Origin of the sequence: Neptunomonas qingdaonensis, assembly GCF_900113275.1 — a bacterium.
Taxonomy (GTDB): Bacteria; Pseudomonadota; Gammaproteobacteria; order Pseudomonadales; family Balneatricaceae; genus Neptunomonas; species Neptunomonas qingdaonensis.
This window is the reverse complement of record NZ_FOOU01000012.1, coordinates 1-57,671: the sequence shown is the minus strand read 5'-3', so window position 1 is coordinate 57,671 and position 57,671 is coordinate 1. Positions and strand designations below refer to the sequence as shown.

Sequence of the window (57,671 nt, the reverse complement as noted above, 5' to 3'; positions counted from 1 at the left end):
GCAACTTACCAGTATTCTAATGTTACTTGCGTTGTTTCTGGTATTTGTAGTGATGGCCATTCAATACGAATCATTACTCAACCCATTGATCATTATTCTCAGTGTTCCTTTTGCCGCCATTGGCGTGTCGTTAGGCATTCAGGCGCTGAGTTTGCCTTTATCCATGCCCGTGTGGCTCGGCATGGTTATGTTAGTTGGCATCGTTGTGAATAACGCTATTCTGCTGGTAGAGTATATTGAAATTGAACGACAGCAGTACACTGACCTGACTCAAGCCATTATCGAAGCCGCTCGCCTGCGGCTACGCCCTATATTAATGACGACTCTGAGTACCGTTGTCGGTATGTTGCCACTGGCGATGGGATGGGGAGATGGCGCTGAAATGCTACAACCTTTAGCGATAACCGTTGTCTGGGGGCTAACTTTCTCAATGCTGGTAAGTCTTTTACTCGTTCCAATAATGTACTATTTATTGCATTCTGTTAAACAGACAAACGTTATCAACCAATCCGTCGCTAAGGAAGGATAGGAAAATGGCTTATAAAAAACGTTTTTGGATTGTCCTTGTTGCCTTGATAGGCATACCTGTACTGGTGCTGCTGGCCAGTATCGGCATCTATCGGTTCAACTTTACCAATGCCGATATTTACATGGAATTAGCCGATGGTGAAGTCGTACAGTACGATGATTTGATGCGTGAAATTGAAGAGCACGGCTACTCAAAAGTCATGCTTTCACTTTTTAGCATCCGTACCAAAGAAGATCTGAACATTCAACTTCCTGATCAGCCAGCAGAAAGTCCTGTTTGGGTTCCTCTGCGCAATATAGATAGCCAGGCAACCCATAGGAGTGCCGTGGGCGACTACACGCTAGGAGAGGAGCGAGGCTCTGTTGCACTGAGCTATGACACGATCCAACCACTAAACCCAGGAAATGATAAGCAAAAGGCTGATAACCAGCCAACTCTGTTTATTGCACCTTTCAGCGTATCCGATCAGGGAACAGGGCTTTTTTATTATCTGGGGCTTTTTGAACAAGACAATCAAAAAATGTCTGTTCAACATCGGGATAGCTTCCTTCTCGGTAATAGAGTTAACATCGTCAGCATTCAACCTGATAATCAAGGGCGATCGGTTATGGTTGAATACATGGAACGAAATACGGATAGCAATGCTGGCTTCACCCCACAAGAGGCCGTCAGTGTTACGGTTAACGTTGCGACGGATCCTGTGCGTTTTATCCCGGCCCAACACCAGTAGTCGTGCTGCATATCAGGACTACACCTGAACCATTAATAACACTTGTACTGCTGGTCGATTATAACGTTCCAGTGCTGTGTGTAACGATGCCGGCACTGACGTAACCCGACAGAAACCATGCTTGGAATAAAAATCCTCAAGATGGAGATAGGCAAAGCAATAACAACCCTCCAGTACCCCTGCACATTGTAAATGCTGAAGTAACTGGCTACCCAGCCCCTGAGTACGCAACGCCTTTTCAATCCAGACACCGCGTAACAGCGTCAAACCGCCTTGCTGACACAGACGTGCTGCACCGATGATCTGATCATCATCCTTGGTGATTAGCCAAACATTGTCGGTTGCTTTTATCTTTCCTTTATAGTGATTGAGCTTATAGAACTGAGCCAGCGCTGGCCGTTGCTCTGGCCGCAGTGGCTTTACCTGATATTCGGCCATACTTCCCCCCCCCTAATAACCAGCAACGATACGCACAAGTTCTGCAAAGTTAGTGGGCATTATACCTAATACATTGGGGGGAATAGGAGGAACCAGGTAACGAAGAAACAGCATTAAAAAAACCGCACTACAAAACGAAAAATACCCGCAATAGCGGGTATCTTAGTCAATCACAGTTTATCTTTTACTTTGCTCGTCATTCATCAGGTGACGGACTTTAATAAAACCCCAGACCATTGTGCCTGCCATCGCTGCAACGCCTACCAAACTAGGTAACAGAGTTTCAAAAACATAGGGATCAACACCAAACATAACTATCACCTCATCGAGAGTTCTTTATCGTTTGAGGAGAGGTTACACGTGAAGACATTAGAAAAAATTGATATAGCTCAATACTTGTTATCGCGAACAGAAATAAAACTATAGCTAATTGATATAAATCAATTTAAAGCCATTAATCCGTCTCCCCAGCTATATTCTGCGGTCACTGTGGAGCCATCCTCACTGTAGATGAGTGACTGGCATAACGCCTGAACCAGCATAATTCCACGTCCTGCTAAGCCTGTTTCATCATCCGCTCTTTCTGCAATTCGGTCCAACCACCGGGCATGATCAAAACCTGATCCACTGTCCTGAACTGTGATTTTCAGCAGGCTCGATTGCCCTGCAGCCTTTACAGATGTCAAATGAATACTGACATAACAGCTACTTTCTAATTGCTCCAGGCTGGCTTCTCGTTGCGCAAAATATTCTGTAAAACCACCCGCGGATGACTTGAGAGAAGAAGGAAGGTTCAGTACACCATGATCTAATGCATTAACAAATAACTCTGTCAGAATCGTAAAAATATCATGCCAGTGATCACCAGGCCCCTCTACCTCCTGAAGTTGACTTAACGCAATAGCAACAGGATTCACACGTTTCAAATTATTTCCCTGTAAACATATACTCCATGTCCAACCGGCACTCTGATCCTGCTGCACGAGGGCCGGGTTTACACCAGGCTCTGCAAGTGAAGATGCAAACATCTTGATCCGTCCGGGGATTTCAATCAGCGAGATATCATCATCCTGCTCATGCCCTTTCAGAAAAGTATCAACTGCACGCATAATACGCCCTAACAAATCATCTTCGCGGCAGCCTAACATAGCGGCCCACAATAGCCGTTGTTCACCAAAGTATTCACCATCAGTATTGCGTGCCTCAAGCACACCATCACTGACCAAAAGAATCTTGTCATCCGGCTCAAGCTGAGTAAATGTAAAGTTCATATCGGGCATATCTGGAACAATACCTAAAGGCGGATCTCCCGATTCAATGCGCTGTCGAACCTCACCTTCAGCAGAGAGAATGAGGATATCCGGCATGCCGCCATTCCAGATGGTACAACGCCCATTGCTGGACATTGTCACCATACTGGCTGCTAAGAATAAACCGGTTGGCAGCAGCCCGTGCAACTTCCGGTTTATCTGTGCTATGACCTGCTCTGCTTCATAGCCCTTGCGGGTCATCGCTCTGAACGTTTCAGCCAGAGGCAAGGCTCCTACCACGGATGTCAGTCCATGACCGGTAAAGTCACCCAGTAGAATATTGATATCGCCATTGGGTCTGATGGCTGTTATCTGCACATCACCACTGAAAGTAGAAGCGGCCCTTTTATGCAGCTTAATCTGATCAAATGTTATATTGTCTTTCTCTATCGCATTACTGAAAATATCCTCGGCGATATCTTCTTCGTGCTGTCTTAGCACGTATAAACGTTGCACCTCACGATAAAGATCACTGATGCGTTGTATCGCTTTAATTTTTACGCGTAATACTTCATATGAAAACGGGCGGTGAATGAAATCATCGCCACCCATTTCAATACTGCGCCGGATAACATCATCGCCATCCAGCCCACTGATCATAATTACCGGAACAAAGATCTCTCCGGCAGCCTGTTTAATTAAACGTGTCGCTTCAATGCCATCCATATGCGGCATGGCGATATCCATCAGCACTAACGCGGGTAAATGTTGGCTAAATAAATCGACTGCTTCCTGGCCGTTGCTTGCCAAAATAACGTCAAATCCGATCTTCACAAGCATACTCTGCAACAACTCGCGATTGATTAATTGATCATCAACCACCAATACTTTTTCTCTGGCAACCGGATAGTCCGTTATATGCGTTCTGCTCACGTTCGACTCTCAGCTCTTAATTTTCAATCGTAACGAAGCGATCAAAGTTGGCAATTTTAAGAATTTTTGCAACCGCTGGATGTGGCTTACAAATAATCACACTGCCACCCTTTTTTTCAGCATGCTCTTTTAACAATAAAACCATGCCCAGAGCGGAACTATCCATATAGGTTGCCCGACTCAGATTAATGGAATAGATGACACCCGCCTCATTTACCATTTGATAACTATTGCGGAACGACTGATGTAATCCATAATCAAAACGATCTGTGATATTAATCATAACCCGCTTGTTATCACTGGATACTGCACTGTTGATGGGCATAGCTACTTCTCATTTTATTTATCTGATTATCGATCGGGTCAGCTTTAATGCTTACTAGTCCGTTAGTAAAATAGCGTCTTAAAAAATTTCAACGCCTCCGGCCTTCAAGCCTGTCTGGGTGACAGTACGCGCGGCACTCCGCGATTGAACCTCTTCTCGCAACAGGCGACAGCGTAGCGACAAGTTTTTAAACTGTTCGTCCATCTGATCCTCGTTATCAAACTTAATCTGATGCATCTGATCAGCGATTTGATTCAATGTATTAATATTATTATGTAAAGATGCCAACGCCTGCGACGAGATATCCTCAAATTGTAAAGAGCGGATCGCATCATTAACAGCGCCATCCAGCTGCTCACCTAACACATTCATCATGCCGGCATGCTCAACCACGTAATTATTAATCTCAGCAACATTTGCCAACATTGACCCGACACGCTCTTTGGTCGCTAAGGTGTCTGACACATCAGTCGCTGCAATTTTCGAAACAGTTGCATGCAACTGGGTGATGGTGTCTTTTGCGATCGTTATACGTTCTCGAATCTGGCAATTTAAATCAGCCGAACTAATAGACAAAGAGCGCACTTCATCCGCTACCACAGCAAACCCACGGCCCGCTTCACCGGCTCGTGCCGCTTCAATACTCGCGTTCAATGCTAACAAGTTGGTTTGTGAAGCCAGACCTTCAACATTTTCAATCAGTGCAAATATGCCATCCAACTGTGTGACCATATCATCGATATGGTGAACAGTGTCCAGACTATTACGGCTCATTGTCATCATCATATCGACAAACTGATCAAGAACACTGCCTGTCTCAAATAAGAAAACCGGCATATTAAAATGATCACCATCCTCCGCACTTTCACCAGGATTTGTCCTGCGAATTAATTCCTTAATCAGATCTCTTTGCTGGTCAGAGTACATATTTACATTATGAAAGCTGTCTCCTAAAACCTGAACGGCTTCCTTAATAATGGTATCGATGCGCAGCGCTTCCTGATCAATAACAATGGCTTCATGATTGAGTATCTGTTTCATCTCTTCACATACTGGCTTAATGCTTTTGAATCGCTGTGCAGCCAACACCTGCTGACGATGATTTTCGGCAATACTCGCCCTGTCTTTACGTGATTGATACGCTATGAAGAGGGTCCCGAACACTAACCCTGCCTCGGCTCCCCAGCGCAAACCAGCAAACCCCAGCCATTCAGCAATGATCAGTAATAATAAAAAAATCCCTACTATTAATACCCCAACATATTTACTCATCATTTAAATCCACTGTTTCTAACCACATGCTTATGATTTTTGTAGCCACTGTACCAATGACTGAGAAATCTCGTTCAGCGGCAACACCTCTACCGCAGCACCTAATTTAACCGCTGAGCCAGGCATACCCCAAATCATACTGGTCGCTTCATCCTGAGCTACGGTATACGCGCCCGCTTCTTTTAGCCTGAACATAGCCTCTGCCCCATCGCTTCCCATTCCTGTCAGCAGAATGGCTATTGCCACTTCAACATCAGCGCTGAGTAAAGAATCAAAGAGTACGCCAACCGACGGTTTATGACGGTTAACCAGCTCGCTGTCTTCTACTTTGCAAACTAAAAAAGCCCCCTGTCTTTTCACTTTCAGATGCTTACCACCGGGTGCCAGATAAGCAACACCCGACTCGAGTCTCTGCCCATCCGTTGCCTCAACCACTAAAATGGCACTCTTGCGGTTAATCCGACTGGCCAAGCGCTGACTAAAAGAAGCGGATATATGCTGGACTATAACGATGGGAGGAGTATCAAGCGGAAGCACCGAAAGCACATCTTGCAACGCTTCGGTTCCTCCGGTCGATGCCCCAATCGCAATCACGCGATGCCCCTGATTCGCTTTTAGGTTCAGCCTATCAAGTATAGACATCGATTCGCTGTGCAATGCGGGGCGTAGACTAATAGCTATTTTATTTTTCAAACTTGCCGCTGCTTTTAACTTGTCTTTCAGTTCTGCAGAAAAATCAGCAGCGGCTATACCCTGTGCACCCAGCAATGGCTTTTGCATATAATCGACTGCACCTAAAGCCAGTGCCTGTAATGTTGCATCAGCACCTCGTGCGGTAAAGGTTGATAACATAACGACGGGCAGTGGATGTAAGCGCATCAAATTGCGCAGGAAGGTTATTCCATCCATTCTGGGCATTTCAATATCGAGTGTTAGCACGTCCGGCTTTAGCACTTTGATCATTTCACGGGCTTCATACGGATCATTAGCCGCTCCGACAACCTCGAAAGCTGGGTCGCCCGATAAAATACTTGTTATAACCTGACAAACAAGCGCCGAATCATCGATTATTAAGACTTTCACTCGTTCCATTAGTATCCTTTCCAATCCATCAGAATAACTCTACTGCACCACCAATTTGTGATGTAGCCAACCGCTGTTTTAGCCTGCTCTCAACCTCAAACAGTTTACTGTTATGAATAGTACCGAGTTTTTTTACCAACAAGCGGCCCTCCTGCGGGAGATAAACCACATTACGAGGATGCTCTCCTCCTGTATCGGCTGAAGCAATATCAAACCCTTCATAGTGCAGGTATTGCGTCACAAACCTGACATTTTGATCACCGATGTCTGTCATACCACGTACCATACTGCCTCCACCGGCAATTTTGATCTCAAGCCGCTCTTTTCGCCCACCATGTTTCATGATTTCGTTAATCAGCTTTTCCATGGCATAAGCACCATAGCGTGTGGCGTCAGAGAGAGCCGCGACTCGATGATCATCAGAAGCAGGAAGAAGGAAATGATTCATTCCTCCAATTCCGGCGATAGGGTCTCTGACACAGGCAGCAACGCACGATCCGAGTAAGGTGGTTATCGCTTCATTAGTGTTTGTGACATAAAACTCACCCGGTTTTATTTTCACAGCAAAACAAGAGCGCTGCTGCAACCAATACCGATTAAAATGCTCAAATCCCGGCAAAGTCTGCCGGGGTGACTCACTGCGTTGAAATACTTCCCGATGCGACACCTCAGTGATCCTTTTGATAGATGGTATTGCCTATCAGCTTAAACCTTGCGGTCAAACGAAAAGGTGATTCAGAATGTCCTACAAAAAGAAAGCCTCCCGGTTTCAGTAAGTCAGCCATTCTTTCTAACAGAATCGCTTGCGTGGCTTTATCAAAATAGATCATCACATTTCGACAAAAAATCACATCCAGTGGCCCTTTCATTGGCCAGGAATGCATCAGATTCAGCTCTTTAAACGTGATAATATGACGCAACTCCTCTGCAACCAGAGCCTTTCCTGCATGTGCGCCCCGGCCTTTTCTGAAGAAGCGTGTTTTCAATTCCTGAGGCATCGTATCTATCCGATCTAAAGCGTAAACCCCAGTTTTTGCTGTATGCAAAACGGCAGAATCAATATCTGTTGCCAGAATTTTAATGTCCCAGTGACTTACATCGACAGCCGATGAGAGACACGTCATCGCCAAGCTGTAAGCTTCTTCTCCCATTGAGCAACCCGCCGACCAGATTCGTAAACGTTGCGTTTTACTAACATCAACTTCAGGCAAAACGACATTTTCCAGAAACTCAAAATGGTGACTCTCTCTAAAAAAAGCCGTCAGATTAGTCGTCAATGAATTGATGAATAATGAAAACTCTGCTGTATTCCGTTCCAGATAGGAAAAATACTGTGCAAAACTGTTAAGCGAAAGCGCCCGTATACGCCTGATCAGGCGGTTATAGACCATATCTTTTTTATAATCCGATAAGGCGATCCCGGCATGTGCATAGAGTTTCTCACGAACCCTTTCGAAGTCCTGATCCAGAAAAACAAACTCACGCCCGATTAAACCTGCAGTATCGTCCTTTACCGTCATGTTAACGTCCTTCGAAAGCCCAGCGGCCATTAGCAAATGACTAGAACTCTTCCCATTCAGAATCATCAGGCGTCTCTTTCATCACAATAGCTTCATTTTTATAAGCACTTTTCATAGGAATAACGCTGGCAACTGCACGGACTGACGGCTTGCTTTGCCAAATATTACTTTTGATTTTAATCGGCGCGGCTTTCGGTGTACTTACTTTCACGACATCAGCCACTTTAAAGACGTTCACCAATTGTTGCAGCTGCTGCGCCTGCTCGTCCATTGATTCAGATGCAGCGGCAACCTGTTCAACCAATGCCGCATTCTGCTGTGTTCCTTCATCCATCGCTGTAACGGCAGTATTCACCTGCTCAATACCGCTGGCTTGTTCTCGGCTAGCCTGAGCAATTTCATGAATAATTGAAGAGACTTTCAATACCCCCTCTATGATCTCATGCAGTGCGCGACCCGATTCATCAACATAACGCCCACCCTCTTCTACTTTTTCTACACTATCACTAATCAGGTGTTTAATTTCCTTAGCGGCACTGGCACTTCGTTGCGCCAGATTTCGCACTTCCGCGGCAACGACGGCGAACCCTCGTCCCTGTTCACCTGCGCGAGCCGCCTCAACAGCTGCATTCAGCGCCAAAAGATTGGTCTGAAAAGCAATTTCATCAATGACGCCAATAATTTCTGCGATTTTTTTAGAACTCTTACTGATATCGCCCATGGAGCTGACAACTTTTCCCGATATAGCACTCCCGTCATCTGCCAGTATTTTTGCCTGCTCAGCCAATCGGCTCGCTTCCTGCGCATTCACGGCATTTTGTTTAACCGTAGCCGTCATCTGCTCCATACTTGCCGCCGTTTCCTGCAAGCTGATGGCCTGGCTTTCAGTCCTCTGACTCAATGTAGCATTGCCATGCGCTATTTCAGATGCACCAGTGGTGATATTTGCTCCTGCTGAACGTATCTCGCTTACTATATCCTGGAGCTTACTCATTGAACTATTCAGAGCATCGTTCAGCTCGGCATATTCACCTGAGAAATCCCCTTGCATATTTTGTGTCAGATCACCATCAGCCAACGCTACCAGTACGCGTTTTGCTTCACGCATCGGTTCAACAACGGTATCCAGCATCTGATTAACACCCGAAGCAATATTTTGCATAAAGCCTTCATAGGCAGAGTCATCCAGGCGCTGACTTAAATCACCACGGGAGGCGTCTTGAATGAGTTTCTCTATCGCTTCTTCAGCCTGTAACTGATCGGTCAGATCTTTCCACTCAACAACGGTACCTAAGCGCTCTTTATCGGGTGCATACACAGGGTTAGCCACCAGAATAAACGTTCGCCCCCCCACTTTGATACGACTTTCAAAAGAGGTTTCTAATGCTGCCAGTAATCTTTGTTGGTGTTTTGGATCCGCATGAAAAGCATCGATATTTCCACCCAATAATTTTTCATAATCAAAGTTGGGGAGATCCGTACAGATATCATCCTGCGCAATACTGAACATCTTAAGAATGGCGTCATTAACATAAATAATCCTGCCTGTTGGGTCTGCCATCATCACATTTGATGACACACTATCGAGCGCCTGAGTTATGCGACTGGAACGTAACGCTTCAAGGCGTGACTCATTAATTTCAAAGCCCAGCTTAATCGCGAGTGATTTCGCTGCTCGATTCAGATCCCCCATTTCCCCCTCATTCTCGACCTCTATATCCGTATGATAATCACCTTCACTGACCCTTTTTAAGATAGAAATGGTCTCATTTAACGGCTGCTTCACATAGATACGGATAGTGGAGATCGATCCGAAAAGCATGATACAAAAAGCCGCAAAAGGGCCGAGTGCAGTCAGCATCAGATGGCCTGAACCATACAATCCGGCGCTTATAATTAACATCACGAGAATTGAAAGTGAGGCCCAGTTATATATTTTTTTATCCAGCACCTGAGTAGGTATTTTGGCCGGATCTGAAAGCCTGGCCTGTTTATTTCGCAATTTCGTGTACAGCACGTCAGCCGAGTGACGTTCAACATCCGTCGGCGAAGTCCTGACAGACATGTAGCCAACAATTTGCCCTTTTTTATAGACCGGTGTCACATTCGCTTTTACCCAATAGAAATCTCCGTTTTTACAACGGTTTTTTACCATTTTGCACCACGGACGCCCTAACTTCAGAGTTGACCACAAGTCCTCAAACGCCTCTTGTGGCATATCCGGATGGCGAACAACATTATGATTTTGTCCCACCAACTCATCTTCACTAAAACCACTGACCAGAATAAAAGCAGGATTCACATAGGTAATTCGCCCTTTAAGGTCTGTCTGGGTAACCAGTTCCTGTCCCGGCGTTACATGCCGTTCCTGATCTGTTACCGGCAAATTAATTTTCATGACATCCACTCCTTAAAGGCGACTCTTATAACCAATTCATTTTTGCTGCATAACAATAAATACTTACTCATTAAGATATCCTGTCTGAGTACAGGCAAGGGCATCAGCGTTGAGCAGATAATCAATATCCAACAGGATAACCATCTTGCCCTCGACCGTTGCCAGTGCTTCAATAAATTTTGGATCCAGCCCTTCGCCCATCAGCGGTGCAGGATTAATCGCTTCATTCGCAATATCGTAGGTGTCAGCAACCGCATCAACGACCAAGCCCATGCTGCGCTGACGTTCTTCACTTTTAATCCAGACGAACACAACAACGGTGGTGTGGTTGTAGGCTTTTGTTTCGAAACCAAAGCGCTCCCGCAAATCAATGATAGGTATAATTTCCCCACGCAAATTAAGTACACCTTTCATGTATCCGGGTGCGCCGGGTATCCGGGTAACCGGCATCCAGCCGCGAATTTCCTGCACCCGCAAAATGTCAACTGCGTACTCTTCATTCGCTAACACAAAGGTAAGAAACTGTTTGCTTTCGCTGCATAAAGTCAACTCAGTTTCTGTCATACCCTCACCTTCATTTGTTGAGCTTCATCATTGTTTTTATGCCTGCGTGGCTGCTTTTTATTAGCATTATCCAGTCCCATTTTAATTAAACTCGCGACATCAAGAATCAGAGCCACCTGACCATTTCCCAGAATAGTGGCGCCAAAAAAACCATCGACCCGCTTATAATTGGTTTCCAGGCTTTTAATAACAACCTGCTGCTGTCCTTGTAGCTCATCGACAATTAAGCCCGCTTTTTTTCCACCGCCTTCAACAATGACCATCAAACTACTGGAGAAATCTTTGGAGTATTCCTCAAAACCAAATAGGCTACTCAAGTGAATAACCGGCACATACTCATCCCTGAACAAAAATAACCGCCCCTGACCTGCCACGGCATTAAGTGCTTCGGCGGACACCCAGATAGATTCAACAATTGAAACCAATGGGATGATATATGCCTCCTGCTGGAGCTTTATTAGTTGGCCATCTAAGATAGCGAGCGTTAATGGCAGAGTAACCGTGAATGAAGAACCGATGCCGGCCTCGGAGGTAACCGACACATGCCCGCCTAATGACTCAATATTACGGCGGACTACATCCATGCCAACGCCCCGGCCTGATAGGCCATTGACTTCAACGGCAGTTGAAAAACCCGGCAAAAAAATCAAATCATGAATATCAGCTTCACTGAGTACCTGATCACTACTGATCAAGCCGTTCTCCAACGCTTTTTCACGTATTCGCTGTGTATCCAAACCTCGACCGTCATCCTTGATCTGAATAATAATGAAACCACCCTGGTGATAAGCATTGAGATCAAGGGTTCCACATTCCGATTTTCCGGCAGCCACTCGCTCCTGTGGTGTTTCCAAACCATGATCCAGTGCATTGCGTACCAGATGCAGTAACGGATCACCGATTTTTTCCATCACTGTTTTATCCAGTTCAGTCTGTTCACCAGAGAGTTTCAGTTCGACCTCTTTGCCTAGCTGACTACTGACATCATGTACCAGACGTGGAAATCGATTAAACACAAAACTAATAGGTAACATCCTGATCCGCATCACTTCTTCCTGAAGATCCCGGGTATTTCTTTCCAGTTGCAGCAAGCCATCATTCAACCGGTCAACAGCGGGATGCTCCAAATCAGCAAGCTCCGAACCGACTTGCCCCAACATGGATTGCGTGATGACCAATTCGCCTACGCGGTTGATCAGGCCATCAATTTTATCGATGCCGACTCTGATTGAGCCGGCATCACTCTGACTTTTCCTGACATTGTCCTGGGATTTTGCTACCGATGACATCTCCGCACGCTCGGCAGCAGTGATACTGACAGAGGCTTCAGGTGCGACAGACTCAGTTGTAATAGTTGCAGCTACCGGGGCTTCATCCTGCACACTAACTGGCACATCACCTTGAGGGTTTTGGAAATCGGCAAGGTGCTCTTGAAAAAGGGAGTCCGACTGGGAATTAACAGCCCGGTTATCATCCACTATGGGAGTTATTGTCAGTTCACAATCATCCTCTACCCACTCGAATACTTCACGAACCACCGCCTCATCACAATCGCTATAAAGATCCATATCCCAAACCAGAAACAGTTCTTCCGGGTTTAAATCCAGCAATGCAGGCACGTTAGCGGTACAGGCATGAACCAGAAACTCACCGCACTCCGCTAATGCCGCCATCATCAGGATGGGCTCATTTCCAGTCATCAACAAATGCTGAGCCGGTTTAAACTCAATATGCCATCCACTGTTATTAATTTCGCCAGCCGAAGAGACATTCTCTGGCAAATTATCATTTTCGCTACTGAGATTGTGCGTGCTATCTGCTTTTTCATTGTCGGCATGAGTGAGTACGACCTCACCTCCTGCTAACACCATTTCTAACTGCTTAAATACCTGATCAACCTGCGGGTCATTACATTCAGTATTATCCCGTGCGGCTTCAAGCAACAAGCGAATACAATCAACGGATGATAACAACAGGTTTTTCAGGGTATCAGTAAACGCTCTGCGCTCTGCCCGCAGTTCATCCATGAGTGTTTCAACGACATGGGTAAAGTCAGTAATATCGGTAAAGCCAAAAGTGCCTGCTCCACCTTTGATTGAATGCGCGGCGCGAAAAATTGCATTAATAGTTTCTGCATCCTCCGTATCCAGATTCAACAGGCCCGACTCCATGACCTCTAACCCTTCGAAGCTTTCTTCCAGAAATGTAGGGATGAATTGGGCCAGATCTATGCTCATAACTGCTTACCGCACAACACGTTTTAAGGTTGATAACAAAGTCTCAGGGTTAAAGGGTTTAACCAGCCAGCCCGTTGCTCCGGCAGCCCTTCCTTTCTGTTTCATCTCTGAGGAGTTTTCTGTCGTCAGCATTAGAATGGGTGTAAATTTAAACGAGGGTAGTTTTCGCAGTTCACTACAAAGCAAAATTCCATCCATTATCGGCATATTGACATCCGTTAACACCAGATCACATACAGCCTCTCTTGCCTTGCTTAACGCCTCCTGTCCATCAGCGGCTTCGACAACGTCATATCCCCGTTGTTTTAGAGTAAAAACTACCATATTGCGTAAAGATGCTGAGTCATCAACAACCAATATTGTTGCCATTTACAATCTCCAAAAAACCAAAACCTATCGCGGAATATTTAAGGCATCACACATACCCAACCAACGGGCATTACTGACTAAAAGTTCTGAAGTCCCTACCCAGCAGATATCCCCCCCTTTTTCCTGTAATGCTTGTTTTACAGAAAAAAGCAGTTGAACTCCCGCCGAGTCAATTTTCTTCAGTGCAGAAACATCGAGTTCAAGCACAGACGAACGATTCATCTGCGTGATAAATTCCGCTTTGCAATCGGCAACTTCAAAAATAGTCAGTTGCTCAGGCAAGACCATAACCCTACATCTCCTTAGTTAACTACTTAAAAGATAGTCCAAATCCTTAACTTAAGAGCCATATATGAGCATTTTTATCTTTTTAGCGAAACTTTTGTATTTGTACTCACCGCGATATCCGAATTACGCACTTTAAAAACGCATTAGATCCCTTTTCCCAGGCTCAATTAAAGAAATCAGAAAGAATAATCAAAAAATGATTTTGAATTATTGTTAATTAAATTTCAGCTATCAAAACAGGCTAATAGATTTAAAAAGCCAATAACCTTTTGCCAACTAAAAATCATTTAAAAACAACAAGTTAAAAACAACACTCCGCAGAAAAAACTTTTATTAAAAATAAATAAAAAATTCATTTAAATCAATAACTTAAAACACAAAAACAATCGTATTTTATTTGCGAACAGTCATTATTTATTATAGAATAATCATATATAAATAAAGATAACTCAATAAGAGATTAAGATCATGCAAGAAAAAGAAATAAGACTGCTTTTTAACGCTGGAGTGTTTGAATCTTGCCAGGCAACGCCCATTGCAATGTCACGCGGATGGACACTTAAATTCATCGCAAAAGACAACAATGTCATTACGCTGGATCTGCAACGCAGCAAAAAAGAAAGAGAGTTCAAAAGCCTCGATGGTGCAGCTGCCGTTGCCCGAAAAATCGGCTTTGAGTGGCTAAATGTTCATATAGGAGAGCTGGAGTGGCGGGAAAAAGTATAAAGGCGCTTGAAGAAACAAGCGCCTGAAAATGCCGGCGCTAAACTGCGATAGCCTGGCCTGCTTGTAGTTCTTGCGGGGTTGCTTCTCTTACCGATACGATCTCAACATCAAAGGTAAGACTTTGTCCTGCATAGGGGTGATTAGCATCAACTGTGACGAGATCGTCTTCGATTTCAATCACTGAGACTACTTCGTCCTCACCGGCTTCATTGGTCATATGGCACATCAGACCAACGGAGAGCTCGGGCATCTGGGAAAACAATTTACGCTCAACATCGTAAATTTTATCCTCATCAACTTCGCCGTATGCTTCGAGTGGCGTTAGTGACACTCTGAAATGTTCTTCGGCTGCACGGCCTTCCATCGCCTTTTCCAGCCCAGGCACAATATTATGACAGCCGTGCAGGTAAGGAATAGGATCACCACCTTTACTGCCATCCAATACTTCACCCTGTTCATTGATCAAGGCGTAATGAAAATAAACAACTGCATTATCACAAATTTGCATTAAGTGTCCCCCTCATTGCATTAGTCGCTGTGCTATCCAGCGTCCCAACACCTCTAGTGATTCTACCGACACTTCATGTGCCATTTTAAATGTCTGCCAAACAGGCTGATAACCTTTTTGCTGCAACTGCATAACGGCGCTCTCGCCTAATGCCAGTGGCACAACATCATCGTACTCCCCATGCAAAGACAACAGCGGCATTGATAACGCGGCCACATTATTGATCTTCTCGATAGGACGCGGCAGATATGTTGACATGGCGGCTATTCCCCCCAGATTAGCCGGATAACTTAACCCGGTTTCATAAGCGACGGCTCCGCCCTGCGAAAAGCCCACCAGCAAAATACGCTCTGGCGCTATACCAGACTCAATTTGATGAGTCACAATGGCGGAGATATCAGTGACAGACGTTTGCAATTGCGTTTCGCTGATTTCACGACCAATATTCATACTCAAAATATCGTACCAGGAGCGCATCACCATGCCGCCATTGATCGTCACTGCTTGCTCTGGTGCATTAGGAAATAGAAAACGTACAGCGAGTTCTTTGGGCAATCTCAAATAAGGGATCGTAGGGGGGAAATCAGATCCATCCGCACCCAGTCCATGCATCCAAATAATCACAGCATCACAAGCCGGCTGTGTTTCCACCATTATCATGTCGCTATCTATCATGGCTGTAGCCTCTCAATGATCCAGTTATTATCCGATAAACGATACTGAAAACGATCATGCAGGCGATTTTCACGTCCCTGCCAAAATTCAAATTTTTCAGGAATTAAGCGGTACCCTCCCCAACGCTGCGGACAAGGAATTTCTTGCTCTGTAAATTGCGCCTGTAATTGAGCCACGCGCTCTTCCAGCACTTGACGCGATGCTACCGGCTGACTTTGCTCGGAAGCAGCCGCACTTAACTGACTACCCAAAGGGCGCTGATGAAAGTAGATATCTGCCTGATCGACTGTTAGTTTCTCTACACGTCCCTGGATACGTATCTGTCTTTCCAAACCATACCAGTAGAATAAGATCTCAGCCTGCGGGTTTTCTGCTAGCGCCTGGCCTTTCTGGCTCTGGTAATCGGTATACCAGGCAAAACCATCCGCATCAAAATGCTTTAGCAGGACAATTCTGGCTGATGGCATTCCCTGCTTGTTAGCCGTTGCTAACGTCATGGATGTTGCATCATCAGGCCGCACCTGACATGCCACATCGAACCATTGTGTAAACTGTTGAAACGGATCGGCGACTAAGCTGTTGTCTGCTATCCCCTGGGATACATACTCTCGACGCAGTTGGGTAAAATCACCCGCGGTATCGGACATTCTCTATCTCCTGTTTAAGCGGCTTACTATAACCAAAAGCTTACGACCATACATCTGCCTAAGCGTTGTTTTCTGCGAATAGCCATAACAGAGTAATATCTGGCATACTGCAGCTTGATTAAGAAGCATCAACAGAGACGTATGACAGATAAGGAAATAGTATCGCTACAACCGGGAAAATACTGGGTCTGTCCGGAGTGTGATTTGCTGCTGAATCGTCGCGCCATTCCGGACCGGCATGAAGCCCACTGCCCGCGTTGCCAATCGTTGCTTATTTCCAGCAAGCACCATTCTATTGAATGGACACTGGCCCTGGCCGTTGCCGGTTTAATTCTTTTTTTCCCAGCGAACATTTTTCCTATATTAACGTTGCAAACACTGGGACTCTCTCAGTCTGAAACCATCTTTACATCGGTAATGGCACTCTACAATAGCCAGCTGTTTATGGTCTCAGCTCTGGTACTGATGTCTGCTATTATTGTCCCTTTTATGAAACTTATATTACTGGCCTACCTGAGCACCTGCTTACTCATGCATAAACGGGCACCTTTACTCGCCTGGTCGATGCGCAGCTACCAACAGCTCGATAGTTGGGGGATGCTTGAAATCTATATGCTGGGGATTCTTGTTTCTATCGTGAAATTAATTGATGTAGCGGATGTCACGCCCGGTATCGGTCTCTATAGTTTAACAGGGCTAATCATCATGACCTTGCTGACATCCACCCAACTCGACAGTCACCGTTTCTGGCGCCGCATAGAGCAACTGGAGAAAAAGTGAAACAGCACTCAGCACTCACTCAAGGTATCATTCTCTGTCATTGCTGCAAAAAACCTGCCCCTATACAAGATGACAAAACTACTTGCCCACGCTGCGGAACCCGCCTGCATCGTCGTAAGCCACACTCGATTGCCTATACCTGGGCACTGCTGCTTGCTTCAATGATTATGCTACTTCCGGCTAATTTGCTACCGATTATGACATTCAGATCATTAGGCCAGGGAGACCCTGCCACTATTATGCAAGGTGTTATGCAGCTGCTTGACCATGGTCTGCTGGGCATTGCCTTTGTCGTGCTGGCAGCCTCTATTATTATCCCTATACTAAAAATAGTCGGTCTGATTATTTTATTATTAACCGTTCAACTAGGCTGGACCACTAATATGCGGCAGAAAATGCTGATGTACCATTTCGTTGAATGGATTGGCCGCTGGTCGATGCTGGATATTTTTGTGGTTGCAATACTCGCAGCCATTGTACAACTCGGTAATCTTGCCAGCGTCACAGGCAACACCGGCGCGACAGCATTTGCCGCTGCGGTTATTTTTACTATGTTAGCAGCGAACTGCTTTGATACCCGTTTAATCTGGGATAAACATTTGGAACAACTTGAGGTCTTTCCATGAGTGATCATGACCCGGTCATTACTCGTCGTCACCTTCCATCAGCCATCTGGTTCTTACCCTTACTCGCCGCCATCATTGCTGGCTGGCTTGTTTATAAGAATTATGACGGTAAAGGTATTCTAATCGAGGTGATTTTTGATTCGGCGGCGGGCTTAGAAGCTAACAAAACCAAGGTGTTCTATCGGGGGTTACCCACAGGTGTCGTCAAAGAGCTGAAGGTAGATAACGACCTGAGGCGTGTCAGGGCACTGATCGAAATGGTGCCCCAGACAGAAAAATCCCTGACAGATCAGGCACAATTCTGGTTAGTCAAACCTCAGGTCTCTTTATCCGGTGTACGTGGTCTTGAAACACTACTGTCAGGAAGCTATATCAGCTTCCAGCCCGGCGACAAAGGCCTTCACAAGCGCTCATTTGAAGCTCTGGACCAACCGCCGCCGCCCATCAAGAACGCCAGTGGTCTTTACATCACTCTCACAGCCGATAACGCACGCTCTGTGTACCAGGGCGCCAAAGTTTATTTTCGTGATATCGAGGTCGGCGAAGTACTCAGCCATGCCCTTGCTACAGATGGCAAAAAAGTATTAATCGAAACCTATATTGAACCCCGTTTCACCTACCTGATCAAAGAGAACACACGCTTCTGGAATGCCAGTGGCATTAAAGTTAAAGCCGATCTCCCCAAAATTGATATCCAGATCGGCTCTCTGGCGTCAATTATTGCGGGAGGTATCCATTTTTCCACCCCGGATGAAACAGCGCCACCCGCCAGCAATAGTCAGATCCTTCCCCTATACGACGACTACGAAGCAGCACAAGATGGCATTGAGGTTCAGCTTCGATTCCCCGGTGCTACCGAACTCAGAGAGGGAGCGAGCGTGCTAAGTCGCGGAATTCAAATCGGGCGTGTCAAACAAGTCACCCTCACCGATGATTTCAAATACCTGGATAGCATCTTGTTAATCGACCCGCGTGCACAGGACCTGCTCAAGGAGGGATCTCGTTTCTGGCTTCAGAAACCTGAACTGTCATTAGAGAACCTTGATCAACTCGGCACACTGCTCCGCGGCAGCCACATTGAGCTTGAACCTGGCCAGGGAAGCGCACAACGCAGCTTCACAGCGCTCCAAATCGCCCCGATCAAACGTCAATTAAGTCAGGGAAAAGCGATTGAATTACGCACCGATCAACTCGGCTCGATTACCAAAGGATCTCCCGTCCTGTACCGCCAGTTACCTGTCGGAGAAGTGATCAATTATGAACTGGATGCCAAGGGCGAGCAGGTCATAATCTATGCCGCTATAGAACAGCGATACAGTCATCTGGTAAAAAGTAACAGCCGTTTTTGGAATGCCAGTGGCATTGATTTAACCGCTAACATTGATGGCATTGAATTACGCACAGAGTCTGCAGCGACACTTTTTCGCGGCGGCATTGCATTCTTCAACCCACCAGAAACGAAAAAAGCCACGACAAAAGTCACGGTTTATTCACTCTACAGCGATTATCATCAAGCATCTCAGCAAGGCGCGCTGACCGATCAACGTTTTCAAAATGCCCTCAAAATACGCTTACATAGTCTGGAGTCAGGCTCACTTAAAGCGGGAGACCCGATTCTCTATAAACAAATCACGGTGGGTGAAATAGCACAAACCGTTCTCAATAAAGACGGTAAAGGTGTCACCCTGTATGCGTTTATCGATCCTGCCTACACCCATCTGATCAATGAAGGCAGCCGCTTCTGGAATGCCAGCGGCATCAAAGCCGATTTCTCATTGCAGCAGTTGAGTATTCGTTCAGAATCACTTAAAACACTCATATCAGGCGGTATTGCCTTTGACACAGACTATCCAGGCGCCGGCATCAAGCCCAACCATATGTTCACCCTTTACCAGGACCGCATCACCAGCCAACAACAGCCTCTTGGGATTCAGGTGATCTTCCCTGCTGGCAAAAACATCCAGCCCAATAGCGACGTTCGCTATAAAGGCCAAACCGTAGGCAAAGTAGTCAACGTGGCGGTGATTCATGATGGCGAAGCATTACGCGTCAATATTGATCTTTTCAGAGATGGTCACTTCCTCGCTCGTAAAAACAGCCGTTTCTGGGTAGTCGCACCCACAATCCGCTTAAGTGGCATTGAGCATCCTGAGGGGTTACTGACCGGTAACTATATTGAAGCCCTTTCAGGCGATGGGCCTGCCACTTTTGCCTTTAGCGGCTCACACAAAGCCCCCATATTCCAAAACAAAAATGGCCTCAACCTAATCATCCGCACGCCTACTTTAGGTTCACTATTCAAAGGCAGCCCCATATTTTATCGCCAGGTTCCGGTCGGAGCAGTAACAGGCTATGACCTCACCAATAATGGCGAAAATGTCGAAATTTATGTCAATATTCAACCCGAATACGCACTGTTTGTACGATCCAATAGTCAATTCCGTAACGTCAGTGGTGTCAAAATGGATATTTCACTGTTCGGTGGAGTCAAGGTGAATGCAGATAGTTTAGAAACCATGATTGGTGGCGGGTTAAGCTTTACGTCGCCCGCAGACAGCACGCCTGCCCAGTCGGGGGATACTTTTAATATCGATGAAATGTAAAAGGCCTATTGGAATGATGAGTATCCGTATTATTCTCTTCAGTCTGCTGATTAGCCTGTTAGCAGGCTGTTTGCATGAGAAATCCAGAGCATTTGACATCAAGAATATTGGCAAGTCCGATATTGATATGGTGACCGATGCGCATCTTCAAGAACTCAATATCCTCGCTCGACAGCTGCTGATTAAACTCTACAAGCTAAACCCTCACGAACTGACTAAAGCCCCCACAGAGACAACGGTTGATAAGCGTCTGGGACAGCTCTTCAGTATGCCCAGAACCATACGCTTTGCAGAACTGGGCTCACCGTATGGTACAACGGCTATTCCGCTAGCCTTTGATCCCGACTTTAATGGGGATAGAGTGTTTGCATTAATGGTCGGTGTCGCAGGAATGATTCACCGCTCATATAATTATCAGGATGAATTTTTTATGCTGGATGAGATCGATCAGCAAAAACTATATCACTGTGCACGTAATCTTGAATCTGTAGCCTGGCAGCTTAATCAACGCCGTGATCATGCGGGTGAATTACTTCTGGTGAGTAATAGTATCGATAACGATACCGGTGAAACCAATCTGAGCACTGAAAGAATCCTTTCCAAGATGATCTCTTTACAGGATATGATGGCGCGAATTCTTGCTGATAAGAATAACCGCGCCATCAACAAGGTGTTTCACGGTATCGCGTCCACCACCCTGTTGCCTATCTAGACCCTATAGTAAGAGAGCACTATTGAGCTTCCATAGAGCGAATAAAAGTATCTGATTCTTTTATAGATTTCTGCATTTCCCTGATCAAACGATCAATGTTCTGGCTTATTCCGGCAAATTCGCCTTTTAACGCGCCTACTGCCCGCGCATTCAGGTTATGCTTGAGATATAAAACATTATCATTTAATGCTGTCAAAACAGGCTGCATTCTTTGCTCAGCGCGCTTCATAACTTTCAACAATTCAGCATAACGCGTTTGTGTCTCTTTAAGCTGTTTCGCACTCTGAGCACGCAGGCCAGCATTCTGATATTGATCCAACTCCTCTTGCCATTCTTCAAACAAGGCTTCGGCTACCTGCTCGACACTTTTTATACGTGCCGAAACCTGATCTGCAGCATCAACACTGTCGTCATATTCGCTCTTGAGGCGATCATAAAGCGTTTCCAGCTCTCCTCCGTTAAACTGAACAACGGCCCGATATTGTTCCAACGCGTCTTTGAACTGCTGCTGCGCGTCATCTTGCGAATCACGCGCCTCTTCAACCCGATCCACGAGAATATCTCTCTTATGCACGCCTACTTTTTCCATTGCTGAATAATAGGCAGTTTGGCACCCCGTCAGCAAAACAATCAAAGACATCAGTACTATTTTTTTCAGCACGAGGCAATTCTCCTTATTGGATATAACTCTGGTTTTAACTTTTCTTGTAGCTCTGGTTTTAACGGCACAGCGACACTGGCCGGTTAATTCGGACATCGCTGATTTTATGGTTCTCATTCAGAAACAAAGTCACATCAGCGCGATCTGGCATCTCTTCCAACATCGCCCGGGTCAACCGTTCATAATGCTGAATAAAATGCACAATTTCATCCTCATTCATAATACGCAGATGATCCGCCGGCTGTTGGGTATCGAAAATATATTTCATGCGTTCCGCCAGTTTTTTCTCTTGTAGAGAGCGCCAGCTATATACCGCTTCCATGTTGGGCACTTTTAGCATCACCAGAGAATCAATCATACTGAAAAGCTCCTGATACTTTTCTTCCAGCTGCCGATTCACATAGCGACGCCAGTCGCCATTCGCATCTTGCTCCCGCTCAAGAGTATTCACCGGGACGATCAGCGTTTCATTACTCTCAGGTAACGCTCCCACACACCAGCCTTCAAAAACAATCACATCCGCCGGACCTACCCACTCCTGCCACACCGAGGTAGGACAACGATCATCAATAGATTTATCGAACACAGGAATTTTCGTTGGTCGATTCGGATCTCCGGCCTTGAGTGATTTAATAATATCGATGCCCAGCTGAACATCATGTGTACCGGGTACGCCACGCGTAATCAGTAAAGGATGGACAATTTCAGCCAATCGCTCACGCTCTTGCCGGGTTTTATAAATGTCATCCAATGAAAAGCCGACTACTTTCTGGCCAAAACCTTCACTGAGAATAACCTCGATCAAATTAAAAAGGGTTGATTTTCCCGCGCCTTGCGCACCATTAATACCGATAACCAATGGACCGCTTTGTTGACGCTTTCGGCACAACAACCAGGCACCTAAGGGCACATAGAGCGACTCGAACATCTCCTTAAGACCAATATCCACTTTTAATGAAGCCAGCGCCGACGCAAACGCCAACTCCACCGCCTTAACGGCTTCTTTGCGTTCTTTATGGGTCAAACACAGCTGCTCAGCAGGCCAAGGGAACAACAAGCTCATGCAGATTCCTTTATAATGTTAATGATGTCGCAACCACTGAGTAACTTCATGAATATGCGCCTCTTCCATCAAAGAAGGAACATGCGGAACACCCGGGAGGCTATACAGCGACATTTGTGGGTTTTCCTGTTGCATCTGCTCTACTGTCGCCTCAGTTAATATATCGGAAGCTTCCCCCCAGATCAGCATCTGCGGGCATTGAATCGCCCGCCACACAGGCCAGAGATCGACATCCTGATCAGCAGTGGCACGAGTGATATCACCAATAGCCGGATCATAATGTTGCGTCCAACCTTGCTCCACCTGTTTAAAACCGTGTTTAGTCAAATGCTGCCACTGCGCTGCATTCAACTGCTTCAAACCGGGGTAGGTATCTTGCATAAAGGCTGTTGCTGCTTCTGGATTTTCAAAATATTGAGGTAGCAGATACTCTCCGATACGCTGTAAAGATGCCTGCGAAACAAACGCGCCAATATCATTTAGGATCAATTTTCTAATCGGCGAATGTGGCATTGAGGCCAGCAACATACCAATGATACCGCCCATTGAAGTGCCCAACCAATCTACTTTTTCGACATTTAAACGTGCCAATAACAGCATAATATTGGACAGATACTGTGGCATCGCATAATCAGCAGGATTCGCCAGCCAGTCACTTTCACCTCGCCCCGGCATATCAGGGCAAATCACACGATACTCGCGGGATAAGGATTTGGCGATGTCGTCAAAATCACGACCGTTCCTCGCCAGCCCGTGTACACAAATCAAAACACGCTCATTATCCGGGTTGCCCCACTCATGATAAACCATCCGGTGAAGTCCAGAAGAACTCAATCCCATTACCGATTCTGTGCGCACTTGCAGTATTCCTTTTATATTAAGATGTGAAGCCAACTGATCTGTTCAGCATCTTGTGGCGTATTAACGCTAGTAACTTATCATGCTGATAAGAATTGTAAAGTTGCGTAAACAAACCGCCATAGCGGCTTAAAACCAGATAAACTATATTGCATTAAAAAGCGCTAATACATAACAGATTCTTTTTTCTGACCGCGTTAATCGGTCTACTGTTTCAGGTTAAATTGATATGCCTACTGTGGTTAACAAGCCGGCTACGCGTCGTCTCACATGGATCCTCCCTATACTGGCGCTGGCTGTGGCTGTTGTTATTTTTATCTCGCTTAAAAACAGTAAACCTCAGGCACCTGCGCGCGCGGTCGTTGAAAAGCTATGGAGCGTGCAGATCCAACCGGTAGTTTTTGCTGCTTATAGCCCTGAAATAGTGCTCTACGGACAGGTAGAATCCCCGCAGATGACGCAAATATCCGCACCTGTTACCGCTTTTGTAGAACAAGTATTGAGTCGTGAAGGGCAATCTGTCAGCCAGGATGAGCTGCTGATAAAGCTCGATCCTCGTGATATGCAGTTGATACTGCGTCAACGAGAAGCAGACTTGCAAAGCATAGACGCGAGAATAAGCGCCGCACAGATCCAATACACAGCAGATCAAACCGCGTTAAGCATCGAGAAAAAACTATACGCACTCGCCAACAAATCCGTATCCCGCTACCGGGATTTAAGCAAACGTAACGTCAGCTCACAAGATCAGCTCGATACAGCCCAGATAAGCCTGCAGCAGCAAGCGTTATCGCTGAATAACCGCGAGCAAGCCATTAGCGCTTTTCCCGCTCAGTTATCTCAACTAAAAGCAGAACAGGAAAAAATCAGAGCGTTACGCGACACCGCACTATTAGATCTGCAGCGTACCTCTATTAAAGCCCCCTTTACCGCACGCATTGCCAAAATAACCACCGCAACGGGTGACCGGGTTAAGAGTGGTGACCCACTGATCACTCTTTATGAACCAGGTGCATTACAACTGCGCTCTCAGGTCCCGTCAAAAATCCTACCGTGGATTCGTCAGGGCTTAAATGAAAATCAGCCACTGAACGCGACCGCCATGATAGACAAGCAACACATATCTTTGCGTTTATCTCATTTAGCCAGCTCAGTAACCAACGGCAAAACCGGCGTCGATGCGTTTCTGGAATTTGATTCCGAACAATTTATTCCCGAACCTGGCCGCACCTTATCACTCACCCTCACATTACCCAAAATCGATAATATTATCGGCATCACTCCGCGTGCCTTATACGGTACTGACCGGGTCTACCGTGTAACAGAGGGCCAACTGGAAGCGGTTGTTGTCACTAAAGTAGGTAATGCACACGACAGCAATGGTGAGCCATTGGTGCTTCTTCAGTCCGACAAACTGCAAGCAGAAGATCAGGTCATCATTACCCAACTCCCCAATGCCATCACGGGCCTGCCCGTTAAGATAACGGAGTAACCGATGCGCACCTCCAACGGTCCGTTACAAAACCTGACAGCGATGTTTGCCGAACATCGGGTAGCTGCCAATCTGCTGATGATTCTGATGATTCTCGGCGGCCTGTGGGGCGTAAAAAATCTCAACACGCAGTTTTTTCCCTCCTTTGAATTGGATATCGTCACTATTAATGTCCTCTGGAGTGGTGCGGCCGCTGAAGATGTCGAACGATCTATCATCCTGCCTATTGAAGAAGAGATCCGTTCGATTAATGGCATAGACACCCTCTACTCAACCAGCAACCAAGGACAAGCGTCGATTCGACTGGAGCTTACTGAAAATGCTGATGTGCAATACACATTGGATGAAGTCAAACAGAAGATCGACAGTATTCGAAGCTCTCTGCCATCCGATGCTGAAGAGCCGATCGTACAGCGGATTATCCGCTACGAAAATATTGCCTCCATGCTGATCACCTCAGATAATGCCACCAGCACCGAGCTGCGTGTATTGGCGCGGCGTTTTGAAAGAGAATTGCTGGATAAAGGCATCCGCAAAATTGACTTCACGGGTATGCCGGCCGAAGAGATCGCCATCCAGGTGCCAACCGCACAACTGAACGCGCTCGGTATGTCGTTATCCGATATCGCTACCAATATAAGCCAGCGCAGTATTGATTTGCCCGCAGGAACGGCAGCGAAAAGCGACGGTTCCAGACAGATCCGTAGCTTGAGCCAGCAACGCGATGTTGAAGGCTTTAAACAGCTCCCGGTTATCTCGGACAAGAACGGCCGCCTCGTGCGCCTCGGCGATATTGCCGAGATCGACTGGCGTGCTAAAGATAGTCAAGTCGAGCTAAGTTATCGGGACCAACCCGCCATCCTGATGGTTCTGAAACGCACCGAGAGCGACGACACCTTACAGTCTGCCAAAATAATGGAAGAGTGGATCAGCACAGCCAGGCAACATCTTCCGCAAGGCGTTGAGCTGATCACGTATGACGAACGCTGGATGGTCGTACAGGCACGTATCGACCTGCTGCTGAAAAATGGTTTAGGTGGTTTGGTGCTGATCATCGCCATCCTGTTTCTCTTTCTCAACGCGCGTGTGGCTTTTTGGGTCACTGTCGGAATCCCTGTCTCTTTTATGGCGACACTCGCTGTGCTTTATATGATCGGAGGCTCAATCAATATGATCAGTCTGTTTGGTCTGATCATGGCACTGGGGATTATTGTCGACGATGCCATTGTGGTCGGCGAAGACACACTCACGCATTTACAGATGGGGGAAAGCGGCTTACAAGCCGCCATTGGTGGCGCTCATCGCATGCTATCTCCGGTTATTGCCTCCTCCCTGACCACCATTGCTGCTTTTTTACCGCTACTAATTATCGGCGGAACTATTGGCAACATATTGATTGATATACCGATTGTAGTTATTTGTGTGATCCTGGCGTCTCTGGTCGAGTGCTTTCTTATTCTACCCGGGCACCTTCACCATAGTTTGCGCAGCAAAGCTGATCTGCACGCCTCCAAAACCCGATTAGCAATCGAAGCCCGCATCAATCACTTTCGCGACCATACCTTTCGACACGTCGTCAGAAACGCTATCACCTTCCGCTGGACAACAATAGCCAGCACGCTGGGCATTTTCATTATCGCATTGGGACTCATGATGGGAGGACGGGTAAAGTTCACTTTTTTTCCGTCTGTCGAGCGTGAAGTCTTTACCGCCAACATGCAGTTCACTTCAGGCACAGATAATACCCATGTTAAAAAGTTTCTGGCTCATCTGGATGAAACTATTCAGCAAACTGAACAGGAGTTAGGCGGCAACCTGATCAAGGTCGCTTTTCGCGAATATGGCATAGCAAACTTCACACGCACCAGTTCAGCCCCCAGCAGCGGTGACGAATTCGGTTCTCTTTATGTTGAAATGACGCCCATCGATACCCGTACCATCACTAATCGTCAATTCATAAAAGCGTGGAGAACCAAGATCAGCATACCTGCGGGTATTGAGAAGTTCTCGATTGATCAATCGACCAGTGGCCCTGGCGGCAAGCCGATTGAGATAAAACTCTCTGGGGACAATGTCAGTACGCTCAAACAAGCCTCACTTGAAGTACAGAGCGTACTCAAACAATACACCGGCTTGTCGAATATAGATGATGACTTACCCTTCGGGAAATCCCAGCTAATCTACGAACTGACACCTGAAGGCGAGGCATCAGGATTAAAACTACAGCAAGTAGGCAGACAACTGCGCGCTGCATTCGATGGCGTAGAAGCACAAAGTTTTTATGACGGACAGGATGAAGTAGCGGTTCGCGTGCTGCTTCCCGATGCAGAACGCAACCGCCTCAGTGCACTTGAACATTTACCTGTTATTCTACCTGATAACTCAACTGCCCCCCTGTCCAATATTGTAGAGTTTGTACCGCAACGTGGCTTAGACTCACTCAGTCGCATTAATGGTCAGTTAGCGATTAATGTGAGCGCAGATCTGGATGAATCGGCCGCCAATGCCAATGATATTATTGCTGACCTTGAATCGGGCAAACTGGACGCGGTTATCAGTAAGTTTGGCGTCGTTGCCAGTTTTGAAGGTAAAAACAAAAATCAACGCGAAACACTGGCCGATATGAAGTTTGGATTAATACTGGCACTTAGCCTGATCTATATTATTCTGGCCTGGGTTTTCGCTTCTTACAGCTGGCCTATGACTGTCATGTTGGCTATTCCACTGGGGTTAACCGGCGCCATTCTCGGTCATTTTTTAACGGGTTTAGATCTGACGATCCTTTCTTTATTCGGCTTCTTTGGGTTATCAGGCATCGTCATCAATGACTCTATCGTCCTGATCACCTTCTATCAAAAGCTCAGAGCAACAGGCATGGCGGTTGAAGAAGCGATTGAAGAAGCCGCCTGTCAACGACTTCGTGCCGTACTCCTGACATCCCTGACGACGATCGCCGGGCTCACCCCGATTCTTTTCGAAACATCGCTTCAAGCACAATTCCTGATCCCGATGGCAACATCGATCGTCTTTGGGTTAGCCTATGGCACCTTACTTATTCTGCTCTTTATTCCCGCTACTCTGACCATACTGGAACATACCAAAGCGCGCTTAGGATTACGCCTCCATCATGGAGAACTTTCCGAAGCACCTTAATGAGTGTAAAGGTAAGAGAAACTCATTTATGGCGACTGAAAACAACCTCAGTCGCCATTTAACTACAAACCAATACCTTGATTTAATTTAGAAAAAAATCATAAAGCTAAAAGCTGTCATCAAAAAGAAACATTTTTTGTTATAAATTCTATTTTTTACGAGAATGTCTCCTCAGCGGCAACCACCAACAAACATAATCCGTTGTTTTTAATTGATTTTTTATTAATGGCGCAATTCTCGCATTCTACCGTGTATTCAATCACAACATAAAAGCGAGATAACTCATGAAAAAATCAGCCGCTATTGCCGCCTTTATCTTAGTTTCCAGTACCGCAATGGCGCAGCCAACCGGTGGTACTGATCTTTTCACGCTACTGGATGTTGATGCAGACCAGATGATTAGTGCAGAAGAAGCAAAAATTCATGAACCCGTGCATGAACAGTTTGACACACTGGATGTAAACAAAGACGGACAGCTCAGTGCTGATGAATTCAACCTGCTAGCAAAAGGTTAATTCATCCTTTTTTACCTATCCAGCGTTTAGCGCTCCGGAACTGTTCCCAACGTTATTGCCGGAGCGTTTTTTTCCCCATTTCCAGCCCGTATCACGGTAATTTCTGCTAAAAAGTCCATCCTCGCGACAATATCAAAAAGGAAACACTTAATAGACTCAGCCGCATCCGGTATAATTTCCAGCCTATTTTTGATAACCGCCTCACGGCAACGCAGGAAATGTTTATGAATCGGGATTTAGCGCGCCTTCAACCCTACCCTTTTGAAAAGCTGGCAGAACTGAAAGCGCAGGTGACGCCACCGGCTAATATGCCACATATCGCCTTTTCCATTGGTGAACCCAAACATACCTCTCCTGCTTTCGTGGTCAAAACACTCACAGATAACCTCAACGGGCTCTCTAACTACCCGACCACTAAAGGCATTCCTGAGTTACGCGAAACGATTGCTGACTGGTGCACAAGGCGCTTTCATCTAACCCCGGACACGCTCACCGCCGATAACCACATATTACCGGTAAACGGAACTCGTGAAGCCATTTTTGCTTTTACTCAGGCCGCCGTAGAACGTAAAGAAGGCGCACTGGTGATCTCGCCCAATCCTTTTTATCAGATCTATGAAGGGGCCGCTTATCTGGCGGGCGCAGAGCCTTATTACCTGAGCTGTTTAAGTGAAAACGCATTCATTCCGGATTATGCTGCGGTTCCGGCAAAGGTATGGGAGCGTTGTCAGATTCTGTTTTTATGCTCACCGAGCAACCCAACGGGCGCTGTAACCGATTTTGAAACCCTGAAAAAGCTCATTGCATTGGCGGACAAATACAATTTCATCATTGCGTCTGATGAATGCTATTCCGAGATCTATCTGGATGAAGCCCATCCGCCGGTTGGCTTATTGGAAGCCTGTGCGCGTCTGAGGCGTAACGATTACGACAAATGTGTTGTCATGCACAGTCTATCTAAACGCTCCAATCTGCCGGGACTACGTTCAGGATTTATTGCTGGCGATGCCAAGTTAATCAAGCCATTTTTGGAATACCGCACGTACCACGGCTGCTCAATGCCCGTTCAGCACCAGATAGCGTCTATTGCCGCCTGGCAGGATGAAGCACACGTTAAAGACAACCGTGATCAGTATCGCGACAAGTTTGCCCGTGTCGTTGAAATACTGTCACCCGTCATGGACGTGCAGCAGCCAGAAGCCAGTTTCTACCTATGGGCGAAAACCCCCATTGCTGATGATCTGTTTGCACAGAAGCTGTTTGCTGAGCAGAACATGACCGTGTTACCCGGTAGTTATTTATCCCGCGAAATCGATGGCTGTGTGCCTGGTGCCGGTTATGTGCGTATGGCACTGGTCGCCACGCTGGAAGAGTGCATTGAAGGTGCACAGCGCATTCGCCGTTTCGTTGAAGGTTTAAGTTGAAGGATAAAGCAAAATGAGTATTACGCTTTTTGGCATCAAAAATTGCGATACAATCAAAAAAGCGCGCAAGTGGCTGGACGCTAATAACATCGAATGTCGTTTTCACGATTATCGTACTGATGGCCTACCAGAAACTCTGCTGGACCAATGGTTCGCGACACTCGGCTGGGAGGTGCTATTAAACAAACGCGGCACCACGTGGCGCCAGCTTCCTGAATCAACTAAAGAGAATATTGATGCAGCATCCGCACGTACGCTGATGCTGGAAAATCCGGCCATTATTAAACGTCCGGTACTGGAGGTCTGCTTATCAGAAGCAGATATTCAGCGTTATGTCGGTTTCAAAGAAACCGAATACAACGAAATTTTTTCAAACTTGACGTCTTAGGCGGAATTAAATATGAGCTATTTTGCATTTGGTCTGGGTATTGGCACCCAATCTTCCAACGGTGACTGGTTGGAAATCTACTACAACGCACCGCTATTAAATCCGTCAGCAGCACTCATCAGCGCGGTTACCGAAACGCTGGGTTATGACGGTGGCGATGCGGCTATCGAAATCTGTGAAGCGCAATTAAAAGATCTGGAAGCGGCTTTTCTCAGCGTTGATGCCGAAGATCAGGCTGAAGTGGTTGAAGTACTAAAAGGTACGCAGCAACCGATGGTGATTACTATTCTGGAAACAGACAGTTCACCCGCTTCTACCCCCGAAGTATATCTGAAGCTTGCATTGCTTTCGCATCGTCTGGTTAAGCCTCACGGTATTGACCTGTCGGGTATGTTTGGCCTGCTGCCTAACGTGGCCTGGACCAACGAAGGTGCTGTTGCATTAGCTGATCTGCCTCGCCGCCAACTGGCTGCACGTGCGCAGGGGCGTGTGCTGGATGTCCATTCTGTCGACAAATTCCCTAAAATGGCAAACTACGTAGTTCCGGAAGGTGTACGTATTGCCGCAACCTCACGTGTTCGTTTAGGTGCACATGTAGGTGAAGGCACAACGGTCATGCATGAAGGATTCATCAACTTCAATGCCGGCACACTGGGTGTTAGCATGGTTGAAGGCCGTATCTCAGCTGGCGTCGTTGTCGGTAACGGTTCTGATTTGGGTGGTGGTTGCTCTACTATGGGCACTCTGTCGGGCGGTAACAACGTTCTGATCTCTGTGGGTGAAAACTGCCTGCTCGGCGCTAATGCGGGTCTGGGTCTGCCGTTAGGTGATCGCTGTACAATCGAAGCGGGGCTGTATGTCACGGGCGGCTCTAAAGTGACACTGTTAGATGAGCAGAACAACGAAGTGAGCACCATCAAAGCAGGCGAACTGGCTGGTAAATCAGACTTACTGTTCCGTCGTAATTCACAGAACGGGCGCATTGAAGTCAAAACCAACAAATCAGCGATTCAGTTGAATGCAGAACTGCACAAGCATAACTAATATGCGCTAGCCGGTGTGTGGCAACAGACTGATCTGCATCTGTTACCACACACCCGTCACTGTCAGTCTGCACTCTTTACACAACACGCTAGTTCACACGCCATTCAACGCCCCGGAGCACACCATGCCAATTCTGTCACCGACCGTCGAACTCACCAAAGAGCTCATTTCCCGCCCCTCAGTCACACCAGAAGACGCGGGTTGTCAGGAGTTGATGATCGAGAAACTGGAAGCTCTGGGCTTCGTTATCGAACGTCTTCCTTTTGAGGATGTCAGCAATTTCTGGGCACGACGTGGCACACAAGGCCCTCTTTTTTGTTTTGCTGGTCATACCGACGTTGTGCCTACAGGCCCGGTGCAAAACTGGTCGCATCACCCTTTTGAGCCCACCATTCTTGAAGGCTACCTGTATGGCCGTGGCGCGGCAGATATGAAAGGCAGTATCGCCGCCTTCATGACGGCACTGGAACGTTTTATTGAGCACCATTCGGATCACCGTGGCTCTATCGCACTACTGATCACCAGTGATGAGGAAGGCCCGTTTATCAACGGCACCACACGTGTTATCGATCATCTGGAAGCGCGTCAGGAAAAAATCGACTGGTGTATCGTCGGCGAACCCTCCAGCACGCAAAAAACCGGAGATACCATCAAGAATGGCCGTCGCGGCTCTTTGGGCGGCAAGCTAAAAGTAACCGGCATTCAAGGACATGTGGCCTACCCGCACTTGGTACGAAACCCGATCCACGAAGCCGCCCCCGCGTTGAGCGAACTGGCTGCGACGGTGTGGGATGAAGGCAATGAGTTTTTTCCGCCGACCAGCTTTCAGATTTCCAATATCCATGCGGGCACCGGGGCTAACAATGTCGTGCCCGGAGAAGTCGATATAGAGTTTAACTTCCGTTTCTCCACTGAAGTCACCGCGGAACAGTTAAAAGAGCGGGTTCGCGATGCGCTGGACCGCCATAAGCTGGACTGGGATATCGACTGGGTCCTATCTGGCAACCCTTTCCTGACGGCTGAAGGCGATCTGGTAGAAGCGGCGCAACAAGCGATAAAAGCGGTCACTGGCATAGACACAGAACTCTCCACCGCTGGCGGCACATCTGACGGTCGTTTTATTGCACCAACAGGTGCGCAGGTATTAGAGCTTGGCCCGGTTAACGCGACCATCCATAAAATTGATGAGTGCGTTAAAGTCAAAGACCTGGATATCCTCAGTGATATGTATGAAAACATACTGGCCCGCTTACTGACCGATACCCATAAGTGATCTGAATGATGAATGTTATCAGCGGCCACCTTGTCTGCCCTGTTTGTTCTCTTGCCTTAACGCAGCAGGGTCGTTCGCTGTCTTGCCAACAGAACCACTGTTACGATCAGGCGAAACAGGGCTACTGGAATCTGTTACTGGTACAGCGTAAGCGCTCCAAAGACCCGGGCGACAACCCACAGATGGTCGCCGCCCGAACACATTTTCTCGATCAGCACTGCTATCAACCGCTAGCCGATAAAGTCTGCACAGAAGTTCGGCAAGCGCTGACAGATAAACCCAACGCCCGCCTGCTGGATATGGGCTGTGGTGAGGGTTATTACACCGCTCAGGTAGAAAAGACGCTAAGCGGAATGCAGGTGGAGATGATCGGCCTCGACATCTCCAAACATGCCATTAAAGCAGCGTGTCGACGTAGTCAATCAATCCATTGGCTAGTCGCTTCGGGCGCACAAATGCCGGTTCCAGAGCAAAGCCAGGACCTGCTACTGGTCATGTTTAGCCGCCTGATGCCGGCCGCGTTTGCCAAAGTCGTTAAACCGGCTGGGTTACTGCTGTTAGCCTGGCCTGCACAGGATCACTTACTAGAGCTGCGCCAAAGTATTTATGAAGAGATTAAAGTCTCCGAATACGACCCAACAGCCGAGCTGGCCGCGCTATTTAGCTGTGAAAAAGTAGATACTCTGCGTTTTGAATTTTCACTCAAATCAGCAGAGGATATTCAAGCGTTATTAGACATGACACCGCATAGCCAGCGCATCAGCGCTGAAACCACCGCCAAACTGCTCGCCGCTGTACCGCTGAATCTGACATTTCATGTCAATCTGGGCTTCTTTCGCCGCTTATGAATAGGCCTTCATTAAAACGTCGCTTGATAAAACTTCTAATAAAACGAGCCGATAATTATCAACAAAATCTAATCTTGTTACTCAGCGGCTTTGGCCTGTGCATGCTGGGTATATTGCTAGTAACCATCGCAGAATTTCTGTTCGGCCAATCGCTACAACAGGAACTGGTCGCGCTGCTGGGTATCGCACTGATTATCATAGGCATATTACTGGCCATGGTGGGTTATATCAGCCTGAGTCTACTGCGGTTATTTCGCTTTTTGATCAGTGACGAAGATAAAAAGAAGTAGCATTATCGTTTTCTATCTCCAGTCACTGATTCGAAGCGCCTGAAATCATTTTCAGTTTCGTTTCATATTGTCTTGCTAGGTTGCTCACATACTTGTTTGCAAGTTTGGCCTGGTCAGGAGGGCTTAGTATGTGCAGTTCACCTAAAGGCAAAAACACCTCCACCAGCAGAAACCGCTATCATCCTACCGGGTCTACCCAGCTGTCGACTGAACAGTATGGATCGTTTGCACAAGTCGCTAATTCTGCCCTCCAAAGAAGAGAAGCCAGACAAGCGTTGAAGCAATTAAGAGAAAATGCAGCGACTGGCAGAAATGGGACTAAACAACAGACCTCGCCTCCCTCTTCATCGTTATACTCCATCATCAAAGAAAAGCTTCAGGTGCTTCTTAGGTGGCTAGATTTGTCGGCAAAGTAGCGACTCTGTCACATCTTATGAAAGATAAAATGCCGTCTCATTTAGCATGAAATACGAAGTCCAAAGAAGCACAACAACCGCTTCGAATTTTTTTGGGGAGGGCTCACGTGATATTCAGTGAATGATTCTGCGCCGATGAAACCATTAGCCTGGGCAATTACCCCAGACAATAGTTCATTCAAATAACATTATATTTCTTCAGTTAATGGGTGCCATGCATTACGCTACTTTTTTTGGAGTTGATTTTCCTCAACTTTTAGCAATGATGGCCGTAATAATTTACTTATAGCTTATAACAGGTGTCATTCGCTCCTTAGCTATAAAATACGAGCAAAATGCAGCATTCCGGGAGTTGATTGCGGTGATACCGATTATAAATGGCTTACCCCTCTCGGGCTTGACCAGAAGAATTATAGGCATGGCGAGCTCTGCTATTGTCCTGATCTGGCTCATCGGTTACCTGATCATGGCCCACGAACAGGAGCGAGGGCTGCTGGAAAGTCGGATCAAGGCAGAACAACTCGCCACATTTTTTGAACAACATACGCTTGCCATTTTCCGATACGGTGACGCTTACCTGAAGATGGTGCGGCGTGAATATCAGGACAGCAGCGATCTCGATTCAGTCAAAAAATTGATGGACGAAGTACCACTCAACAGTGCAATTGCTTCGCATGTCACTATTATGGACGAAACTGGCACGCCAATTCTGGTGTCAGGGCACAGCATCAAACCGGGCAGCACAGCAAAAGACCGTGACTATTTTATCCAGCAGCAAAATGCCGAGTCAGATAAGTTGTTTATTTCGCGGCCGCACCTGGGGCGCAATAGCGGCGTACTCACCGTTCGCCTGGTCAGACGCATTGAAAAGCCCGATGGCAGTTTTGGCGGGGTTGCATTTGTTGCTATCAAGGCCGAAAACATAACCAATTTCTTCAATACTCTCGGGCTCGGTGCGAACAGCGCCGCTACCCTAGTCGGTAAAGATAAACGCATTCTCGCCCGCTCCTCTTATGGCCAGCTCGGCCCCGGACAGGATATCAGCGGATCACGTTTGTGGGGGGAGCTCGAACAACGCCCCGTTGGTTATTACCTACAAACCAGTGTGGTCGATAGCGTTCCCCGGGTATACAGCTATCGGGCACTCGATGAATTTCCTTTGATTGTTGCCATCGGTGTGTCCGGCGAAGATACCCGCGACGCGTTGGCTCAGTATAAAACATTGTCTTACTCGATCTGTGCGCTGGCATCTTTTCTGATTATTATTACCTCATTGCTGTTTTCCAGGGAAATAAAAGCGCGCAACAGACTCGAAGCAAGCGAGAAACATACCCAGCGAATCGTTGATACCGTCCATGGTGGCATTATTTCAATTAACGAGCAGGGTATTATCGAGTCTTTCAGCCGTGGGGCGACCGAGACATTTGGCTATAGTGAAGCTGAAATCATAGGTCAACCCGTGCAACGACTCTGCGATGGCTCAGACTGGCTTAAAGTCGATCTTAATCTGCAACCCCAAAACCCCGAAACTGATTCCAATCAGCATGATGGCATCTTTTTCGAGGCGAGTGCGACCCACAAAAACGGCACAAGCTTCCCGGTACATCTGGCCATTGGCGAATCAGAGCAGAACGAAAAATCCCTGCAGGTTCTGACTGTGCGCGATATAACTCAGGAGAAGGCAGCCAGGCGCGCTTTATTTAAATCCGAAGAGCGGGCCCAGGTTACCTTGCAGTCGATTGGTGATGCCGTCATTTCGACAAACGCTGACGGCATCATCGAGTTTTTGAATCCTATCGCGGAGAATTTAACCGGCTGGAGTGCTGCCCAGGCAAAAGGCCTGGCCTTGGAAAAAGTGTTTAAGATTATCAACGATGCAAGCCGTGAACCCGCCCCAGACCCAGTGGCAGCCTGTCTGCAAAAAGGCGAAGTAGTCACTCAAAAAAGTGACACTGTGCTGCTCAATCGTAGTGGCCAGGAGTTCGCCATCGAAGACTCTGCCGCCCCTATTCGCGGAGATCAGGGCGAAATTCTTGGTGCCGTCCTGGTATTTAAGGATGTCACCCAGGCCAGGCAGTTGTTGCAGGACATTTACTACCAGGCCTCACATGATGCATTGACTGATCTGATCAACCGGCAGGAGTTTGAAAGCCGCCTGCAACGCGTTCGTGAAACGGCTGAAAAAGAAGATTCTTTCAACATCCTCTGTTATATCGACCTGGATCAGTTCAAAGTGATCAACGATACCTGCGGTCATGTTGCCGGTGACGAACTACTACGCCAGATAACCAGAGTAATGACTTCCTGCGTGCGCCAGCGCGATACTCTGGGCCGTTTGGGGGGGGATGAATTCGGTCTTTTGTTAGAACGCTGTAATTTCGACCAGGCACAGCGAATTGCACGAAAAATGATCAATAGCGTACGCGAATACAATTTCGCATGGAACGAAGGCATTTTCAACGTCGGCCTCAGCGTTGGTATGGTGGCTATTAATCGTGGTAGTGACAACGCTGACGAACTGATGAAGGCTGCCGATACAGCCTGCTACACGGCAAAAGAAAAGGGACGAAATCGACTTGAGGTTTTTGAGGAATCTGATGAGAAACTGGCAAAGCGAGATGGAGAAACCCAATGGGCTATCCGTATCCCACGCGCGCTGAACGAAAATCGCTTCTGCCTGTACCAGCAACAAATTATGGACCTAAGCGGCAGCGATGAGGGGCTGCACTATGAAATTCTGCTCCGCATGATCGGCGAAGACGGCAGTATGATCATGCCAGCCAGTTTTTTTCCGGCTGCCGAACGTTACAAGCTTGCCACCGATATAGATACCTGGGTAGTGACGAATGTGTTCGGCTGGTTACACGCTAACCCTGAACACCTGCGCCGACTACGAACCTGTGCGATCAATTTGTCTGCGCTCTCCGTCAGCAACGACACTTTCCATGGTTTTGTCGTTGAACAGCTGCAAGCCTATGATATTCCGCCCGAGAAAATATGTTTCGAAATTACCGAAACTGTGGCGATTTCAAACCTCAGTAGTGCGATCATCTTTATCTCTGCACTAAAAAAAATCGGTTGTCAGTTTGCTCTCGATGACTTTGGCAGCGGACTCTCTTCTTATGCCTACCTGAAGAACTTACCCGTCGATATCCTTAAAATAGACGGTATGTTTGTAAAAGACATACTCGAAGATAAGATGGACCTGGCGACGGTTAAATCAATCAATGAAATCGGCCATGTCATGGGTCACAAGACGATTGCAGAGTTTGTCGAAAATAAGGAAATACTGGAAATACTTCGCGAGATTGGAGTCGACTTCGCACAGGGCTATGGTATCGCAATACCGATGCCATTAAGCGAGCTAGCCTGTACACCCGTGACATCGATCTGAAACGCCATGCCCTGTGAGGGCGTATCAGGCCCTCCTAATAAATAGGTTATACCGTTTTAAACTTAGCAATAATAGAATGCAGTAACGACGCTTGATTAGCTACATCATCACTTGCGACAGAGTTTTGCGCAACTTGCTCACTAGACATATCGACAATGTCTTTTATCTTATCTGTATTTTTTGTAATCATCTCAGCGACAGCCGCTTGTTCTTCAACAGCCGCAGCAACTTGCGTGGTCATATCAACGATATGGTTAGCACCTGTATTGATGACATGCAGCGAATCGATACTAGCCGCGGCACCTTGCGAACTGATACGGCTTAATTCAACAGATTTATTGATCATTTTCGCTACGATGCCTGTTTGATGCTGCAGCGAGGAGATCATGGCATCTATTTCAACAGTAGATGTTTGCGTTCTTGCAGCAAGCGCACGAACCTCATCTGCTACCACCGCAAAACCTCTTCCTGAATCCCCTGCTCTGGCGGCTTCAATCGCAGCATTAAGTGACAGCAAATTAGTTTGTTCGGCAATCCCTTTTATTACATCTAATACAGAACAGATAGCCTCACTTTCTTTTTCCAGTTTAGTAATCGCTGTAAACGACAGTTCTGCTTCAGAGGCCATCAACTCAATATCAGAAATAGCCTTTTCGATAATTCTCTGACTATGAACAGCACTGGCTTGAGACTCTTGCGCTGTTGCTGCCGTCCTGTCTGTATTCTCGGATATTTCTCTCATTGCACCGTTCATCTCATTAATAGACGACGCAACTTGTGAAACCTCATCTCGTTGAAAATTTAATCCTTTTGCCGTCTCGACAGCGATAGATGACACTTCTTCAGCAGCACTACTAAGTTGGATCGATGACATGCTCACCTCGCCCATAAGCGCCTTGAACTCGCTCATCATATTATTAAAGCTTCCTCCCATACTTGAAATTTCATCCTTGTTTTTACTATGAAATTCAAGAGTCAAATCTTTATTTTCTTTCGCTGCCAACATCACTTTATTAAGCACATCGAGAGGCCGGATAATACTTAAAGCAATATATAAAGCAAAAAATGTAGATATAATGCCGATTAGAATAGCTATTATGGCCGAGAGTGTTTCTAGCTCGCCAATTTTTTCAGAAGAGAAAGCCTTAATTTGAGACCCTGTTGTTTCCAGCAGTTCCTCAGATTTATGTATGGTTATCCGCATCTTGCCTAATAATCCTGACTTGCTATCCAGCCCCCCTTCTTCAAATGTTTTAACCAGCATCTGAAAATCATTTTTGTAATTTTCGAGCTTTTTACTGATGTCCGAAAGTCGATTTTGAGGTATGTCTCTATTTTCGAGTATTGACATAAAAATTTGATAATTAGCATCAAACTTATCCACGTATTTCAGATCTGCTCGCAACAAGAAGTCTTTCTCATTGCGCCGAAGCTGCAATAGCCATGAAAGCACTTCAAAATCATTGATGTCTCGTACAATCTTTTCTGCTGATTTAACAGATGATCTCAAGGAGCCGCGTAACCCTTCTTCTTCACTCAAACCAATTTTTATCTTCATTCGGGCCAGCTCGTGGAAGCTTTGATGATAAGACTTAAGAATTTCTAAGAGCTGTTGCATTGCGTCACTGGAGGTTTCCAAAGACTCTAAATCGCTAATAAGGCGAAGTATATTATTTGAGAAATTTTCGGAATCTTTATCAAATTTAGAAATATACTGCGCATCGTCACGAGCCAGAAAATCTTTTTCATGCTTACGAAGTAGTAGCATATTGACGTTAAGCTCGCTGACTTGATATACCGTTTTTTCTAAAGACTTAGTTTTATCTATGGTGTGGTTTTGCAGCCCAAACATCACAGCGATACTGACAATCATGAAAACCACAAGCATTATCAGCTTAACTCTAATGGTCATACCTATTCCCTTAATTTACATAATCATAATGCCTTAAGTGTAGATGAAATTTTATAAAAGTTTGTACCGCAGAAAAATATCCAGACCTCTAATACTCAACGCTGGTAGATGCTAAGCGCTGAACCAGGCACACCCTAACCCGCCCAAGCGCCGTCGCGTAAACTCGCTGCTCTTTTCATTGAAGGAGTAACTCATGACTCAGCGACGCAATCGACAACAATGGCAAGACATACCTGATCAGCAAGAGAAAAGTGGCCTGTCTGGTGCGCAGTTTAGCCGTCAGCAGCAAGCTGATTTCTGATTGATCTCTACGAGCCAGGCGGGTATGCGTGCCAATGCAAATTTATACAGTCTGATAAAAACGGAAAAAGTGAACGAGCTGAAGCTCTATGCTTATCTGAAAAAGATATTCACCTTGCTGGAGCAAGCGAAAAGGCTCTAGAGGATATTGATGCATTGCTGCGGCGGGTTCGGCGTTCACACTAGAATAGCGTCCTCTATTTCCTTTAGAGGGCGCTTTAATTATTAAAAACGCACAATTAAGTGCGCTTATTGCATTCACATCGGCACAACTTGTCCATTCAGCTGCATCACGCCTTTTTCAAGGTTGAGTTCTACGCGATAGCTGTCCTCATTCTTTTGAACAAAACCCATCTGCACTAATGCGTTGACCTGTTGCGGATTGTAATCTGGCATCGCTTCCAGCATTACGCCCGGCACTGCAAACTCTGCATGTAAGGTCAGGTATTGTCTGATCTGATCTGGCTGCATCATGATTTCAGACACCCGAAACGGTGCTAACACAAGCTCTGCACGGCCTTGCGCTTTATGGCCTTGCCAACCTATTGATAGCTCATTAATATCCGCACCCATGCCTTTCTCCGTGACACTGTCAGCCACGACGATCAGGCCTTCCATCTGCTGATGCATTGCATCAGGATCACTTTGCATGCCTTGTATCATGATGGCTAACTCACGCGTGGCGGCATAATCCAGATCGAATGTCAGCCTCAGAGTTGGATTGGTAAATGTTGGTGCTGTTTTTCCGGCTGGCGAAACACGGAAAGAGTCTGCTGCATACCCGACAGAGGTGACCATCCTTTCTGCTTTGAGGCGTTGCTGCATATCCAGACGCAAGCCTTTAGCCTCGACGTTAACCTTATCGCTGTTAACGACGATTTGCTCAATGTTAAACAGGGCGTCCAGTGATTCGAGCATCACCGCTTGTAGTGGGTCATCATGGTCCAGGCGGCCGCTTTCAGTTCCCTTAATACCTTGAATAGAGAGCGTATTACCCTTGGCTTCTATGCCACTATTTTGCATCACCAGATCGAGTTTAAAATCGCGTCCCAGCTGTTCGAAGTTCATCTGCAGCGCGCCGATGGTGCCGCTACCCTCCTCTGATGTCACAACAAACTGATCAGTCTCAAACGTGCCATTCATAGCCAACTGTTTCGATAGGGGGTTGAAGCGTTGCTGCACCTCAAGTGTTAACGGCTCACGATCCGCATTAGCCTGAAAAGACTTCAATTTTGTTAACAGACCACTCTCTGCAAGGGTAATGTCAGATACGGCGCCAAGAAAGCCGTGCTTAACGTTAAGGTTAAAGGAGATATTTCGGCCATCCATCCATTCTTCAGCACCTTCTGGCAACTCTGTTGGCGTATACACCAGCTGGTATTGAGAGGAGTAAAAGCCAGTAGTGGCATCCAGTTGAATAAAGCCCTGCCCACTCGCCTGCACCTGAGCCTGCTCAATTGACTGCTGCAGAAACTTATTCGCTTCTTGTCCAGAGTAATAAACACCCGCCAGGTAGATAGCAGAAAGCCCCAATACCGAAACACACCCTATGACTACTTTTTTGTTCATTGCCAATCCTGTTTTTAAAAATAAGAGCTGCTGCGAAGGATACAGGATCTAATGCTGAAAGGAATATCCCGGCTGAATACGTTCACCTCTTGATCATCCTCGTCAAGCAACGCATACTGGCCGCCAATCCAAATCCGACTATATTGATGCCTGCGATGAACGACCAACGCCACCCTGATATTGAAATCTATGTTAAAAACCGTTCGCTAACAGCCATTGAAAGCTGGCTCGTCTCTCTGGGTGAAAGTTGTACTCCATCGCTTACTCAGGATGCGGATAAAAGTACTCACCAATACTCCCTGACTATAGCGGGCAAGAGTATTCCGGTTTTTATTCATGAGCGCGCTGCTGGCAAAGCCTGGACAAGTGTCTGGTTTCAATCCGGGCAAACACCGTGGATTAAAGACCTTGATTGTGCACGCATCGCTGCTACAGCACTGGAAACACAGGTACGTTGTATCGCCAGTGGCTGGCAGAGCGGTGATGACCCGGATGAGTGGTGGAAAGTCGAAGATCAGACAGAAGAACTGATTCAGTGGGCCTCTGCCTGATCCCCCTTTCGACCAGGCCAGCTTAGCCACGCGGTCTGGCCTGATAAGCTGCGTACTGCTGATAAGCAACCGCCGAAACAATCATCACCAAACCGATATAAGTCGCGTTGCTGATCTCTTCACCTAAAATCGTATGAATAAGAATCAACGACAGGAAGGGCGATAGAAAGATCAGGTTACTGACCCGGCTGGTATGTGTGGCCAGTTTAATTGCGTTCATCCACAGCATGAAGGTTATCCCCATCTCGAATATACCGACATAGATAGCACTCAGCACACCATCGCTGCTCGCTGGGAGGCCGTCAACATAGTATGCCGTCAATAACACCATCGGCGTTCCGTTCAAAAAACACAGCAGTAAAGAGATTTCAGACGGCGTTTCATTCTTAGCATTCAATATCCAATACAATGCCCAAAGCACCGTACTGATCAGCGCCAGCGCTACACCTAAGCCACTATCAAATGCCAAACCAAACAGATCACCGCGTGTCGAGATCACTAATACACCGCAATAACCCAAGATCAGCGCGATAATATCCGATCGATGTAACGACTGTCCGAGCATAGGAACAGCCAGCAGCGACAGCACCAACGCCCATGTATAGTTTAATGGCTGCGCCTGCTGCGCCGGCAACAAGTCATAGGCTTGAAATAAGATGACGTAATACAAAAACGGATTCAGCGCACCCAGTAAGACGAATCGCCACGGTGCTTTTTTCCAGTAAGCGAATACTTCATGCCTGGGGTATTTCTTAGCAACAGCAACCAACAATACCAACAGCGAGGTAACACTGGCGATCGACAACAACTGTAAGGGGGTTAAATGCTGCAGTGACAACTTAAAAGCAGTCGCCACCGTTGACCATAACAGCACGGCACTCAAGCCAAGAAACATGGCCTTTTGTTGGTTTTTTTCTTCCATGGTATCGCTACTCAATAATGAAGAACGCAGTGTAACTTAAGTTCTACGCTTGTACAGAGATCGATGGGACAGAAGTAAGCGATTGGCCAATATGATCCAGCATTAACCGCCCTGATGAGAGCAGCGCCATCTTGGCAAATTCGTCAGCTGAGGCACGCTGCAGACGGGATGATGAAAGCGCACGGGTTTGGATATGACTATTGATATACGCGAAGTCACCGGGGATATTATCATTCACCGAATGATTAAGGCGCTCCACCAGATAAGGTGTGTGTAGCTCATCAATACCCGGATAAGCCGCCTCTGCCGGAAGGACAAAACCTTCACCTCGTGGAGACTCAACAGACTGAGATGAATGCTCATAACTGTTCGACTGATTGGTTGATATCAGACTAAGCAGCATCGCAAACTGAGCACCATGAGGCGACTGCACTGCTTGCGGCAGTGACGAGGTATAAGTTTCTATCCGCGCCTGTATTTTTTCAGTCTGCATAGTCAAAGAATGCCTCAAGAGTACAACTCATTGTATCGGCATGTCTTTGATAACCTTTATAGAGGCCTCTTATAAAATTATTCTATTCTGAATGCGCTATGAATCAGTTTTCGAGTGTATAGATAATATCGCCGCCACTGCTGTTAGTGCCTGTCTGCGACTCAACACTCCAACGCTTACTGAGTAGATAGCGCATCAAAAATGTACTGCTAGGTTCCAGCAAGCCAACCCCGTATTTGACATACAGTTTGGGCGACAGATATTTACCGATGTAGAAGGAGGTATCTTGAAGCGAGTCACCTTCCAGGCCTAATTCGTTAACATCTAACAGATCCGTTAACTTCTCAGCTACCACATTTCCGCCTTTCATCGTAATAGCGGATGCCGCTCTGAATAACAGTTCCTGCTCAGAAGATGAAGTGTTAGCCGAACCCGGGGCCCTGCCAAAAATAAGATAGGAGAGCAAACTACTCTCTGGCATCACCGGTTCCGAAAACAAGGTTAAACGTGGATCAGAGAGGGTTCCGCTGACTTTGGCACCCGCCGTTACCTCGTCAACCTTTCGCGATACCCGCAGATCCAATCCAGGGTTGTCTACCGGCCCACCACTGAATATTAAACTGCCTCGCTCGATATTCAAATCCTGCCCATACAAGCGGTACTCCCCTGCGGCCACTTGCAGACTTCCTGTCGCACGAGTGGCACGGCGTCCATCATCTTCAACAAGCACGCTGCCCTGTAAACGCCCTTTAAAACCTAACGCATCAACTTCTACTTTATCACCCAGAGTGAGACGCACCTTCGCATCCAGCACCTGCTGTTTGCCGAGCCCTGACTCAGAATCTCCCAGGATCACCACATCTGGCGACAGAGGGCTGGAGGAGGTAATAGTCGGTGGGAAAATTTGCGCCTCAGGCACCTTCACTTCGCCACGTAATTTAATCAACCCGGGCGTCACATCAATATCCAGTTGTGGTGAGATCCAGGCTTTCAGCTCCTCCGTAGCCACGGCCTGGAAGCGCTCTCCCTGAATACTCACCTGGCCGGCAGAGTTAAGCGGATCCAGCAAACCACTCAGCTGCAGCACCCCTTCGCCTGATCGAAGCGCCCCTTTTAACAACAGTACTGAGCTCGCGGGCTGATCACGAATATCCAGTTCAATCGCATCCAGTTTAAGCCCTAATGCCGGTAACTCTGCGCTAGCATTTGCTAATTGCAGATACCCCAAAACCTGCGGTTTTTCCAGATTACCGCTGATGTTAAGCTGAGACTCTACTTTACCGCCAACGGCCTGCAACTGAGGCGCAAACAGTGAGATAAACTTCAAGTCACTGAGTTCAGTTTGCACTTTTCCTGTTAACTTCCCTACGCCATAAGCATCATCAATCGTCAGATCAGCCTGCATCTGCCCGACGGGCTCAGTCAAAGGTAACTGGAAATCTGCTTTAATCTGCCCTTGCTTGCCACTGGCATTCAACCGGATATCACCGGCACTGACCTTCATGTCTGCATCTTGCAGCACCAATTGACTGTCGGTAATGCGTGCTACAAGCGAAAAGTCTGGCTGTTTTCCAGCAGGCTGTCGAAACGTAGTTTGCGCCTCAAACTGCCCATCGAGTTTTGTGCCCGGCGGCATGAATTGCTCAAACATAGCCAACGCCAACTGACGCACGTTCAGCTCTCCCTGGCTGCCTCCCAATGAAGACCAGCCACCCTGGCCGCATAGCTCGCCACTGCCTGCAGGCGTTCGCTGCCAGCAAAAACTGGCCAGGTTTGCCTTAGCAGCACTGGCGGTTATGTCGACAGGACGCTGCAACTGCCACGCCCCCAACAGTTCATTATCGATATCCGCACGGGTCATCGCCCCCCGCCATTGAGGCGCTTGCCAACCCCCTTCTACCGCTAGTTTCAAATCGACTGCCCCCTGCTCCAGCGTTAGCGCTAACTGATGCTGTGCAGGCTTACCCTGGCCATTCAACGTCAGCGTTTGCCAGCGCTGCCCGGCTAAGTTCAAGTCTGCTGCCTGCAGCTGCAGATGTGAGCTTTGTTTAGCACTCAGGTCGATATCCAGATCCGCACTCAGATCTTCAATCTGATTTTGCTCAAACATTAAGCCTTTGCCTTGTAGCGCAGCCACCAGATGCAACTGATCTTTAGGACCGCGCAAGGTTCCTTTTCCGCTGAGCACTCCCTCAGCGCTGGGCAATACTTTTGCCAATGTCGGGGCATTCAGCATCCAATCCAGGTTCATCTGCTCACCGACGACACCCGAGGCCTGTAGTTCTGCGCTGGCGACATTCAGGTGCAACTGTTTAATCGCCAGTTCACTCCCCGTCAAGGAAACGCTCGCACTGCCCTTAACCGGCTCGTTGCGCAACGTACCCGTCAATGCAGTCAGATCCGCCTGCAACTGCAACGGTTTTTGCTCTTGCAGCGAACCATTGCTGTGCAAAACGAAATCGAGTTTGCCAGGCCATTCGTTCCACTCTTTACCCGGATTAATCTGCTCACCGGAGAGTACGGCCTGCCAGCTCAGGTATGGCTGCCAGCTGACTTTTCCATTGCCTCGCAGCTTACCGTCCAGCGTGTCTGCCGATAAGGAAAACGATGTCAGCGCCTGCGCATTACCATCAGCATTGAGGAGCCACTGCCCCGCAGGAATATCTACACCGTCAAGCGCACTGTTAAGTGTCAGCTGGTATTTATCCATGCTACCGCTTAATTTAACGGAACCATGACTACTGCTATAAACAGCATCTGTGTGCAGCGGATAACCAAGATTTTTCCAGCTACCGGTCAGCGCCACATTAGGCGTTGTCTGTAAGGCGGTTATCTCGCCGCTGAATAACAGCTCAGCTTTTTTAGCGGGCTGTAAAATCTGTAGTCTGTCGAGAGTAAGCGTATCAGACGATAATCTCATCGATGCAAGGACGTTAAGATCAAGCAAGCCAGACAACTGCTGCTCCATAACCAGCTCAGCCAAATTCCCTCGTAAAACGCCCTTTCCTTTCAGTTCTGGCTGGTCCGGCTGCTGCATACTCCACTCTGTCGAAAAGCTGAATGGATAATTACCGACAGGCTGGAGCCGGCCCGCGAGGTTAATTTTTCCTTGCGGGGCAACGAGCTGCAACTGCTCCACTATCAAACTCGACCCTTTGCTATACGCCTGCAACAGGAACTGATCTAGCAGCAACGGCTCAGATGGATTTTCGGCGATGGGGGGCTGATAAAACGCCAGCTGGCTAATGTTAAGATGATCTATCTGAATCTTGAGCGGCCATTTAATATCCGGCAATACCAAAGGAAATAGTGGTGCTTCTTTGGCAGGATCGACAGGTTCTTGTGCAACAGACAACAAACGAATAACAGGTTGTTCTAATGTTAACGAACGGATATGTGCGCTTCCGTTTAGTAAGGCAGCAGGATCCCACGCGAGGCGTAATTGCTGAAACGCGATACTGATACTCTCATTCTGATAGCTCAACTGTTGCAACGAAACGCTATCCAGCAGAGTGCCTTCAATCTGCTTCACCTGTAGCTCACCGGGTAACCAGCGCTGTCCAACCGTAACCAGCTGTTTCAAGCCACTTGTCGTCGTTGTTACATAGATAGCTGCGGTCACCACAAGCACCAACAACAGCGCAATAACGGCAAATATTCCCCAACCAACTCGTTTGTAGGTTAATCTCACAGGTCTGGCCCCAAATTCAGATGCAGACGAATACCATTCTGGTCACCGCTTTGCGGTATTGCCAAGTCTATACGTACCGGTCCGATCGGTGAAAACCAACGTAATCCGACACCCACTCCTATGTGCAGATCGGTGTCCGTCCCTTCAAAAGCGTTACCCGCATCAATAAAGGTAGCGACACCCCAGTTACCTTTTAGACGGTAATCAACTTCCAGACTCCCTACTAATAAATTCTGGCCACCAAGACCATCACCACTATCATCCTTCGGGCTGAGGCTCTGATATTCATAGCCTCGCACACTGTTATCGCCGCCGGCAAAAAACCGCTGCGAAACCGGCAATTTATCAAAGTCATCGACAAACGTTAGTCCCACATCTGCGCGTCCCAACAAACGTAACTTCGGAGTAAAACTATGCACCGCCTTAGCGCCTAATCTTAACTGCACAAAGTTGGTATCTGACAAGAGAACATCACTGCCGCCTAACGCCTGCAGCGTCAGTCGGTAACCGTTATTAACATTCAGCCGGTCCTTAGTAGACACCATCGATAGACTAATACGGGGTATAAGAAAGGTGGTTTGAGTTGTTTCGCCGCCAATCGTGAAATCTTCCTGCTGAAAACCCAGTGCAGCCACTTGCTGCCACCGACCTTGCTGCTTTTGCCACGATACTCCCAGAAGACGATTACTGGTCTCCACATTATCTGAGTTTTCTTCATTCAGACTGAGATTCACCGCATATCGATCTTGTTGGGGACGTAAGCCTGGAATCGAATATTCAGCGGCCAGATTATTGCGGATCTCGGATGCTCTCAGTTGGGTATTAAACTGATGCCCTTGCTTATTCACCCAACGGCGCGTCACTCCCAGAGTCGTTCTGGCTCCGGTATCCGTTCCATAACCCAAACCGGCCCGGTATTTAGTACGCTTATGTGCATCCAGCGTGACTTCAATAGGCACTTCAGCGCCAACCGCCTGGCCCCATAGAGGCCGCACCTCAACACGTTGAAAATAATCGCTATCGACCAGAGCCCCCTGTAAATCAAGCAGCTTACCACTTTGTACAGGATCACCTTTTTTGAAGGGCAGGTAACGGATCAGGAAATCATCCGACAACGGACTTTCAGAAAAGACAACCTCGCCGATTCTAAAGCGAGGGCCGCTATCATAATGCAACACTATATTAGCTTGATAAGTAACCAAATCAACTTCGACACGGTGCTCAGTAAACTCCCCCTGGTAAAACCCCCGCTCAGCCGCCAATGAGTTGACTTTCTTTTTCATATCTTCATAAACACTGTGAATCAGCGGTGTTCCATTACGCAAAGGAGAGCTGGAAAACAGCTTATTAAAGGCATCATCTTGTAAGGCTTCTCCAAGCAACTGCATGTCCAGCGTATTGATGAGCAAGACCGGGCCCGGAGTGATGTTAAATTGGGCAACCCAGCCTTGTTCACCTTCTGTCAGTTGCGAGCTGATTTCAGGGCGGTATAACCCAAAGGGCTGTAACGCTTTGCTAATTTCATTTTCAGCTTTGCCATATAAATAGCGAAGACGACTATCACTGGCCACTGTTTTGCTTTGTAATGACTCAAGACTCAGCATGGAGCGAATGTTTTGCTCCTGCTCCTTACTCACTCCATCAATTTTCACGACCAGCGTAGCCGCCATCAGATTCATCGCGAGACTCACCGATAGCAATAGGACAGGTATCTTCAGTGTCCAGCGTTTCAACATCAAACTATCCTCACCTGCCCATCTATATTCACTAGCTAACTATTTTTATAGACAAAATTCTATCTACTGAATTGTATGCACTAACTTCCATGTAACAAAATCCATGTAACGAACTCCATGTAACGAACTCCATGTAACGAACTCCAGACATTGAAATCTCTGCTGGAGCCTATGCGCTAAAATCTATGCGCTAAACAGCAATACGATAAAACCTTATTCTGAAGATTATTCTAAAGAATAGCTGCCACTGATCAAACAGAAACACCCTGCTTATCTTCATACATCATTTACACAAGTTTCACGCCACCTTCACAGCACAATCTGCGGATAAGATATCGCATTAACATACCAGACTTTCTCTCCTTTAGGAGTAGAGACGACTACCTCATCATCAATCGCTTTTTTCAGGAGGGCTCGCGCCATCGGTGAATCAATCGATATGTAATCATTACGGCCGTAGATTTCATCTCCTCCGACGATGCGAAACCTTTTTAGTTCATCATCTTCGTTGATAATCTCAACCCAGGCACCGAAAAAGACTTTGCCATCCTGCTGAGGTGAGTAATCCACAATTTTCAACTGGTCCAGGCACTTGCGCAGATATCTCACTCGCCGGTCAATTTCTCGCAAGAGTTTTTTATTGTACTGGTAGTCAGCATTTTCACTACGATCTCCCAGGCTCGCCGCCCAGGTCACTTTTTTGGTGATATCAGGCCGATGCTCCCGCCACAGGTAATTCAGCTCCTTCTGTAAGGCCTCATAGCCTTCGCGGGTTATCAAATTTGTTTTCATAAGATCCTGACCCTATCCGAATATCAATAACGCTATCAAGCGTATAACAAGATGGCATTGTTGTTTATAAATTAACAGAAAGACGAAGGCAGAATAATGCTATTGACGAGAGTATTTCAGTGCGGATGGAAATCTAGACGTATGAAAATAGAGATATGAAGATAAAGCAAAGGAATGAGAATTGATTCGAGGGTATTGCGCAGAAAATCAGACTTCAGGATGGTGGGGCGTATAGGATTTGAACCTATGACCAATTGGTTAAAAGCCAACTGCTCTACCAACTGAGCTAACGCCCCGTCCTGAGGTAGATCTGTAAAAAATGGTGGGGCGTATAGGATTTGAACCTATGACCAATTGGTTAAAAGCCAACTGCTCTACCAACTGAGCTAACGCCCCGCCTGAAGTGGCTCCTCGAGCTGGACTCGAACCAGCGACCAATAGATTAACAGTCTACTGCTCTACCAACTGAGCTATCGAGGAACTTCAGTATCCAATGGCGGAGGGGCAGGGATTCGAACCCTGGGAGCCTCGCGACTCGTCGGTTTTCAAGACCGGTGCTTTCGACCACTCAGCCACCCCTCCTCTTGGATGGGCGCAGATTCTATAGTGTTGAGAAAAAGTGTCAACCCTCTGACTGGATGTTTTTGCATAAAAGGTAAAAATAATCGTTATTTGAGTTTTTTTGGTCATGAAACAAACAACTAAGCGATAGTTTGCTCACGATTTATACACATCTTCAGCCAGTTGTTAATTCCGGCGCTACGGAACTTTTGCTTATGCAGCACCAGATAAAATTGGCGGTGCATGTCCCGACCCGCAACATTTAACTCAACCAGACTTTTATTAACAAAAGATTCCTGCAGAGTGATCCTCGATAGACAAGAGATACCCACGCCGGCTTTGACTGAACGCTTAATCGCTTCGGTATGTTGTAACTCCAGCAACACATTAAGACTAGGGAGCAATCCGTGCATGGCCCAATCAAATGCCTGTCGCGTACCTGATCCCTGTTCTCGCAGAATCCAGCCCGCACTTTGCAAATCCTGATCAGATAACACCGTTTTTTTTGCTAACGGGTGAGAGGGAGCACAAAATACCACCAACTCATCTTCCAGCCAGGGGATAAACTCCAGAGAAGCATCATTGGATTCTCCCTCTATCAAACCGATGTCCAGTTCGTAATTTGCAACTTTTTCAACAATCACCGAGGTATTCGCCACATCCAGTGTCACCCGCCTACCCGGATGGTTAGCCATATATTTAGCCATTAACTCTACGGCCAGGTAGTTACCGATTGTCAGCGTAGCCCCTAACTTAAGATGCCCGGGTGTCTGATGCTGCATCAGCTCATTTTCCAGGCTTCTGGCACGCTCCAGCAATGCTTCGGCGCGTGGGCGTACCACACGACCCAATTCATTAATTTGCAATCGTTTACCTACCCGATCAAACAATTGAATATCAAAATGCTCTTCCAGATCACGTAACGCGCTACTGGCCGCTGACTGCGACATCGACAGGCTCGCCGCGGCGCGCGTTATATTGTTGTGATGCGCGACCGCTAAAAATACTTCCAGCTGACGTAGTGAATACTTCATTATCGATATTTCCGATTATCTATATACGAATATCCCGCTTTACCGATAAGCTACACTTTTATACCATTAGTCACAATATTTAATCGTGCTTAGAACTAATAGCACTTAGAACTAACCGTACTAAAAAAGAGAGACAAAGAGATGTCATCCATTGGTCAGGAACAGGTCACCAGCGTACATCATTGGAATGACACGCTGTTTAGCTTCAAAACAACCCGTGATGCCGGTTTTCGCTTTAAGAACGGCTACTTTACTATGATCGGCCTGGAACACGAAGGGCGCCCGTTGATGCGCGCTTACAGTATTGCCAGCGCCAACCATGAAGAGGAACTCGAGTTCTTTAGCATCAAGGTTCAGGACGGCCCTCTAACCTCTAAACTGCAGCAGATAAAAGTCGGCGATCAGATACTGATCAGTAAAAAGCCTACCGGCACACTGATCAATGATCATTTGCTACCCGGCAAAAACCTTTATCTGATCAGCACAGGCACCGGCCTGGCGCCTTTCATGAGCATTATTAAGGATCCGGAAATTTACGAAGCTTATGACAAGGTTATTCTGACACACGGCGTTCGTTTTATATCCGAGCTGGCGTATGCAGACATGATCGTCAATCATCTACCCAAGCATGAATACCTGGGTGAGCTGATCAGTGAAAAATTGATGTATTACCCTACCGTTACACGCGAAAAATATCGTAATAACGGACGCCTGACTCATCTGATGTCCAGCGGCAAGCTGGCCAAAGATCTCGGCTTAGCGCCACTCAATCCTGAAGCTGATCGCTTTATGATCTGTGGTAGCCCAAGCATGCTCAAAGATACATGCTCCCTGCTAGACCAGATGGGCTTTTCTGAACACAAACGCGGCGAACCTGGCCATTATGTGATTGAACGCGCTTTTGTAGAAAAATAGCAGACTGTTTTACTAAGCTCCCTTTTATCAAGTAACCCCCTATTACCAGTTAGCCACCGCTGACTGGTTTTTTTCTATCTTGCGTTGCAGATCGCACACCATTTGTTGCACAAATCCCACTATCGCACTCAATTATAAAGCGCTAAGGTGGTAGGACGAACTGATAGAGCGATGCTCATGGAAACTGAAAACCACTCACCGCGCTGGCGTCAACCCACTGTATTGCTGTTTATCATGGCAGCTGCCATGCCCTTTTCTATGGGAACATGGATGGCACTCATCAACAACTTCTCGGTGGAGTATGCGCAATTTGATGGCGCCGACATGGGCATCCTGCAAAGCCTGCGAGAAATCCCCGGCTTCCTTTCTTTTGCTGTTATCTTTTTACTATTAATTATCAAAGAACAAACGCTGGCGGTGGTTTCATTGGCCCTGCTTGGTCTGGGAACAGCACTGACCGGTTTATTACCCAGCTTTATGGGATTGTGTTTTACCACAGTATTGATGTCTGTTGGTTTCCACTATTTTGAAACAGTTAACCAATCACTACAGCTGCAATGGCTGAAAAAGGGCGAAGCGCCAAAAGTGATGGGAAAGCTGATTGCGATGGGCTCGGCAACCGCTCTGACCGCCTACGGCATGGTATATATCGGGCTTGAGTACTTTGGACTATCCATGATCTGGATCTACCTGATCGGCGGTGGCATCACGTTTATGCTCGCAGTAACGGCCTGGAGCCTTTTCCCGCATTTTCCGGAAAAAGTAGAGCAACGCAAAAAGCTGTTCCTGAAGAAACGTTACTGGCTTTACTACGCGCTGGTTTTTATGAGCGGTGCCCGACGCCAGATATTTGTCGTATTTGCTGGCTTTCTGATGGTCGAGAAATTTGATTTTACGGCTTCCGAGATAACCCTGATGTTTATTGCCAATATGGCAATCAACATTATAGTTGCGCCAATGATTGGAAAACTTATTGCTCACTGGGGAGAAAGGCGCGCCTTAACCTTTGAATATATTGGTCTGATTGGCGTGTTCAGTGCTTATGCGCTGGTCGAGAGTGCCACGTGGGGAGCAACCCTTTATATTATCGATCACCTGTTCTTTGCCATGGCCATCGCCATAAAAACCTATTTCCAAAAAATATCATCGCCAGAAGATATCGCGCCGACGGCAGGCGTCTCTTTTACGATTAACCACATCGCCGCAGTCGTCATACCAGCCAGTTTTGGGTTATTGTGGCTGATATCCCCTGCTATTGTCTTTTATGCAGGTGCGGCGATGGCGGGCATCTCACTAGTGCTCGCGCAATTAGTACCTGACAGCCCAGCAGATGGCGAAGAAACCCGACTATCTCAACCAGTTCCGGTCTCGTTATAAACAAACTGAATGGCCAAGGCTGCAATAAGGCACATGCGGGTGAAAATGAAGTTTTCACCCGCAGTTTTTTGATACTCCCTCTCCTCTATTATGACTTACACGACTAGCAGAAACGCATGCTATATAAAATATTGCTTATACTGAATATTCAGTAATGAACTAAATCTGTCTTTGTATCTCTACTTCTGGGGTGCTACTTGTCAGATATTCAATTTGTCTGATAATAAAACCGCCGCCACACGTCATCCTATACATATTCACCGAGAGAACCGCTTGTGAATCAGCTTACGTCAGCGCTTGTATTAACACCTACACGCCTTACCTTAGTTAGCGCGTTTTTTTTAACGTTAACAGCTAACTTCACCTTTTTCAAAGAAGTAACTAACGTTTACCCATGGGCAGAAAATGCAGGCTTTGTTGTGTCACTCAGCGTGCTATTGTTTATGTCACTGGTTGTGCTGATAAGCATTGTGCGTCTTATTCTGCCCGCTCGCGTTGCGGTTACTATCATGCTGATCATCGGGGTAATGTCTGCCTACTTTACTGACCAATACGGCACAGTGATCGATAGCACTATGCTGCGCAACATGCTCGAAACCAATGTATCTGAAGCAAGTGATCTGATGAGTGGTGCCTTTTGGATGCGCCTGGGGCTGTTCGGTATCATTCCTGTTCTGCTAATTTGGATGTTGCCCTGGAAACATAAGCGTTTCATCACAGAAACTCGCTACACGCTGCAAACCGGCATCGCTGCTTTTGCTATGATGCTGATCTGTATTTTTTCCTTCAGTGAACATTATGCAAGCTTCTTTCGCGAGCATAAATTACTCCGTTTTTATACCAACCCAGCTTATCCTATATACTCTGCTGGCAATTTACTCACAAAGATAGCCAGCACTAACACATCACAATCTTTCACCAAAGTAGCAGAGGCGGCCAACACTCCTCCTACAGATGCGCACCACGAACTCGTCATTCTGGTGGTGGGCGAGACCGCACGGGCCGATCACTGGTCTTTAAACGGCTACTCACGTGATACAACACCGGAATTAACTAGGCTTTATCAGGAAGGCAGTCTCATCAACTTCTCACAGGTAGCCTCGTGTGGTACATCGACGGCTATCTCAGTGCCATGTATGTTTTCATTTACGCCAAAATCAGATTTCGACGTTGAAGAAGCGCACCATACAGAGAACGTACTTGATGTTATTGCTAAGGCGGGTGTCAGTGTCTTGTGGCGAGACAATAACTCTAATTCAAAAGGCGTTGCTGATCGTGTTGAATATGTCTCTTATCGCTCGCCAGACGTGAATACCCTATGCGATATCGAATGCCGTGATACCGGTATGCTGGTTGGTTTACAAGCGCATATTGATCAACAACCCGGTGACATCCTCATTGTGTTACATCAAATGGGCAGTCATGGGCCTGCCTACTTCAAACGCTACCCCGCTGCGTTTGAACGCTTTACGCCAGTCTGTAAGTCAGCAGAGCTATCCAGTTGCTCACAAGAAGAGATTATCAATGCCTATGACAATACCATTTTATATACCGATCACTTCTTAGCAGAGACGGTCAAGCTCCTCAAAAATAACAATCAGCGTTATGAAACAACCCTAGTTTATATGAGTGACCATGGCGAGTCTCTTGGAGAGGATGGCGTTTACCTTCATGGTATGCCCTACCTGTTTGCTCCTGATGCACAGACACATGTACCTTTTATGATTTGGGCAGGCGAACACTCAGATGTGGATGTAGAACAATCACAAAAGATGCGTGATAAACCCACCAGTCAGGATAATCTGAGTTATACGCTATTCAGTCTCTTCGAAATAGCATCTGACATCTCAGCTACGCCATTGCCTGCACAATATATTTCAAAAGAAAACTATGAATAGCGTAGCAATAAAGGGCATTAACCTTGTTGATTATTGAATATTGATTATGGGTATGAGCCCCCTAAAGGACAGGCTGAATGAGGTTAACAATACCGTCATGCACAAACTGAATGGCCAGAGCCGCCAGAATAACCCCGAGGAAACGACGTAAAATATCATCTCCGGTTCTGCCGATTACCCGCTTCACGTAACGTGACAGAATCATCATAATCAAAGTAGCGGCACTGATCGTCAGAATCGCCAGGGTAATTGACAAGCTGCTTTCATAATCAGCTGCCTTGGAATACAACAAAATAGCCAAGGTTAGCGATCCAGGACCTGCCAACATAGGAATGGACATGGGAAACACCGCAATGTCTTTCCTTTCGGTCGTACTGCTATGCTCGGCATCTTTAGTGATCATATGGAAGGCTGTATAAAATAACAAAATGCCTCCCGATATACGTAAGGCATCGATACTGATCCCCAGTTTATGCAGCAAAGGCTCGCCAAAGTTGCCGAACAAAATCAATAAGGTTGAAGAGATGAGAGCGGCTTTGACCGCCATTTTTATTCTGTGACGCATATCATCAACCGGAACCAGCGAATGAAATATAAGCGCCGCACCAATCGGATCGATAATGACAAACAGTGCAATCATTGCATTAAGATAAGCAGCGATATCCATTTCTGACTCCCATAAAAAAATAATACGACCAAGGTCTAGATAATGAGGCGCATAGTAATACGTTGCCTGTTACAAAGCACCTGTATGTAACAGCTGTCGCCGTTGTTTTTAAATAATGTTTTTAGCTTTGCCAAAAACAAAAAGCACCCGCAGGTGCTTTTAAGGTCAAACTGTAATGTTTCATCCAAAGCATCTTACAGGTTGGACTACATATCAGGGCTCACATATTTGGCCTGCTACATATTAGGCTTGTTACATATTAGGCTTGTTACATATTAGGATAGTTAGGCCCACCTCCGCCTTCTGGCGTTACCCAGGTAATATTCTGAGCCGGATCTTTAATATCGCAGGTTTTACAGTGAACGCAGTTCTGTGAGTTGATCTGGAAGCTTGCTTCGCCGGCTTCACTCTCAACGATTTCATACACGCCGGCAGGGCAGTAACGCTGCGCCGGTTCTGCATATAAAGGCAGATTCTTGCTCAGCGGCACGCTGCTGTCTTTGAGCACCAGGTGGCACGGCTGGTTCTCTTCATGATTGGTGTTGGAGAGAAACACTGAGGTCAGTTTATCAAAACTTAAGACGTTATCCGGTTTTGGATAGTCGATCGGTGTGAACTCTTTCGCCGGACGCATCTGTGCATAGTCTTCATGATCATCGCGCAGGGTAATCGGCAGTTTACCGCCAAAAATGTTCTGGTCGATAAAGTTGAACGCGCCACCTAAATAGGGACCGAACTTGTGCATGGCCGGGCCGAAGTTGCGTGAGCGGTACAGTTCATCATGTAACCAGGACGCTTTGAACGCTGTATTGAAACTTTCTAGCTGCTTACCGCCGCTGCAACCGCCTTTGATTGCGTCAAAGACACTTTCGGCGGCCAGCATGCCGGACTTCATCGCCGTATGCGTACCTTTGATCTTGGCAAAGTTGAGTGTGCCGGCATTACAGCCGATCAGCAGGCCGCCTGCAAACGTCATCTCTGGCAGCGCATTAAAGCCGCCTTTAGCGATGGCGCGGGCACCGTAGGAAACACGCTTGCCGCCTTCCAGATATTGTTTTAGTACCGGATGATGCTTGAGACGCTGAAACTCATCAAACGGGCTCACGTATGGGTTGGCATAGTTAAGGTCGACAATTAAACCGACAAAAGCCTGATTGTTTTCAGCATGGTACATAAAGAAACCACCACTGGTACCGCCCTCTAATGGCCAGCCGGAACCGT

The 57,671-nt window shown here is 46.9% G+C and carries 51 protein-coding genes and 4 tRNA genes (1 of these 55 running past the window's edge); 22 read left to right on the top strand and 33 right to left on the bottom strand.

The window, feature by feature from the left end:
* Together BM099_RS15500 and BM099_RS15495 are read left to right on the top strand one after the other, a co-directional pair.
* Positions 1 to 529, top strand: partial view of an efflux RND transporter permease subunit gene (locus BM099_RS15500; protein WP_198064223.1) — the 3' portion only. 2,591 nt of this gene lie to the left of the window's left edge; 529 of the gene's 3,120 nt are visible here — the last part of the coding sequence; its start codon lies off the left edge, out of view; it ends in the stop codon at positions 527 to 529.
* 4 nt (positions 530 to 533) lie between these two features.
* Positions 534 to 1,259 (top strand): hypothetical protein, encoded by a 726-nt coding sequence (locus tag BM099_RS15495; RefSeq protein WP_090729157.1) that lies wholly within the window; start codon positions 534 to 536, stop codon positions 1,257 to 1,259.
* An 18-nt stretch (positions 1,260 to 1,277) separates the two neighbouring features.
* Here BM099_RS15495 and BM099_RS15490 read toward each other — a convergent pair whose 3' ends face one another.
* The 13 genes from BM099_RS15490 to BM099_RS15435 form a co-directional block, all read right to left on the bottom strand.
* Complete coding sequence (locus BM099_RS15490; protein ID WP_090729154.1) at positions 1,278 to 1,697, bottom strand: GNAT family N-acetyltransferase; 420 nt, start codon at positions 1,695 to 1,697, stop codon at positions 1,278 to 1,280.
* Positions 1,698 to 1,874: 177 nt separating this feature from the next.
* Positions 1,875 to 2,009 carry a hypothetical protein gene (locus BM099_RS20840; RefSeq protein ID WP_269750513.1) on the bottom strand — a complete coding sequence of 45 codons (135 nt, stop codon included), beginning with the start codon at positions 2,007 to 2,009 and terminating at the stop codon, positions 1,875 to 1,877.
* Positions 2,010 to 2,137: 128 nt separating this feature from the next.
* Positions 2,138 to 3,880, bottom strand: coding sequence for an ATP-binding SpoIIE family protein phosphatase (locus tag BM099_RS15485; RefSeq protein WP_090729152.1), 1,743 nt, complete (start codon positions 3,878 to 3,880; stop codon positions 2,138 to 2,140).
* A gap of 16 nt (positions 3,881 to 3,896) precedes the next feature.
* Entirely contained in the window at positions 3,897 to 4,205 is a 309-nt protein-coding gene (locus BM099_RS15480) for an STAS domain-containing protein (protein ID WP_090729149.1), read from the bottom strand.
* 78 nt (positions 4,206 to 4,283) lie between these two features.
* Positions 4,284 to 5,477 (bottom strand): methyl-accepting chemotaxis protein, encoded by a 1,194-nt coding sequence (locus BM099_RS20835; protein ID WP_269750514.1) that lies wholly within the window; start codon positions 5,475 to 5,477, stop codon positions 4,284 to 4,286.
* A 30-nt stretch (positions 5,478 to 5,507) separates the two neighbouring features.
* Complete coding sequence (locus BM099_RS15470) at positions 5,508 to 6,569, bottom strand: protein-glutamate methylesterase/protein-glutamine glutaminase (RefSeq protein WP_090729144.1); 1,062 nt, start codon at positions 6,567 to 6,569, stop codon at positions 5,508 to 5,510.
* Between the two features lie 19 nt (positions 6,570 to 6,588).
* Positions 6,589 to 7,227, bottom strand: a complete 639-nt coding sequence (cheD, locus tag BM099_RS15465) for a chemoreceptor glutamine deamidase CheD (protein WP_177201205.1) — start codon at positions 7,225 to 7,227, stop codon at positions 6,589 to 6,591.
* Position 7,228: 1 nt separating this feature from the next.
* Complete coding sequence (locus tag BM099_RS15460; protein WP_090729138.1) at positions 7,229 to 8,080, bottom strand: CheR family methyltransferase; 852 nt, start codon at positions 8,078 to 8,080, stop codon at positions 7,229 to 7,231.
* Positions 8,081 to 8,120: 40 nt separating this feature from the next.
* Positions 8,121 to 10,478 (bottom strand): methyl-accepting chemotaxis protein, encoded by a 2,358-nt coding sequence (locus tag BM099_RS15455; protein ID WP_090729135.1) that lies wholly within the window; start codon positions 10,476 to 10,478, stop codon positions 8,121 to 8,123.
* 63 nt (positions 10,479 to 10,541) lie between these two features.
* Entirely contained in the window at positions 10,542 to 11,042 is a 501-nt protein-coding gene (locus tag BM099_RS15450; protein WP_090729133.1) for a chemotaxis protein CheW, read from the bottom strand.
* A complete protein-coding gene (locus tag BM099_RS15445; RefSeq protein WP_090729131.1) occupies positions 11,039 to 13,279 on the bottom strand; it encodes a chemotaxis protein CheA in 2,241 nt (746 codons plus the stop codon). Before BM099_RS15445 ends, BM099_RS15450 begins: the two co-directional genes overlap by 4 nt.
* Positions 13,280 to 13,285: 6 nt before the next feature.
* Positions 13,286 to 13,648, bottom strand: a complete 363-nt coding sequence (locus tag BM099_RS15440) for a response regulator (RefSeq protein WP_090729129.1) — start codon at positions 13,646 to 13,648, stop codon at positions 13,286 to 13,288.
* Between the two features lie 24 nt (positions 13,649 to 13,672).
* Entirely contained in the window at positions 13,673 to 13,936 is a 264-nt protein-coding gene (locus tag BM099_RS15435) for an STAS domain-containing protein (RefSeq protein WP_090729127.1), read from the bottom strand.
* Positions 13,937 to 14,404: 468 nt separating this feature from the next.
* On the opposite strand from BM099_RS15435, the gene BM099_RS15430 reads away from it, so the two are divergent.
* The gene (locus BM099_RS15430; protein ID WP_090729124.1) at positions 14,405 to 14,662 is read left to right on the top strand and encodes a hypothetical protein; all 258 of its coding nucleotides are present in this window, start codon (positions 14,405 to 14,407) and stop codon (positions 14,660 to 14,662) included.
* Between the two features lie 37 nt (positions 14,663 to 14,699).
* On the opposite strand, the gene BM099_RS15425 is transcribed toward BM099_RS15430, so the two are convergent.
* The 3 genes from BM099_RS15425 to pdxH are packed head-to-tail and all read right to left on the bottom strand — an operon-like array spanning position 14,700 to position 16,492.
* Positions 14,700 to 15,170, bottom strand: coding sequence for an FKBP-type peptidyl-prolyl cis-trans isomerase (locus BM099_RS15425; protein ID WP_090729122.1), 471 nt, complete (start codon positions 15,168 to 15,170; stop codon positions 14,700 to 14,702).
* Positions 15,171 to 15,182: 12 nt separating this feature from the next.
* Entirely contained in the window at positions 15,183 to 15,845 is a 663-nt protein-coding gene (locus BM099_RS15420; RefSeq protein ID WP_090729119.1) for an alpha/beta hydrolase, read from the bottom strand.
* The gene (gene pdxH, locus BM099_RS15415; protein ID WP_090729117.1) at positions 15,842 to 16,492 is read right to left on the bottom strand and encodes a pyridoxamine 5'-phosphate oxidase; all 651 of its coding nucleotides are present in this window, start codon (positions 16,490 to 16,492) and stop codon (positions 15,842 to 15,844) included. Before pdxH ends, BM099_RS15420 begins: the two co-directional genes overlap by 4 nt.
* 141 nt (positions 16,493 to 16,633) lie before the next feature.
* Here pdxH and BM099_RS15410 point away from each other — a divergent pair, with 141 nt between their 5' ends.
* The 4 genes from BM099_RS15410 to BM099_RS15395 are packed head-to-tail and all read left to right on the top strand — an operon-like array spanning position 16,634 to position 21,213.
* On the top strand, positions 16,634 to 17,272 hold the full coding sequence (locus tag BM099_RS15410; protein WP_090729114.1) for a paraquat-inducible protein A: 639 nt from the start codon (positions 16,634 to 16,636) through the stop codon (positions 17,270 to 17,272).
* Positions 17,269 to 17,898: a paraquat-inducible protein A gene (locus BM099_RS15405; protein ID WP_090729112.1), complete on the top strand. Its 630-nt coding sequence runs from the start codon at positions 17,269 to 17,271 to the stop codon at positions 17,896 to 17,898. The genes BM099_RS15410 and BM099_RS15405 overlap by 4 nt, the downstream gene beginning before the upstream one ends.
* Positions 17,895 to 20,501: a PqiB family protein gene (locus BM099_RS15400; protein ID WP_090729106.1), complete on the top strand. Its 2,607-nt coding sequence runs from the start codon at positions 17,895 to 17,897 to the stop codon at positions 20,499 to 20,501. The genes BM099_RS15405 and BM099_RS15400 overlap by 4 nt, the downstream gene beginning before the upstream one ends.
* A gap of 13 nt (positions 20,502 to 20,514) precedes the next feature.
* Positions 20,515 to 21,213 (top strand): hypothetical protein, encoded by a 699-nt coding sequence (locus BM099_RS15395; RefSeq protein ID WP_232349141.1) that lies wholly within the window; start codon positions 20,515 to 20,517, stop codon positions 21,211 to 21,213.
* 19 nt (positions 21,214 to 21,232) lie between these two features.
* Here the strand turns inward: BM099_RS15395 and BM099_RS15390 are convergent, their stop codons facing one another.
* Genes BM099_RS15390 through BM099_RS15380 form a run of 3 tightly spaced genes read right to left on the bottom strand, consistent with a single transcriptional unit; the run spans position 21,233 to position 23,795 of the window.
* Positions 21,233 to 21,874: a DUF2959 domain-containing protein gene (locus BM099_RS15390; RefSeq protein WP_244889949.1), complete on the bottom strand. Its 642-nt coding sequence runs from the start codon at positions 21,872 to 21,874 to the stop codon at positions 21,233 to 21,235.
* A gap of 58 nt (positions 21,875 to 21,932) precedes the next feature.
* Positions 21,933 to 22,937, bottom strand: coding sequence for a hypothetical protein (locus BM099_RS15385; protein ID WP_090729100.1), 1,005 nt, complete (start codon positions 22,935 to 22,937; stop codon positions 21,933 to 21,935).
* Between the two features lie 18 nt (positions 22,938 to 22,955).
* Positions 22,956 to 23,795: an alpha/beta fold hydrolase gene (locus BM099_RS15380; protein WP_090729099.1), complete on the bottom strand. Its 840-nt coding sequence runs from the start codon at positions 23,793 to 23,795 to the stop codon at positions 22,956 to 22,958.
* A 229-nt stretch (positions 23,796 to 24,024) separates the two neighbouring features.
* Here BM099_RS15380 and BM099_RS15375 point away from each other — a divergent pair, with 229 nt between their 5' ends.
* The 11 genes from BM099_RS15375 to BM099_RS15325 all read left to right on the top strand — a co-directional run bounded on the left by BM099_RS15375 (position 24,025) and on the right by BM099_RS15325 (position 38,032).
* Complete coding sequence (locus BM099_RS15375; protein WP_090729097.1) at positions 24,025 to 25,287, top strand: efflux RND transporter periplasmic adaptor subunit; 1,263 nt, start codon at positions 24,025 to 24,027, stop codon at positions 25,285 to 25,287.
* Positions 25,288 to 25,290: 3 nt separating this feature from the next.
* On the top strand, positions 25,291 to 28,440 hold the full coding sequence (locus tag BM099_RS15370; RefSeq protein ID WP_090729095.1) for an efflux RND transporter permease subunit: 3,150 nt from the start codon (positions 25,291 to 25,293) through the stop codon (positions 28,438 to 28,440).
* Positions 28,441 to 28,724: 284 nt separating this feature from the next.
* A complete protein-coding gene (locus tag BM099_RS15365) occupies positions 28,725 to 28,955 on the top strand; it encodes a hypothetical protein (RefSeq protein ID WP_090729093.1) in 231 nt (76 codons plus the stop codon).
* A gap of 224 nt (positions 28,956 to 29,179) precedes the next feature.
* Positions 29,180 to 30,379, top strand: coding sequence for a succinyldiaminopimelate transaminase (gene dapC, locus BM099_RS15360; RefSeq protein ID WP_090729090.1), 1,200 nt, complete (start codon positions 29,180 to 29,182; stop codon positions 30,377 to 30,379).
* Positions 30,380 to 30,392: 13 nt separating this feature from the next.
* Positions 30,393 to 30,767 carry an ArsC family reductase gene (locus BM099_RS15355; protein ID WP_090729088.1) on the top strand — a complete coding sequence of 125 codons (375 nt, stop codon included), beginning with the start codon at positions 30,393 to 30,395 and terminating at the stop codon, positions 30,765 to 30,767.
* 12 nt (positions 30,768 to 30,779) lie between these two features.
* Positions 30,780 to 31,811, top strand: coding sequence for a 2,3,4,5-tetrahydropyridine-2,6-dicarboxylate N-succinyltransferase (gene dapD, locus BM099_RS15350; RefSeq protein ID WP_090729086.1), 1,032 nt, complete (start codon positions 30,780 to 30,782; stop codon positions 31,809 to 31,811).
* A 124-nt stretch (positions 31,812 to 31,935) separates the two neighbouring features.
* The gene (gene dapE / locus BM099_RS15345) at positions 31,936 to 33,084 is read left to right on the top strand and encodes a succinyl-diaminopimelate desuccinylase (protein WP_090729084.1); all 1,149 of its coding nucleotides are present in this window, start codon (positions 31,936 to 31,938) and stop codon (positions 33,082 to 33,084) included.
* A gap of 5 nt (positions 33,085 to 33,089) precedes the next feature.
* Entirely contained in the window at positions 33,090 to 33,932 is an 843-nt protein-coding gene (locus BM099_RS15340; protein ID WP_232349142.1) for a putative RNA methyltransferase, read from the top strand.
* A gap of 101 nt (positions 33,933 to 34,033) precedes the next feature.
* Positions 34,034 to 34,222 (top strand): hypothetical protein, encoded by a 189-nt coding sequence (locus BM099_RS20715; RefSeq protein WP_232349143.1) that lies wholly within the window; start codon positions 34,034 to 34,036, stop codon positions 34,220 to 34,222.
* 128 nt (positions 34,223 to 34,350) lie between these two features.
* On the top strand, positions 34,351 to 34,638 hold the full coding sequence (locus BM099_RS15330; RefSeq protein WP_090729078.1) for a hypothetical protein: 288 nt from the start codon (positions 34,351 to 34,353) through the stop codon (positions 34,636 to 34,638).
* 418 nt (positions 34,639 to 35,056) lie between these two features.
* Entirely contained in the window at positions 35,057 to 38,032 is a 2,976-nt protein-coding gene (locus BM099_RS15325; RefSeq protein ID WP_090729076.1) for an EAL domain-containing protein, read from the top strand.
* 46 nt (positions 38,033 to 38,078) lie between these two features.
* Here BM099_RS15325 and BM099_RS15320 read toward each other — a convergent pair whose 3' ends face one another.
* Both BM099_RS15320 and BM099_RS15315 read right to left on the bottom strand, forming a co-directional pair.
* Complete coding sequence (locus BM099_RS15320) at positions 38,079 to 39,944, bottom strand: methyl-accepting chemotaxis protein (RefSeq protein WP_090729074.1); 1,866 nt, start codon at positions 39,942 to 39,944, stop codon at positions 38,079 to 38,081.
* Positions 39,945 to 40,502: 558 nt separating this feature from the next.
* A complete protein-coding gene (locus BM099_RS15315) occupies positions 40,503 to 41,813 on the bottom strand; it encodes a DUF945 family protein (RefSeq protein WP_090729072.1) in 1,311 nt (436 codons plus the stop codon).
* An 89-nt stretch (positions 41,814 to 41,902) separates the two neighbouring features.
* Between BM099_RS15315 and BM099_RS15310 the strand changes: the two genes are divergently transcribed.
* Positions 41,903 to 42,364 carry a hypothetical protein gene (locus BM099_RS15310; RefSeq protein WP_232349144.1) on the top strand — a complete coding sequence of 154 codons (462 nt, stop codon included), beginning with the start codon at positions 41,903 to 41,905 and terminating at the stop codon, positions 42,362 to 42,364.
* 22 nt (positions 42,365 to 42,386) lie between these two features.
* On the opposite strand, the gene BM099_RS15305 is transcribed toward BM099_RS15310, so the two are convergent.
* The 10 genes from BM099_RS15305 to BM099_RS15260 all read right to left on the bottom strand — a co-directional run bounded on the left by BM099_RS15305 (position 42,387) and on the right by BM099_RS15260 (position 51,593).
* The gene (locus tag BM099_RS15305; protein ID WP_090729070.1) at positions 42,387 to 43,286 is read right to left on the bottom strand and encodes a DMT family transporter; all 900 of its coding nucleotides are present in this window, start codon (positions 43,284 to 43,286) and stop codon (positions 42,387 to 42,389) included.
* 43 nt (positions 43,287 to 43,329) lie between these two features.
* On the bottom strand, positions 43,330 to 43,779 hold the full coding sequence (locus tag BM099_RS15300) for a hypothetical protein (protein WP_090729068.1): 450 nt from the start codon (positions 43,777 to 43,779) through the stop codon (positions 43,330 to 43,332).
* A gap of 103 nt (positions 43,780 to 43,882) precedes the next feature.
* Positions 43,883 to 47,470 carry a translocation/assembly module TamB domain-containing protein gene (locus tag BM099_RS15295; protein WP_090729066.1) on the bottom strand — a complete coding sequence of 1,196 codons (3,588 nt, stop codon included), beginning with the start codon at positions 47,468 to 47,470 and terminating at the stop codon, positions 43,883 to 43,885.
* Complete coding sequence (locus tag BM099_RS15290; RefSeq protein ID WP_090729064.1) at positions 47,467 to 49,206, bottom strand: autotransporter assembly complex protein TamA; 1,740 nt, start codon at positions 49,204 to 49,206, stop codon at positions 47,467 to 47,469. Before BM099_RS15290 ends, BM099_RS15295 begins: the two co-directional genes overlap by 4 nt.
* Positions 49,207 to 49,515: 309 nt before the next feature.
* The gene (gene greB, locus BM099_RS15285; protein WP_090729062.1) at positions 49,516 to 49,998 is read right to left on the bottom strand and encodes a transcription elongation factor GreB; all 483 of its coding nucleotides are present in this window, start codon (positions 49,996 to 49,998) and stop codon (positions 49,516 to 49,518) included.
* Positions 49,999 to 50,218: 220 nt separating this feature from the next.
* Positions 50,219 to 50,294 (bottom strand) — tRNA-Lys (locus tag BM099_RS15280).
* A 24-nt stretch (positions 50,295 to 50,318) separates the two neighbouring features.
* A tRNA-Lys gene (locus BM099_RS15275) sits at positions 50,319 to 50,394 on the bottom strand.
* An 8-nt stretch (positions 50,395 to 50,402) separates the two neighbouring features.
* Positions 50,403 to 50,478 (bottom strand) — tRNA-Asn (locus BM099_RS15270).
* 14 nt (positions 50,479 to 50,492) lie between these two features.
* Positions 50,493 to 50,580: transfer RNA gene (locus BM099_RS15265), tRNA-Ser, on the bottom strand.
* A 119-nt stretch (positions 50,581 to 50,699) separates the two neighbouring features.
* Positions 50,700 to 51,593, bottom strand: coding sequence for a LysR family transcriptional regulator (locus BM099_RS15260; RefSeq protein ID WP_090729060.1), 894 nt, complete (start codon positions 51,591 to 51,593; stop codon positions 50,700 to 50,702).
* Positions 51,594 to 51,734: 141 nt separating this feature from the next.
* Between BM099_RS15260 and BM099_RS15255 the strand changes: the two genes are divergently transcribed.
* The 3 genes from BM099_RS15255 to BM099_RS15245 all read left to right on the top strand — a co-directional run bounded on the left by BM099_RS15255 (position 51,735) and on the right by BM099_RS15245 (position 55,783).
* Positions 51,735 to 52,508: a ferredoxin--NADP reductase gene (locus BM099_RS15255; protein ID WP_090729059.1), complete on the top strand. Its 774-nt coding sequence runs from the start codon at positions 51,735 to 51,737 to the stop codon at positions 52,506 to 52,508.
* 177 nt (positions 52,509 to 52,685) lie between these two features.
* Positions 52,686 to 53,885 carry an MFS transporter gene (locus BM099_RS15250; protein ID WP_090729057.1) on the top strand — a complete coding sequence of 400 codons (1,200 nt, stop codon included), beginning with the start codon at positions 52,686 to 52,688 and terminating at the stop codon, positions 53,883 to 53,885.
* Positions 53,886 to 54,160: 275 nt separating this feature from the next.
* The gene (locus BM099_RS15245) at positions 54,161 to 55,783 is read left to right on the top strand and encodes a phosphoethanolamine transferase (protein WP_090729056.1); all 1,623 of its coding nucleotides are present in this window, start codon (positions 54,161 to 54,163) and stop codon (positions 55,781 to 55,783) included.
* A 61-nt stretch (positions 55,784 to 55,844) separates the two neighbouring features.
* On the opposite strand, the gene BM099_RS15240 is transcribed toward BM099_RS15245, so the two are convergent.
* Together BM099_RS15240 and BM099_RS15235 are read right to left on the bottom strand one after the other, a co-directional pair.
* Positions 55,845 to 56,450 (bottom strand): MarC family protein, encoded by a 606-nt coding sequence (locus BM099_RS15240; protein ID WP_090729054.1) that lies wholly within the window; start codon positions 56,448 to 56,450, stop codon positions 55,845 to 55,847.
* Between the two features lie 268 nt (positions 56,451 to 56,718).
* Positions 56,719 to 57,671, bottom strand: a 953-nt coding sequence (locus BM099_RS15235; protein WP_143083788.1) for an electron transfer flavoprotein-ubiquinone oxidoreductase, incomplete at its 5' end; no start/stop codon positions are given.

Excerpts from the sequence above, each read along its gene's own strand:
- BM099_RS15495 (WP_090729157.1), top strand. The coding sequence starts at position 534 with ATGGCTTATAAAAAACGTTTTTGGATTGTCCTTGTTGCCTTGATAGGC.
- BM099_RS15490 (WP_090729154.1), bottom strand. The coding sequence starts at position 1,697 with ATGGCCGAATATCAGGTAAAGCCACTGCGGCCAGAGCAACGGCCAGCG.
- BM099_RS20840 (WP_269750513.1), bottom strand. The coding sequence starts at position 2,009 with ATGTTTGGTGTTGATCCCTATGTTTTTGAAACTCTGTTACCTAGTTTG.
- BM099_RS15480 (WP_090729149.1), bottom strand. The coding sequence starts at position 4,205 with ATGCCCATCAACAGTGCAGTATCCAGTGATAACAAGCGGGTTATGATT.
- BM099_RS20835 (WP_269750514.1), bottom strand. The coding sequence starts at position 5,477 with ATGAGTAAATATGTTGGGGTATTAATAGTAGGGATTTTTTTATTATTA.
- BM099_RS15470 (WP_090729144.1), bottom strand. The coding sequence starts at position 6,569 with ATGGAACGAGTGAAAGTCTTAATAATCGATGATTCGGCGCTTGTTTGT.
- BM099_RS15460 (WP_090729138.1), bottom strand. The coding sequence starts at position 8,080 with ATGACGGTAAAGGACGATACTGCAGGTTTAATCGGGCGTGAGTTTGTT.
- BM099_RS15455 (WP_090729135.1), bottom strand. The coding sequence starts at position 10,478 with ATGAAAATTAATTTGCCGGTAACAGATCAGGAACGGCATGTAACGCCG.
- BM099_RS15450 (WP_090729133.1), bottom strand. The coding sequence starts at position 11,042 with ATGACAGAAACTGAGTTGACTTTATGCAGCGAAAGCAAACAGTTTCTT.
- BM099_RS15445 (WP_090729131.1), bottom strand. The coding sequence starts at position 13,279 with ATGAGCATAGATCTGGCCCAATTCATCCCTACATTTCTGGAAGAAAGC.
- BM099_RS15440 (WP_090729129.1), bottom strand. The coding sequence starts at position 13,648 with ATGGCAACAATATTGGTTGTTGATGACTCAGCATCTTTACGCAATATG.
- BM099_RS15435 (WP_090729127.1), bottom strand. The coding sequence starts at position 13,936 with ATGGTCTTGCCTGAGCAACTGACTATTTTTGAAGTTGCCGATTGCAAA.
- BM099_RS15430 (WP_090729124.1), top strand. The coding sequence starts at position 14,405 with ATGCAAGAAAAAGAAATAAGACTGCTTTTTAACGCTGGAGTGTTTGAA.
- BM099_RS15425 (WP_090729122.1), bottom strand. The coding sequence starts at position 15,170 with ATGCAAATTTGTGATAATGCAGTTGTTTATTTTCATTACGCCTTGATC.
- BM099_RS15420 (WP_090729119.1), bottom strand. The coding sequence starts at position 15,845 with ATGATAGATAGCGACATGATAATGGTGGAAACACAGCCGGCTTGTGAT.
- pdxH (WP_090729117.1), bottom strand. The coding sequence starts at position 16,492 with ATGTCCGATACCGCGGGTGATTTTACCCAACTGCGTCGAGAGTATGTA.
- BM099_RS15410 (WP_090729114.1), top strand. The coding sequence starts at position 16,634 with ATGACAGATAAGGAAATAGTATCGCTACAACCGGGAAAATACTGGGTC.
- BM099_RS15400 (WP_090729106.1), top strand. The coding sequence starts at position 17,895 with ATGAGTGATCATGACCCGGTCATTACTCGTCGTCACCTTCCATCAGCC.
- BM099_RS15395 (WP_232349141.1), top strand. The coding sequence starts at position 20,515 with ATGATGAGTATCCGTATTATTCTCTTCAGTCTGCTGATTAGCCTGTTA.
- BM099_RS15385 (WP_090729100.1), bottom strand. The coding sequence starts at position 22,937 with ATGAGCTTGTTGTTCCCTTGGCCTGCTGAGCAGCTGTGTTTGACCCAT.
- BM099_RS15375 (WP_090729097.1), top strand. The coding sequence starts at position 24,025 with ATGCCTACTGTGGTTAACAAGCCGGCTACGCGTCGTCTCACATGGATC.
- BM099_RS15370 (WP_090729095.1), top strand. The coding sequence starts at position 25,291 with ATGCGCACCTCCAACGGTCCGTTACAAAACCTGACAGCGATGTTTGCC.
- BM099_RS15365 (WP_090729093.1), top strand. The coding sequence starts at position 28,725 with ATGAAAAAATCAGCCGCTATTGCCGCCTTTATCTTAGTTTCCAGTACC.
- dapC (WP_090729090.1), top strand. The coding sequence starts at position 29,180 with ATGAATCGGGATTTAGCGCGCCTTCAACCCTACCCTTTTGAAAAGCTG.
- BM099_RS15355 (WP_090729088.1), top strand. The coding sequence starts at position 30,393 with ATGAGTATTACGCTTTTTGGCATCAAAAATTGCGATACAATCAAAAAA.
- dapD (WP_090729086.1), top strand. The coding sequence starts at position 30,780 with ATGAGCTATTTTGCATTTGGTCTGGGTATTGGCACCCAATCTTCCAAC.
- dapE (WP_090729084.1), top strand. The coding sequence starts at position 31,936 with ATGCCAATTCTGTCACCGACCGTCGAACTCACCAAAGAGCTCATTTCC.
- BM099_RS15340 (WP_232349142.1), top strand. The coding sequence starts at position 33,090 with ATGATGAATGTTATCAGCGGCCACCTTGTCTGCCCTGTTTGTTCTCTT.
- BM099_RS20715 (WP_232349143.1), top strand. The coding sequence starts at position 34,034 with ATGCTGGGTATATTGCTAGTAACCATCGCAGAATTTCTGTTCGGCCAA.
- BM099_RS15330 (WP_090729078.1), top strand. The coding sequence starts at position 34,351 with ATGTGCAGTTCACCTAAAGGCAAAAACACCTCCACCAGCAGAAACCGC.
- BM099_RS15325 (WP_090729076.1), top strand. The coding sequence starts at position 35,057 with ATGGCGAGCTCTGCTATTGTCCTGATCTGGCTCATCGGTTACCTGATC.
- BM099_RS15320 (WP_090729074.1), bottom strand. The coding sequence starts at position 39,944 with ATGACCATTAGAGTTAAGCTGATAATGCTTGTGGTTTTCATGATTGTC.
- BM099_RS15315 (WP_090729072.1), bottom strand. The coding sequence starts at position 41,813 with ATGAACAAAAAAGTAGTCATAGGGTGTGTTTCGGTATTGGGGCTTTCT.
- BM099_RS15305 (WP_090729070.1), bottom strand. The coding sequence starts at position 43,286 with ATGGAAGAAAAAAACCAACAAAAGGCCATGTTTCTTGGCTTGAGTGCC.
- BM099_RS15300 (WP_090729068.1), bottom strand. The coding sequence starts at position 43,779 with ATGCAGACTGAAAAAATACAGGCGCGGATAGAAACTTATACCTCGTCA.
- BM099_RS15290 (WP_090729064.1), bottom strand. The coding sequence starts at position 49,206 with ATGTTGAAACGCTGGACACTGAAGATACCTGTCCTATTGCTATCGGTG.
- greB (WP_090729062.1), bottom strand. The coding sequence starts at position 49,998 with ATGAAAACAAATTTGATAACCCGCGAAGGCTATGAGGCCTTACAGAAG.
- BM099_RS15260 (WP_090729060.1), bottom strand. The coding sequence starts at position 51,593 with ATGAAGTATTCACTACGTCAGCTGGAAGTATTTTTAGCGGTCGCGCAT.
- BM099_RS15255 (WP_090729059.1), top strand. The coding sequence starts at position 51,735 with ATGTCATCCATTGGTCAGGAACAGGTCACCAGCGTACATCATTGGAAT.
- BM099_RS15250 (WP_090729057.1), top strand. The coding sequence starts at position 52,686 with ATGGAAACTGAAAACCACTCACCGCGCTGGCGTCAACCCACTGTATTG.
- BM099_RS15240 (WP_090729054.1), bottom strand. The coding sequence starts at position 56,450 with ATGGATATCGCTGCTTATCTTAATGCAATGATTGCACTGTTTGTCATT.